Genomic DNA, 56,295 nt, shown 5'->3' with positions numbered 1-56,295 from the left:
GCCAGGAGGCCGTGACCGGGGCGCCGGCGGGGACCGCGGCGTGGGTTGCCGCGGGGCTGCCGGACCCGGAGCGGATGGACCCGGCCGGGGTCGCGCGGTTCTTCGCCGGGCTGGGTCCCGTACGACGGGAAGAGCTGGCCCGGACGCACCCGACGGTCGTGGGGAACCTCGACGGGGCGCCCCTGGAGCTGCGGTACGAGGCCAACGCCCGGTCCGTGCGGGGGCAGTTCGGCGGGGCGCGGGTCCTCGCCCACGATCCGCGCGGCCGGGGGCAGGTGGCCCTGGTCTACGGGGACCTGGCGCGGGCCGAGCACGTGGCCGTGATCGTGCCCGGCTCCGACGTCGACGCGGAGCACGTCGAGCCGCTCGCGGACATGGCGAGCGAGCTGCGCCGGGCGACCGGCGGGCGTACGGCGGTCGTCGCCTGGGCCGGGTACACCACCCCCGTCGGCGTCGGCCTGGACGCGGCCACCGGCCGGCTCGCGGAGGCCGGGGCCGGCCGGCTGACCCGGTTCACGGACGGGCTCGCAGCGGTAAGGCCCGCCGGTGCGGCCGAGCCGTCCGTCTTCTGCCACAGCTACGGCTCCGTGGTCTGCGGCCTCGCCGCCCACCAGCTGAAGGCCAAGGACCTGGTGGTCTTCGGCTCCCCCGGGATGCGCGCCGAGAACGTCTCCGAGCTCGGGACCTCCGCCCGCGTCTGGGCCGCGAAGGATCCCACGGACTGGATCGACCGGGTCCCGAACGTCGAGTTCGCGGGCCTCGGGCACGGCGCCGACCCCACCGACCCGGCCTTCGGGGCGCGCCGCATCCCGGCCGGGGACGCCGCCGGGCACGGCGGCTACTTCGCGCCCGGCACCTCCTCCCTCCGTGCGTTCGCCGCGATCGCCGAGGGGGACGTCCGATGAAGACCCTGGTCAGGAAGATCGAGGCGTCCACGCCCGCCCACCGCGACCGGGCGATCGACGGGCTGCGCGCCCTCGCCCTGCTCGCCGTGCCGACCGGGCACTGGCTGCTCGGCGGCTTCACCCTCTCCGCCGACGGCGCGATCCACAACGCGAGCCCGCTCGGCACCTTCTCCGGTCTCGCGCCCGTCAGCTGGGTCCTGCAGATGCTGGGGATCTTCTTCCTCGTCGGCGGGTACGCGTCGGTGCTGTCGTACCGGCGCCGCTCGGGCTCCACGCGCGCGTGGCTCGGTGGCCGGCTCGCGCGGCTGGGCCGGCCGGTGCTCGGGGTCACCGCCGTGTGGGCGGCGCTGCTGCCCGTGCTGAACCTCGGTCTCGGGGTGCCCGTGGACACGCTGCGGACGGCGTCCACGCTGGTGATCCAGCCGCTGTGGTTCGTCGGCGTGTACACGGTGGTCACCGCGCTGACCCCGCTGTGCGTGCGGGCGGCCCGCCGCCTCGGGGTGTGGGCCGCGGCGCCGCTGCTCGGCTCGGTCGCCGTCGTCGACTTCCTGCGGTACGGGCCGCATGCCGACGCCGTGCCGTCCTGGCTGAGCCTGCTCAACATCCTGCCCGGCTGGCTGTTCGCGTATCAGCTCGGCGTCTCGTGGGGCGAGGGCCGGGTCGGCCGGCGCCACGCGTGGGGGCTGCTGCTCGGCGGCGCCGCGCTCTTCGCGGCCCTGCTCCTCGTCTTCGGCTACCCGGCGTCGATGGTCGGCGTGCCCGGCGAGGCCCGCACCAACTCGCACCCGCCGTCGCTGCTCGTCCTCGCCCTGGCCGCCGCGCAGAGCGGTGCGGCGATCCTGCTCCGCGACCGGCTCGGCCGGCTCCTGAAGCGGCCCGCGCTGTGGGCGCCGGTCGTGGTGATCAACCTGTCCGCGATGACGATCCTGTGCTGGCACCAGACGGCGATGCTGACCGCCGCGATCCCCGCCTCGTACGCCGGGGAGATCGCCGGCCTGGTCGGCGCGCCGGACTCGGTCGGCTGGATCCTCGCCCGGCTCGCCTGGATGCCGGTCTTCGCCGGGCTCCTCGTCCTCATCGGCCGGTACGCGCGCGTCTTCGAGTCCCCGTGGGCGAAGACCGGTCCGGCCCGCCGCACCCTGGCGGGTCTCCTCTCGGCGGGCTTCGCGGTCTTCGCCCTGGGGCTGGCCTAGGGGTCAGGCCTCGCGGTTCACCGAGGTGAAGCGCATGTCCGGGTAGCGGTCGCCCGCCACCTGGCCCGCGATCGGCTCCAGTTCGGCGAGTTCGGCGGCGGTGAGGGCGATGCGGGTGGCGGCCGCGTTCTCCAGGAGGCGGGAGCGCTTGCGGGTGCCGGGGATGGGGACGACCGTGAGGCCGTGCACGGAGGCCCGCTGCTGGACCCAGGCGAGGGCGATCTGGGCCGGGGTCGCGCCGTGGGCGGCGGCGATCTTCCGGACCGGGTCGAGGAGGGCGGCGTTCCGCTCGGCGTTCTCTCCGGTGAACCGGGGCTGGTACCTGCGGAAGTCGCCGCCCGACAGGTCCTTGTCGGCGTCCGCGAACGCGCCGGTCAGGAAGCCCCGGCCGAGCGGCGAGTACGGCACGAAGGTCACGCCGAGCTCGGCGGCGGCGCCGACGGCGCTGCGCTCCACGTCCCGGGAGAAGAGCGACCACTCCGACTGGAGGGCGGTGATCGGGTGCACCGCGTGGGCCTCGCGCAGCTCGGCCCCGGTGACCTCGCTCAGGCCCAGGAAGCGGACCTTGCCCTCCTGGACGAGCTCGGCCATCGCCCCGACGGACTCGGCGAAGGGGATCTCCGGGTCGCGGCGGTGCATGTAGTAGAGGTCGATGGTCTCGATGCCGAGACGGCGCAGGCTGTCCTCGGCGGCCTTCTTGACGTACGCCGGGTCGTTGCGGATCCCCCGGTAGGTCGGGTCGTCGGCGCGGCGCTCTATGGCGAACTTGGTGGCGAGGGTGACCTCGTCGCGGTGGGCGGCGAGGAAGGGGGCGAGGAACTCCTCGTTGGCGCCGCTGCCGTAGATGTCGGCGGTGTCGATCAGGGTGACGCCGGCCTCCAGGGCCGCGTCGAGGGTGTCGCGGGCCGCCGCCTCGTCGGTGTCGCCGTAGAACTCGCTGATGCCCATGGCGCCGAAGCCCTGGACGCCGATCTCGGGTCCGCCCTGGCCGAGGCGTACGGTGTCGATCCTGGTCACGCTGGTCATGAAGGTGTTCCTCCGCTTGCGGTCCCGTAATGACTGATCTTGATGTCGAGCACGGCGAGCGTGTCCTGGAGCTCGGTGATCCTGCTGAGGACGTCGCGCCGGGTGGCCTCCAGGAGCTCCCGCCGTTCGTCCCGGGTGTGGTCGCCCTCGCGCACCAGCTCGGCGTACCTGACCATGTCGGCGACCGGCATCCCGGTCAGCCGCAGCTTGCCGACGAAGGCCAGCCAGTGCAGGTCGCGTTCGGTGAAGCGGCGCTGCCCCGTGTGCGAACGGTCGACGTGCGGCATGAGGCCGATCCGCTCGTACCAGCGCAGGGTGTGGGCGGTGAGCCCGGTGATGACGGCCACCTCACTGATCGTGTAGCGGTCCTTCCCGGCAAGCCCGGTCGTGCTCTCGATCACGCTCATGGGCCCCACGCTAAAACGTTGGAGTGCACTCGAAGCAAGTAGGCTCGGCCCCATGCAGAGCAGCTTGCCGAGCCTGGCGTCGATCGAGAACTGGCCCGTTCCCACCGCGGCCGCCGCCGTCGTCCGCGCGGACGGCACCCTGGCCGGGTCCCACGGCCCCACCGGGCGGCGTTTCCCGCTCGCCTCCGTCACCAAGCCGCTCGCGGCGTACGCCGTCCTCGTCGCGTACGAGGAGGGGGCGATCGACCTCGACGAGCCGGCCGGGCCCGAGGGCGCGACCGTCCGCCACCTCCTCGCCCACACCTCGGGGCTCGCCTTCGACGAGAACCGGGTCATGGCCGCGCCGGGCACCCGCCGGATCTACTCCAACACCGGCTTCGAGGCGCTCGGCGACCACGTCGCCAAGGCCACCGACATCCCCTTCGCCGAGTATCTGCACCAGGCGGTCCTGGAGCCCCTCGGCATGACCTCGACGACCTTGGAGGGCTCGCCCGCGAAGGACGGCGTGTCGACCGTGGACGACCTGGTGCGGTTCGCCGCCGAGGTGCAGGCGCCGCGGCTGCTCGACGCGCGGACCGTCCTGGACGCGATGACCGTCACGTACCCCGGTCTGACCGGCATCCTTCCCGGTTACGGGCACCAGAAGCCGAACGACTGGGGACTCGGCTTCGAGATCCGCGACGGCAAGTCCCCGCACTGGACGGGCGCGAGCTCCTCGCCGCGCACTTTCGGCCACTTCGGGCAGTCCGGCACCTTCCTGTGGGTCGACCCGGACGCGGGGGCCGCGTGCGTGGCCCTCACGGACCGGCCCTTCGGGGCGTGGGCGGTCGAGGCCTGGCCGCCGTTCACGGACGCGGTGCTGGCGGACCTGCGCGCGGTCTGACCGGAGGCCTCAGGTCTCGCAGCGGGTCGTCGGGAGCGTGCCGTCGGTGCCCACGAGGCTCACGTCGACCTTGCCCCCGCTGTCCTCCGCGTACACGGCCGTGCAGACCAGCTGCTGGACGGCCGCGTCCGACAGGCTCCTGACGGGGAACGGCGGCCGGAGCCGGATGGTCCGGCGGCCCTCCGGGTTCAGGCCCTCGACCGCCTCGACGAGCGGCGTCTTCCAGGACGCCCCGGGCGCCGGAAGGCCCGTGGTCAGGCCCGCCGCGGTGTCGGCGGCGGCCGGTCCCGCGAGGAGCGCGGCCATCACCTTGTCGGTGACGACCACGGTGCCGCTCACCTCGTAGGGCTGCTGTCCGGAGCCCTGCCCCTCGCTCTTCCGGTGCTGGGCGTCCGCCTCGGAGGCGCCCCAGGCGAACGTCGGGTCGGGGACCGGCTTCCCGAGCTCGCGGACCACCGGGACCGGCTGCCCGTCGGGTCCGAGGAAGTAGAGCACCATCCGGAACTCGGGCTGCGGGTAGACGGCGACGGTCGCGGCGCCGCCCGCCTCCACGACGTCGCTCTCCTGGATGCCGCAGGCGGCGAGCGAGAGCATGGCGAGGAGGGCCGCCGTGGCCTTCCAGCGGCTCACGGGCCCCGCGCGCCTCACAGCGGCATCCGTACGGTGAAGACCGCCCCGCCCGCCGGGTCGTTGGCGGCGTGGACGGTGCCGCCGTGCAGGCGGACGTTCTCCAGGGTGATCGCCAGGCCGAGGCCGCTGCCCTCCGAACGGGTCCTGGCCCGGTCCGCCTTGTAGAAGCGGTCGAAGACGTGCGGCAGGACGTCCGGGTGGATGCCCGGCCCCCGGTCGGCGACCTCCGTCACCAGCTCGTCCCCCTCCGCGTACACACTGACCGTCACCGGCGCCGCCCCGTGCCGCAGCGCGTTGCCGACGAGGTTGGCGACGACGACGTCGAAGCGGCGCGGGTCGAGCCGCGCCCTGATCCCCTCCACAAGGTACGGGACGACCTGTGCCGGGTCGGTCCAGTGCCGGTGCTGGAGGGTCTTGCGGACGCAGTCGGCGGCGTCGACCTCGTCGGTGTGGAGCTCGGCGGCGCGCGCGTCGAAGCGGGAGATCTCCATCAGGTCCTCGACGAGCACGGCGAGCTTCCCGGTCTCGGCGCTGATCAGCCGGACGGCGCGGGCGGTGTCGCTGTCGAGGCTGCCGGCGTCCTCGTCGAGGACCTCGGTGACCGCGAGCATCCCGGCGAGCGGGGTGCGCAGCTCGTGCGAGACGTCGGAGGCGAAGCGGCGGGCGCGGGCCTCGGCGTTGCGGAGTTCCTCGACGGAACGTTCCAGCTCGGCGGCGGACTCGTTGAACGTGCGGGCGAGGTCGGCGAGTTCGTCGCTGCCCTTCGCGTGGATGCGGGTGTCGAGCCGGCCCCGGCCCATGCTCTGGGCCGCGTGCCGCAGCTCGCGTACGGGGCGGAGCACGCCGCGCGAGGCGATCAGCGCGGGGATCAGGGCCACGGCCAGGGCCGGGAGGGCGCCGTCGCGGGCGGCGGCCACCATGGCCTCGATGTTGGCCTCCTCGTCGTCGAGTTCCATGACGGCGTAGAAGACGAGGCCGGTGGGCTGGGCCGTCCCCTCTTTGTGGTGCGTCCGGAAGGCGGCCGGGATGGCGACCGTCAGATACGGGGTGCCGTTCTTCACGACCCGCTGGAAGCTGCCGTGCGGGGTGGCCTGCCGGGCCTGGGCGCGGGCCCGCAGTTCGGGGGTGATGACGGAGGAGGTGGGGCGGTCGGTGGAGGAGACGTGGACCGCGCCGTACTCGGCGTAGACCCGCCAGGGGCGGGGTTTGCCCTGGCGGGCGATGGTGAGGACCGTGTCCCGCAGGGAGGTGGGGTCGACGGGCAGGCTGATGACGAGCGGCTCGACCTGGTCGCGCAGGGCGGAGACGGCGGTGTCCTGGGTCTGTTCCAGGATCGCGTTGCGGGCGGCGCGGTAGGTGAGCGCGGCGGTGGTGCCGCAGCCGACGGCGGCGACGAGGAGGAAGGCGAGGACGAGGCGGGTACGGAGGCCGAAGGGGCGCAGGCGGGGGGCGCGGGCGCGGCGGCGGGCGCGTCTCGTGCGCGGCTCCGTGCCCGTCGTGTGCGGCTCCGTGCCCGGTTCCGGTCTCACGCAGGCCTTCACAGCGGGCCGAAGCGGTAGCCGAAGCCCCGCAGGGTCTGGATGTACCGGGGTTCGCCGGGGGTGTCCTCGATCTTGTTCCGCAGCCGGCGGACGCAGGCGTCCACGAGCCGGGCGTCCCCGTGGTAGCTGTGCTCCCAGACGTGTTCGAGGAGCTGCTGCCGGCTGAAGACCTGTTCGGGGGCGGCCGTGAGGTGCAGGAGCAGCTTCAGCTCGGAGGGGGCGAGGGCGACGCGCTCTCCCGCCTTGGCGACGGTCAGGCCCGCCCGGTCGATGGCGAGCTCGCCGTGGAACTCGACGGCGGACCGGCCGGTGCCGGGCTCCTCGATGCGCCGCAGCACGGCCCGGATCCGGGCCTCGATGACCTCGGTGCGGGCGGGCTTGACGATGTAGTCGTCGGCCCCGGCCTCCAGGCCTATGACGACGTCGAAGTCGTCGCCCCGCGCGGTGAGCATGATGATCGGCAGCTGGCTGTTCTCCCGGACCCGGCGGCAGACCTGGACGCCGTTCATGCCGGGCAGCATCAGGTCGAGGAGCAGCAGGTCGGGCCGGAACTCCCCGAGCGCGGCGAGGCCCGCCTCGCCGGTGGGGGCGGTGCGCACGTCGTGCCCGCGGCGGCGGAGGCCGAGCTCGACGCCTTCGCGGACGGAGGGGTCGTCTTCTATCAGGAGCACGCGCGGCATGTGTGGAGTATCCCAAGGTCGGTACGGGCGCCCACGCGGGGCGGGGGGTCAGGCTCTGCGGAAGCGGTTCGCGCCGGAGGCGAGGAGGGCCTGGACCTCCGCGAGGCGGAGGGGGCGGGACAGCAGGGCGAAGACGGCCAGGATCGTCGCGGCGCCGGCCAGGCCCGCCACCACCGGGCCCGCCACGCCCGCCGCGTCCGCGACGAACAGCCCGTACCCGGCGGCCGGTACCGCGGCGACGAGGAGCCGCGCCAGCGCGGAGAAGGCCCCGCCGGACACACCGCCCGCCGCCGCGCCGGACCCGTCCCCCTCCGCCGCGCCGGACGCGCCGCCGCCCGCTGCCCCGCCCAGTCGTCGCCGCAGGGCGTACGCCGTGACCGCCCAGCCCGCCCACAGCGCCAGCGAGTACGCCGCGGCCATGCCGGTGACGGCCCAGCGGGTCGGGAGAACCCGGTACGCGGCGAACGACAGGCCCGCGTTCAGGGCGGCGATGACCAGGTTCAGGAGGAACGGGGTGCGGGTGTCGCGCAGGGCGTAGAAGGCCCGGGTGCACACGTACTGGCCGGAGAGGGCGACCAGGCCGGGCGCGAAGGCCATCAGGGTCCAGGACATCGCGCGGATGTCGTCGCCGGTGGTCGCCCCGTACCGGAAGACGACCGTCATCAGCGGGACGGCGAGCGCGAGGAGCGCGCAGGCGGCCGGGACGACCGCCGCCGCGCTGGTCCGCAGGGCGTACGAGACGTCCCGCCGGACCCGCGCGAGGTCGCCGTCGGCCGCGGCGCCGCTCATGCGGGGCAGCAGCGCGGTGACGAGAGAGACGGTGATGATGCCGTGCGGGACGGTCCAGAGGAGGTACGCGTTGTTGTACGCGGCGAGGCCGCCGCCGCTGACCGACGCGCCCGCGGAGGTGGCGAGCCAGGTCGTCAACCAGTACGCGCCCTGGTTGGTGAGGACGAGCAGCACCAGCCAGCCGGCCGAGCGCAGCGGGGCGGCGAGGCCGCTGCCGCGCCAGTCGAAGCGGGGCCGCCAGCGGAAGCCGGCGGCGCGCAGCGAGGGCAGCAGGGCGAGGGTCTGGACGGCGATGCCGGCGGTGGTGCCCCAGCCGAGGAGGGCGGTCTCCCCGGGGGTGAGTTCCCCGCCGTCGCTGACGGCGAGGAAGAGTCCGAAGACGGCGACGGCGACGACGTTGTTGAGGACGGGGGCCCACATCATGGCGCCGAACCGGCCCCGGGCGTTGAGGACCTGTCCGAGCAGGGTGAAGAGTCCGAGGAAGAGGATCTGCGGCAGGCACGCGCGCGCGAAGGCGACGGTCATGTCCCGCTGTCCGCCCACGTAGTCGGTGTACGTGTCGACGATCAGCGGGGCGGCGAGGACCGCGACCGCGGTGAGCGCGGTCAGGGCGAGCGCGCAGAGGGTGAGGAGGCGGTCGGTGTAGGCGACGCCGCCGTCCTCGTGCTCCTTGGCGGCCTTGACCAGTTCGGGGACGAAGACGGCGTTGAGGGCGCCGCCGAGGAGGAGCATGTAGACGATGGTGGGGACGGTGTTGCCGACCGCGTACCCGTCGGCGACGTAGCCCGCGCCGAGTGCGGCGGCGACGACGGAGGCCCGTACGAAGCCGGTGGCGCGGGAGACGAGCGAGCCGGCGGCCATGAGGGCGCCGCTGCGGAGGGCGGAAGGTTTCTTCCGCTCCGCGGGCGCGACGAGCGTGGCCGTCATCGACGGGCCAGATAGGCCTGGAAGGCGCGGTACAGCGCCCCGTTGGTCGTTCCCTGCATCGGTGTCTCCCACTCCCCCAGCGTCTCGACGACCTGTCCGCCCGTGCCGAGCTTCCAGCGGAGGAGCCCGTGGGAACGGTCGTCCGGATCGAGGGTGGAGGGTACCCCGCGCAGGTCGTAGACGGCGGCGCCGAGGGCGTGGGCGTCGAGCATCATGCGCCACTGGAGGGCGTTGGAGGGCCGGACCTCGCGGCGGTGGTCGGCCGAGGCGCCGGTCTGGTACCAGACGCGGCCGCCGACCGTGACCATGGTGTGCGCGGCGAGGATCTCGCCCTCGTGGCGGGCGAGGTAGAGCTTCATGCGGCCGGGCTGCTCGGCGTTGAGGACCGCGTACTGGCGCTCGTAGTAGGCGAGGGAGCGGCCGAGGCGGAAGCCGTCGCGCTCCTCGGTGATGCGCAGCAGCCGGTAGAACTCGGGCAGGTCGGCGGCGGAGCCGACGACGACCTCGACGCCGGACTTCCGCGCCTTGCGGACGTTGCGCCGCCACTCCTGGTTGAGGCCGGTCCACAGGTCGTCGGTGCTGCGGCCGGTGAGCGGGACCTGGAAGACGTGCCGGGGCTGGGCGTCGGCTCCGTCCTCGGAGTCGCCGCCGCACTTGCGCCAGCCGCGGGCGCGGAGCCGTTCGGCGACGGCGGTGCCCAGCGGGTCGACCTCGTCGGCGAGGACGTCGGAGAGCCGGCGGCCGGGCCCGGTGCCGGCCTTGACGGTGGCGGCGTTCCACCGGCGGTAGGCGGGCCCGGGTCCCATCCGGACGGCGAAGGCGCCGAGGGAGCGCAGGTGCCCGAGGAGCGGGGAGAGCCAGCTGTCGAGGTCGGGGTCGGCCCAGTCGGCGACGGGCCCTTCGGGCAGGTAGGCGAAGTACTTGCGGGTGCCGGGGAAGGGCCTCAGGAGGACGAGCGCGACGCCCGAGAGTTCCGCGCCCTCCCGCCCCCAGCCGATGAGCTGGTGGCTCCAGCCGTCCTTCACCTGCGCCCAGGAGGGGAGTTGGAGGAAGCTCGGCCCGTCCGCGCCGGTGCGGGAGCCGAGGAACGCGCGGTACGCCTCGGGGGTCACGGGCCCGAGCCTGACCGGTCCTGCGGGGGCGCGGCGGTCGGTGGGTGCGGCCGTCACGAGCAGCGCTGACACAACGGGAGCCTCCTTGTTCCGCCCCTCGGTGGTGGGGCGCACAGCAGGCTCACAGCCGAATGCGACGGGTGCGCGCGGTGATTGTGACCGGACGATGACCGTTCCGCCGCAGCCCTCGTCACAGAGGCGTACGGCGCCCCACGGGGGTTCGGAAGCGTCCTACAGTCCAGGACATCCCACCCGAACCCTCACCACGCGGAGGTCTTCCGTGCTGCCGATACGCACATCCCGTCCCGCCCTGGCCGCCATCGCGCTGACCGTGTCCCTCACCGCCTGCACCGCCCAGGCCGCGGACGGGAAGCCGTCCGGGGCGGGGGCCGGGGAGGCCGCGGCGCCCCCGGCGAAGGTGACGGTCATGAAGAAGGCGGCCGGCAGCCCGGTGATCGTGACCGCGTCCGGCGGCACGCTCACGGCGGTACGGGTCGCCGACGCCGACGGCGGTGACCTGAAGGGCCGTACGGGCGCGGGCGGCACGAGCTGGACCTCGGACCGCAAGGCGGCGCCGGGCACCTCCTACACGGTCGAGGTGACGTCCCGTACCGCCGACGGCAAGGAGTCGACCACCCGGTCGTCCTTCGCCACCCCGGCCCCCGACAAGGTCAACAAGGTGACCCTGGCCCCCGGCAAGAACACCACGGTCGGCATCGCCCACCCCCTCTCCATCGTCTTCGACCTGCCGGTGACGAAGAAGGCGGACGTGGAGAGGCAGTTGAAGGTGACCACCTCGAACGGCACCGAGGGTTCCTGGGGCTGGGTCAAGGACTACTCGGGCCGGGACAGGGCGGACTGGCGGCCCCGGGAGTACTGGAAGCCGGGCACGAAGGTCACCCTCGAAGCGGACCTCGACGGCACGGACTCGGGCGGCGGCTGGTTCGTACGGGACTACCGCACCGGCTTCACCGTCGGCACGGCGCAGATCGTGAAGGTCGACCTCGACTCCCACCAGCTGACCCTGCGGCGGGACGGGCGGACGGTCCGCACGATCCCCGTCTCCGGCGGCACCCCCGGCGGCGACAAGCGGTCCTGGCGGGGCACGGCCGTCCTGATGGCGAAGGAGGGCACCATCAACATGAACTCCGAGACCGTCGGGCTCGGCGACGCGTACAACAAGGACGTCGACTACTCGATGCGGCTCACCTGGTCGGGCATGTACGCGCACGCGGCCCCGTGGAACGCGGCCTACTTCGGCAAGGCCAACCACAGTTCCGGCTGCATCGGCATGAGCGACGAGAACGCCGCCTCCTTCTACGCCTCGGTGAACGTCGGCGACCCCTTCGAGATCAAGGGCCGCGAGACGAAGGGCACGGTCGCCGAGGGCAACGGCTACGGGGCGTGGAACCTGAGCTGGGAGCAGTGGAAGGCGAAGAGCGCGCTGGGCTGAGTCCAGGTCCACAGCAAGCCTCCACCCCGTGGGTGGTTTACGTGGTTCACGCCGCCGGTCCGCGACTCGCTGGCTGCGCTCGGTGACGCAGCAGGTGGAAACGCCATGCGCGTCGCAGGCCGGAGGCACCACACGGCCAACGTCCAGCAAATCGTCCTCAGCTCTTGCCCTGGTATTGCGGCCGGGAGCTCCGCCGCCAACACGAGGCACGCGGACTCACCCAGCAGCAACTCGGCGACATCACCTTCTGCATGGGCTCCCTGGTCGGCCAGATCGAGACTGCGAAGAAGTACAGCTGCCGTTCTGGTTCCGGCCATACACGGATTTCGTGGACGGCGTCCGCCAACACCGCGCCCAAGTTCGTTGTCAGTGGTGCCCCCTACGATTGTTCTTGTAGCTGATCCAGATGTTCGAGTGCGACGACCAGGGGGTTACACGATGGGGATGTCACCCGTGACGGCGGCGCAGGTCCGCGCGCCGGAGCCGACGATCGCGCCGATCACCTCGCTTGCCTCGCGGGTACTGACCGGTGACATCGTTTTACCGAAGTTCCAGCGGGCGTTCGTCTGGACGCCGCAGCAGGTCCTGTTCCTGCTCGACTCGGTACGCCGGAACTACCCCATCGGCAGCCTCCTCATGTGGCGCACCACGGCCAAGCTGGCCAGCGGCCACGAGATCGCGGGCCTGGACACCGTCCCCCAGCACGAGGGCGCGCCGGTTCACTACGTACTCGACGGCCAGCAGCGCCTCGCCAGCTTGGTGGGCGCGCTGCACGGCTCGGGACCGGTGTGGGAGATCGCGTACGACCTTGAGCGCGAGGAGTTCCTTCACCTCACAGAGGAGGCTCCGACCGGGCCTCACATCATGCCCGTGCGTCACCTCACCTCGGTCGGCGCGATGATGTCGTGGATCCTGCAGGACAATCCGAACGAGGAACTCCAGCGTCGGGCCCAGGCCCTGAGCGAGCAGTTCTCGCACTACCAGGTACCGATCGTGACTCTCCTCGATGTCTCCGAGGAGGACTCGGCCCGGATCTTCGAGCGGATCAACAGCACCGGAACCTCCATGGACATCGTGGACCTGATCCGGGCCGGCACCTGGTCCAAGGACTTCGACCTCAAGGACGAGATCGAGCAGCTGCTCCAGGTCCTCGACGCCAAGAAGTACGGCCGGGTGGACGCGAAGACGATGCTGCGGACGATCTCGGCGGCAGCCGGGTTCGGTTTCTCGACGAAGTCCATCCACGAGTTGCGCGGCCTGAACAGGCAACAGCTCCATGCCGCCGTCGAGGAGGCGGGCAAGGCCGCCGCGCGGGCCGTGGACTTCCTCTCCACCCAGATCGGCACACCCCAGGCCGAAGCGCTGCCCTACTACAACCAGTTCGCGGTGCTGGTCGAGACGTTCAGGCAGCTGCCCAAGCCGTCGGCCGCGCAGTACGACGCTGTGGCACGGTGGTTCTGGCTGACGGCAAGCGGCGAGTACTTCAAGGGCTGGCGGGAGTCCCAGATGGGGCCCGACCTGGCGGCGGTCACGGAGTTCGCGGCGGGCCGCTCGACGGAGATCGAGACGGGGGCGGCGCTCCCGCGCAGCGTGCTGTGGCAGCGCGCGCAGTTCTCCCGGCAGAACGCGCCGAGCAAGCTCCTGGTCCTGCTCATGTCGTACGAGAAGCCCCTCGACCTGAACACGGGCCGACACATCGACGTGGCGGACGCGCTGTCCTGGCAGAACAGCAAACAATTCCACCACTTCTTCCCTCGCGCGTACCTCAAGAGCCAGGGGGTGAGTGCGGCAAAGGCGAACGTCTGCGGCAATCTCATCATGCTCAGCGCCATCACCAACAACTGGATCTCCGACCGTCGACCTTCCGCCTACCTGAAGGACCTGGCCCACTGGCATGGGGAAGACAAGCTGCGCGCTCGGCTGCGCACCTGCTTCATCGAAGAGGACGCGTACCAGGCGGCGTTGCGGGACGACTACGACGGGTTCCTGCGGGCGCGCTCGGAGACTCTGCACCGACGATTGATGGAGCTCATCGGCTCGGCGGCCGGGAGCAGCGACGGTGGAGTCTTGTCCGTCCCGACTCCCCGGGCAGAACCCGACCCGGCCGAGGCCACCGACTCCGAGCCGCTTGACCGCGACTCGGTGGACTGACGGGGAGGGCGGGGCCGTGCGCATGCGAGACGTACCAGTCCGGGACCGTCCACGTGAGCGGCTCTTGGCACAGGGCTCCGAAGCCTTGTCCGACCGCGAGCTACTGGCGCTGTTGCTGGGAGCCGGGGTTCCTGGCCAGGACGCGGTGGAACTCGCGGGGCAGTTGATCGCTCGGCACGGTGGGCTGCACGAGCTGTCCCGGCTCCCCGCGCATGAGCTGGCGACGGGCCTGGCCGGCATCGGCCCGGCAAAGGCGGCACGGGTCGCGGCGGCGTTCCAGCTGGGCAGGCGGGTTGCCTCCCCCTCCCCGTCGCCCCGCCCGCGAGTCCACGGCTCGGCCGACCTCGCGACGATCGCCGCGCCGCTGCTGCGTGGCCTGCGCCATGAGCGCGTGGTCGTGGTCGTCTGCGACGGGGCGGGGGCAGTTCTCCGTACGACCGCCCTGACCGAGGGCGCCTCGGACCACAGCCTACTTCCGGTCCGCGACGTGCTGTCCCTCACTCTCGCATCGGGCGGCGCGTCATTCGGCGTGGCCCACAACCACCCCACGGGCCGCCTCGCCCCAAGCGAGGCCGACCGCCGCGCGACGACCCGCTTGGCGGGCGGGGCGGCGGCGGTCGGCTTGCGCTTCTTGGACCATGTGGTGGTCACGGATGGGGGGTGGAGGCGGGTGTCGCCCGAGTGAGGCGGGGCTAGGTTACAACCTCCCGGAGAAGGCAGCATCGAGAACTGCTGGACGCAATGCGGCCAAGAGCTCATCCCGATGCCGCTGTCGAGCAGCGAGCGCAGTTACGCGCTGGCTGAAGGCTGTGATGTCAGCGATGGCCCGCTCGTGGTGCTGTGGCGGAATGGCCGGGAGTTCCATGGCCATCAGCAGGCCAGACCGGAGCCGTGGAAGCTGAAGATTGTGCGTCGCTTCCAGAACCCTGTCCAGAATCGACTTGCTGCGTAGCCCTGCAGCAATCAGCTCTGCTGGCATAACTCCATTAGGGCGCAGCACGTACTGTTCCACGCTGCACAGTCCGTGCTGGTCCGCGAGCCACACCTTGTTCAGGTAGGGACGCAAGTACCCATAGAGGACGTCCCCTGGAGCGAACCTGAACTTTCGCCCCTTCTCGTCGCCAAGAGGACGGGACCCAATTCTCTCTCCAAAGTGAGGGGCAATGTGCTCCAGCCCTACGAATTCCTTGGCCTCGCCACTGTCATCGCCAGGATGGACGATGTCGTTCACCGAAACACACACCTGGTCCACGCGCACCGTCCCCTCTGCCCAACGGCTCAAGACTCGCTCCAGGCCAGAGACAGCCAATTGACGAACAGAATCCCGCTGGGGAACACTCCCCGTGGTGTGCGTATGGGCCGCCATGAGCGCATCGATTTTGTCGGCGACGCGACGCTGCTCCATCACGTCAGGCAACGGCACCACGATGCTCTCAAACGCCTTCATGCTTAGAGTTCGATTTCTATCCACCGAACCGGGCGACGCCTGACCAATCTGAGCCAGTCCGCGAGCACTGAGAAAGTAGTAGCGCAGATAGCGAACGTCTACCCCGTCGCCCTTGGGGACGTAGAACAGGAAACGACTGGACGCGACGGCTCCCACATCTTCTTGCGACGTGACTGCGATAGCACCCTCCCAAGCCTTGATGTTACTCAATGCCAATGCATTCTCATCGAATGAGAAGTGACGCAACTTAGTAAGATCACTCCCCTTCGCCGGCGCATATCGAATGACACCCTTACCGAAGGAGCGCATACCAAGAGCGACGTACTCCTTATCGGGATCAATCTCAACGGGGGCCCTTGACAGGCGCAGAACGTCACCCATCCGAACGCCACGAGTGGAAGCAGTCATCGCTTCTCCCCCAGCCCCTCGCGCAGCTCCTTCAAGAGCCCCAGAATCTCCTCCTCCGCCTTGACCAGCTCGTCCACCAGTTCCTCTGGCGTCCGGTGGGCCAAGTCGTCACCCACATGCGGATTGGCGATATCGAGGTTGAAGCCCGAGGCGATGATGTCCGACGCGGGGACGACCCACGCCTGTTCGCCCGTCTCGCGGCCCTCGCGCTCCTTGCCGCCCCACCACTCCACACACGGCTCGAACTCCTCGATCCGCATGGGCTTCGTCTTGGTGTAGCCCCGGCGGCCTTCCGGCAGCGGGATCTCGTAGAACCAGACATCCTGCGTCGGCCCGGTCTTCTCGAAGAAGAGGATGTTGGACGGGATCTGGGTGTAGGGCGCGAAGACGCCCTGCGGGAGGCGGACGATCGTGTGAAGGTTGCAATCCTTCATCAGCTTCTTCTTGATCTTCGCGCCGAGGGAGTTCTCCCCCGACGCGAACAGACTGCCGTTCGGCAGAACGATCGCGCACCGACCGCCGAGCTTGAGCTGGTCGAGGATCGAGTAGAGGAACAGCCAGGCCGTCTCCTGTGTCCGGAAGCCGTCCGGGAACGCCTTGACGACGGTCACCTCCTCCTCGCCTCCGAAGGGCGGGTTGGTGAGAACCACGTTCACCTTGTCGGCGGCGTTGGAGTTCCGCATCTCCAGGAGTGCGTTGGCGCGCCGGAGATGCGGCGCGTCGACTCCGTGCAGGAGCAGGTTCATCGAGGCCAGCAGGTACGGCAGCGGTTTCTTCTCGATGCCCTGGATGTCCGCGTGCAGTCGCCTTCGCTGCGTGTCCGTCTTGACGCGGTCCTTCAGCTCTTCGTATGCCTGGACCAGGAAGCCGCCCGTGCCGCACGCCGGGTCGAGGATCGACTCGTCGAGTTCGAGGAAGGACTGCTGAACCATGAAGCGGTTGACCGGGCGCGGGGTGTAGAACTCGCCCGAGTCGCCGGCCGCGTCGCGCATCTCCTTGAGGATCGACTCGTAGACGAATGCCATCGTGTGGATGTCGTCCGTCGAGACGAAGTGGATCTGGTTGACGATGTCGACTAGCTCTCGCAGCAGCGTGCCCGACTGCATGCGGTTGACGACGTCCTTGAAGATGGTCGAGATGACGTTGCGCGGGTCCTCCGCGTCCTCGCCGACCAGCCCGGCGAGATGCGGGATCAGCTTCTCGTTGACGAACGACTTCAGTTCGTCGCCGCTGAAGTCCCGGTCGGTGGCCCAGTCCTCCCAGCGGAACGGAGCCTCGATCGCCCGCCGGTACCCGTCCGGGTCCAGTGCCTCGCCCTCCTCTTCGACGCGCTCGTCGAACGCCTTAAGGAAGAGCAGCCAGGACAACTGCGGCAACCTGTCGAGGTCGCCGTTCATCCCGGCGTCCTTGCGCATCGTGTCGCGCGCGGACTTGATCAGAGACGCGAGGCGTGTCCGCGAGGGGGCAGGAGACTCCTCAGCCGTCTTCTTCTTGGTCGCTGCCATGTCAGCTCAGCCGGTCTTTCTGTTCGGTTCGAGAAGAGATACGCGTTTCGTCAGCAAGCGCCGTAGCCCACAGGCCGCGCGCCAAGGCAAGTGCCGCGTCGAGCGTCGGCGGGATCTCCGTGGTCAGCTCCTCCGCCAGCTCCGGATAGGTTTCACGCCACCGCGGCGGCGGATCTGGGAGTTCGTCCGGAACGGGGTGCGTGGCACGCGACGCGAAAACGTGCCGTACGACGTCCACGAGCTCCGCGTCGCCTGTCAGGCCGTCCTCGGCTAGCAGCACGAAATCCACCAGATCCTTGACCCGGGTATTGGGGCGATCACCGTAGTCACGGGTGAAGGCGTGCAGTTTCTCCGCGAAGTGCTGCCTACGATCGACAGCCTCTATCGCGCGCTGCGGAGTTCCCGCGAAATCAAGCGTGTTGGGGAGCAGGAGGCGCTCTGTCCGGGCAATCTCCTCGCTCCGGTCCACCACGTCCACCCGGACACCGGCGAACAACTTGCCCGCCAGGTGGGCCTCGACGGAGAACCGCCAGCCGCCCCTCCCGGCCTTGTCCGCCTTCAGCGCCCCGGACGCACCGACACGGAAGTGGAACCCGTCGCCGTCCAGGTCGACTGCCAGTGCGTCGATGAGCAGTTCGCGCACCTCGCCGCCCCGTGCTTCCGAGCCGTCCTCGGGCCGCAGCGCCAGGTCCAGATCCTTGGTGGTACGGGCGCGCCCGGTGAGGCGGAACTCCATCACCGCTCCGCCCTTGAGGACCCAGCCGCCAGCCGTGTCCTCCGCAAGGCGGGCCGCCATGCGGTCAAAGACAACAAGACGGCGGCGGCGGGCCAGATCGGAGCCGGACTGGTCTGCGTCCTGCTTCAGCCGAGCCTCCAGCGCTCGACGCAGGGCAGCGGCATCACCGTAGCGGCCGGTCACGACATCACCCCGAGCGCTCGCTCCACGCCCAGCTCCGCACGCGGTCCGAGGAGCTGGGCTGCGTGCAGCAGCTTCCGGCGGGTCACGACGCCCCGTTCCAACGCTTCCGCGACCGCGCTGTCGAGCGCGTCTTGGTCGTCGTCTTCCGCAGCGCACTCCACAAGGGCGCGCAGCGGGGTCGTCACCCGATAGCCCATACGTTCCTCCACATCCGACTCCGCGAGTTCCGCGCGATGGAGGATCACCGCGTCCGACTTCTGCCGGAAGTCGCGGGGCACGGTGAGGTGGATACGGGACGGGTTGGCCGTTCCGAGATCATGTGCAGCGAGGGCGGTCGTGTGTGAGGCCACTGCCCGCCCCTTGCTCCACAGCGACCACCGCACCAGCTGCTCGTCCCCCTCACTGGGAAGGTCGGAGAACTCCCGGAAGCGGTACAGGGCGCGGTCGATCACGAGCCAGTTGCCGTGCTGGGCGTGATAGCGCTGAGCCTGGTACGAGTAGCCGGCGCCCCGCGCCTGCGCGGCGGTGAAGTAGCCGCGCTGCCCGGCGGCCATCCGCCAGAGAGCCGCGCGACTGTCTGTACGGTCTCTGAGCACGCCCTCACTCTAGCATCGCGCAGAACTCATAGCCCGCTTTAGTTTTGCGACAAGCGTTCGCGTAAAACTAAAGCGGGCTTACAGTTAGACAGCCGTCAGCAGGCGGGCTGCCAGCTGGTCGATGGCCTCATGCGCCTCCCGGGGCCCACCGAACCGCTTCGCCAGGTCCACCACCCGGCCCATCGAGTCGAAGGGCGGCACCTTCAGCGTGTCCATCTTCAGCTGCGGCGAGCCGGCCTCGGCGAACTTCACGAGCATCGCCTCCAGCACCTCGCGGGCCTGTGCCCCGAAGGAGTCCATGAACTCCTCGTGCTCCCGGCGGAACCATGTCAGCCTCTCATCCCGGCTCACCACACCGAGGCCCTCCCAGGCCACGCTGACCAGCAGGTCCACAGGGTCCACGTCGGGCTTCCCCAGTTCCTCGGGCAGATCTTCCACATCGATGTCGGCTTCCCGTAGCGCCTCCATGAGCACTGCACGGCTCTTCGCCTGCGCCCATCGCGTACGCAGCTGCGCGGGGTCCAGGTCCAGTTCGAGCACCTGGTTGTGCACCCACTGCTCGACGCTCACAAGCCGCATCGTCTGGCCGTCGTCAGCGAGCTGGTAACGCCGCTCGCCCAGCTTGTAGACGTCGACGCCGTTCACGTGATAGCGCCTGCCACGGGCTTGGATGCGGTCGATCTCGTCCTGGTCGGTGACCGTGTCGTCCCCGTCCGGGGCGAAGGAGCCGCCGTCCTGCTCCTCATACTCGGCCTGCGGCTCGGCGACCGCCTCACAGTCGTCGTCACCCGCATCCTCGGCGGGCGGGGTGATGTCCTCCACGTCGATCAGAGCACCCTGCTCGTCAGCCGTCTCCTGGAGGAGCCTCAGCGCCGGGCCGTCGAACGCCTTGTCCTCGAAGAGCCTGGTCGCCTCCACGAAGTCGATGATGTCGAAGGACTCCTTGCCGATCTCCGGACAGAGCCGGGTGCCGCGCCCGATGACCTGCTTGAACTCGGGCATGGAGGCCATCCGCCGAAACAGCACCACGTTCCGTACGGCAGGCAGGTCCACACCCGTCGACAAGAGCTTGGACGTCACCGCGATGACGGGCTGACTGGAGTCCGCCTTACGGAACTCCTCTAGATCCGCACCGGCGGTGGATACATCGGCGCTGGTGATCCGCTTGACGAAGTCCGGCAGCACCTTCACCTCCTCGGAGGCGATGTTGTGCAGGGCCGTACGCATCCGCCCGGCGTGGTCGTTGTTCTCACAGAAGACGAGCGTCTTACCCAGACGCCCGTCCTCCGCGTTCTTGCGGAGGTAGTCCATCAGGTACTGCGCGGCCGTCTCCGTCCGCTCCAGGATCACCATGACCCGCTCGAACTCCTTCGGCCCATAGAGGTCGTCGGGGATCTCTCGGTCGTAGATGTCCTTCTTGCCCGGCTCCGGGCGGTAGCCCTCCACGTCCACATTCAGGCGGACCCTGCGCACACGGTAGGGCGAGAGGAACCCGTCCTCGATCCCGTCCTTGAGCGAGTACGTATAGACAGGGTTGCCGAAGTACTCGAATGTGTCGGTCTTCTTGCTCCCGTCTCTCACCGGCGTCGCGGTCAGCCCGATCTGCACAGCCGGCGCAAAGTACTCCAGAACCTTGCGCCACCGCGAATCGCTGCTCGCGCTACCCCGGTGACACTCGTCGACGATGACGACGTCGAAGTAGTCCGGCTCGTACTCCCGGAACAGCTCCGCCTGCGCGTCGCCCTGTTCCAGGGACTGGTACAGGGCGAAGTAGATCTTCCTGCCGCGCTTGGCCTCGCCTCCACCGATCTTGTGGACGTCGTCCTCGCCGAAGACCGGGAGGAAGTAGCGGTCCTTAGGGTCGTCGACCAGCATGTTGCGGTCAGCGAGGTAAAGCACGCGCGGCTTGCGTCCGCCGAACGCCCCCGGCGCCTTGGAGAGCCGGGCAACCAGCTGAAGAGCGAGCATGGTCTTTCCCGTCCCAGTCGCCAACACGAGCAGGATGCGGCGCTCGTCTCGGGCGAGGGCGGCAAGCGCCCTGGTGATGGCGATGCGCTGGTAGTAGCGCGGCCGCTTCACCGTGTTGTCCGTGTTACGGAGGGTGTAGTCGTACGGCGCGGACATCAGCTCCTCACCAGCCTCGGTGCCGCGAACCCCCTGCTCACGCAGGAATCGCGCCCACAGCTCGTCGGGCGAGGGGAAGCGCTCGATGTGCCTGATGACCGGCTTCTCGGCGCTGAAGTCGATCTCCACGATTCCGCGCCCGTTGGTGGCGTATGCGAAGGACAGACCGAGCTTGCGCGCGTAGCGGCGCGCCTGCTCCACCCCGTTCTCCTCACTGAGCCGGAAGCGCTTGGCCTCCACTACGGCGATCGGGACATCAGGGATGTACTCCAGCACATAGTCGGCAACGAGAGCCGCCCCCCGCTTGTGTCGCCTACGGGTCGGCACAAGCCGACCGTCGTTGATCCGGTACTGCGGACGAATCTGCTTCTCGCCCCATCCCGCGGCCTGAAGAGCCGGAAGGACGAACCGCTTGCAGGTTTCGTCCTCGTTCATCTTGTACGCGTCAATCCCCATGAAGACAGGTGTACTTCATAGCTCTGACAATGGGGGCTGAACAGCGGGAACACCGTCAAGTCGAGGACCGCATCTCCCACACGAGGACCTCGGCGTCAGCAGTCGCAAGGAGCCCCAGGTCCTTCACCCCCGTGATCCTCGCCGCGTCGCCGGGACCCAGTTCCTCGGCTGCGAGCCGGACCCCGCCCCGTACCACGTGCACGTACGTGAAGTCGGCGGACGGGATCACGGCCCGCTTCTCCGCTTTCAGGCGGTGGACGTGCAGGCGGGCGTCCGCCGCCGGGAGGGCGTAGGTGTCGCCGAGGCCGCGCACCACCTCGTACGAGGGTTCCCCGCCCGGCGACAGGGGGGCCAGCCACATCTGGACGAAGACCAGCGGGGCGGGGCCGTCGTTGCGTTCGACGTGGCGGACGCCGCCCGCCGAGCCGAGGTGCTGGAGGTCGCCGGGGCGGACGACCGTCGTGTGCCCGGCCGAGTCGTGGTGGGTCAGCTCGCCCTCCACCACCCACGTCACGATCTCGGTGTGCGAGTGGGGGTGCTCGTCGAAGCCGGCGCCCGGCGCGAGCCGCTCCTCGTTGACGGCGAGGAGCGCGCCGAAGCGGAGGTTGTCGGGGTCGTAGTGCGGCCCGAAGGACAGGGCGTGCCGGGTCTCGATCCCGGCGGCCGGGTCGCCCCCGGGGTAGCGCTCGCCGGCGCGCTGGATGCGTATCACGGACGTACCGTAGCCCGGGGAAACGCCCCCGCCCCCGCATGCCCGCGTTCCGATAAGGCAGTCTTGTCCCGTGCCTGAACCCGTGAACGCCGCCCATCCGCACGCCGCGACCCTGAAGCGCCTCGAACAGTCGTCCGGGCGGCTCGCCGCCGGCGCCATCGCCCGCATGGACGAGACGCTCCCGTGGTACCGCGCGATGCCGCCCGAGAACCGGTCGTGGATCGGCCTGGTCGCCCAGGCCGGCATCGCCGCGTTCACCGAGTGGTTCCGGCACCCCGAGACCCCGCAGGCGATCTCGACGGACGTCTTCGGCACCGCTCCCCGCGAGCTGACCCGCGCGATCACCCTGCGCCAGACCGTGGAGATGGTCCGGACGACCATCGAGGTCATGGAGTCGGCGATCGACGAGGTCGCCGCCCCCGGCGACGAGTCCGTGCTCCGCGAGGCGCTCCTCGTCTACGCCCGGGAGATCGCCTTCGCCACCGCCCAGGTGTACGCGCAGGCCGCCGAGGCCCGCGGCGCCTGGGACGCGCGCCTGGAGTCGCTGGTGGTGAACGCCGTGCTCTCCGGCGAGGCCGACGAGGGCGCCGTCTCCCGCGCCGCCGCCCTCGGCTGGAACTCGCCCGAGCACGTGTGCGTCGTCCTCGGCACCGCCCCCGACGGCGACAGCGAGCTGACCGTGGAGGCGATCCGCCGGGCCGCCCGGCACGCCAAGCTCCAGGTCCTCACCGGCGTCCTCGGCACCCGGCTCGTCGTCATCGCCGGCGGCAACGACAATCCGCTGGCCGTCGCGAAGGCACTGATCGGGCCGTACGCCTCCGGGCCCGTCGTCGCCGGGCCCGTCGTCCCCGACCTGCTCGCCGCGACCCGCTCCGCACAGGCGGCGGCCGCCGGACTCAAGGCCTGCTCGGCGTGGCAGGACGCCCCGCGCCCGGTCCTGGCGGACGATCTCCTCCCGGAGCGCGCCATCGCCTCCGACCCTTCGGCGCGCGAGCAGCTGGTGGAGGAGATCTACAGACCGCTGGAGGAGGCGGGCTCCGCGCTGCTCGAAACTCTCAGTGTCTATCTGGAGCAGGCGAGCAGCCTGGAAGGCGCGGCCCGGATGCTCTTCGTCCACCCGAACACCGTGCGCTACCGGCTTCGACGTGTGACCGACGTCACCGGCTGGTCACCCTCCGATGTTCGCTCCGCGTTCACACTGCGGATCGCCCTCATCCTGGGACGCTTGGCCGACGGAGATCCGCAGTCCTAGACTTTTGTCGAACACCGACAATTCCCCCGACGGTTCTTCGTCCTTGTCCCCACGGGCGCTCGGAGCCGTCCCCAAGAGAGAGTGTGAGGGTGCTCGTACTCGTCGCTCCCGGCCAAGGCGCCCAGACGCCCGGCTTCCTGACCCCCTGGCTCGAACTCCCCGCCGCCGCCGACCGCCTCGCGGCCTGGTCCGACGCGATCGGGCTCGACCTCGTCCACTACGGCACGAAGGCGGACGCGGACGAGATCCGTGACACCGCCGTGGCTCAGCCCCTCCTCGTCGCCGCCGGCCTGCTGTCCGCGGCCGCGCTCGGCGACGTGACGCCCGGCGTCGTCGCCGGCCACAGCGTGGGCGAGTTCACCGCCGCCGCCTTCGCGGGCGTCCTCGAGGCCGAGGCCGCGCTGCGCCTCGTCCGCACCCGTGGGCTCGCGATGGCCGAGGCCGCCGCGATCACCGCGACGGGCATGTCGGCGCTGCTCGGCGGCGACCCCGAGGTCACCGTCCCGCACCTGGAGAAGCTCGGCCTGACCGCCGCCAACGTGAACGGCGCGGGCCAGATCGTGGCCGCCGGCACGCTGGAGCAGCTGGCCGCCCTGGAGGCGGACAAGCCCGAGGGCGTCCGCCGGGTCGTCCCGCTCAAGGTCGCCGGCGCCTTCCACACGCACCACATGGCCCCGGCCGTGGAGAAGCTGGCGGAGGCGGCGAAGGAGCTGTCCCCGGCCGCTCCGGCCACCCGCTACGTCTCCAACAAGGACGGGCAGGTCGTCACCGACGGCGCCGAGGTCGTGGCCCGCCTGGTCGGCCAGGTCGCGAACCCGGTCCGCTGGGACCTGTGCATGGAGACCTTCCAGGCGCTCGGCGCGACCGCGCTGATCGAGGTGTGCCCCGGCGGCACCCTGACCGGCATCGCCAAGCGGGCCCTGCCGGGCGTGGCCACCGTCGCGCTCAAGACTCCCGACGACCTCGATGCGGCCCGTACGCTCATCGCCGAGCACGCGGCCGTCTGACAAGGAGTGTCGAGAAACATGTCGAAGATCAAGCCCAGCAAGGGCGCCCCGTACGCGCGGATCCTCGGTGTCGGCGGCTACCGCCCCACCCGGGTCGTGCCGAACGAGGTGATCCTCGAGAAGATCGACTCGTCCGACGAGTGGATCCGCTCGCGCTCCGGCATCGCCACCCGGCACTGGGCCTCCCCGGAGGAGACCGTCACCGCCATGTCGGTGGCGGCCTCGGGCAAGGCCATCGCCGACGCCGGGATCAGCCCCGAGCAGATCGGTGCCGTGATCGTCTCCACGGTCTCGCACTTCAAGCAGACCCCGGCCGTCGCCACCGAGATCGCCGACAAGGTCGGCGCGGGCAAGCCGGCCGCGTTCGACATCTCCGCCGGCTGCGCGGGCTTCGGCTACGGCCTGACGCTCGCCAAGGGCATGATCGTCGAGGGTTCGGCGGAGTACGTCCTCGTCATCGGCGTCGAGCGGCTCAGCGACCTGACGGATCTGGAGGACCGCGCGACGGCCTTCCTCTTCGGCGACGGCGCCGGCGCCGTGGTCGTCGGCCCCTCGGACGAGCCGCACATCGGCCCCACCGTCTGGGGTTCCGAGGGCGACAAGTCCGAGACGATCAAGCAGACCGTGCCGTGGAACGAGTTCCACGCCGGTGACGCCTCGAACCTCCCGCTCAACGAGCAGGGCGAGGTCAAGTTCCCCGCCATCACGCAGGAGGGCCAGGCGGTCTTCCGCTGGGCCGTCTTCGAGATGGCGAAGGTCGCCCAGCAGGCGCTGGACCGCGCCGGCATCACGGCGGACGACCTGGACGTCTTCATCCCGCACCAGGCGAACATGCGGATCATCGACTCGATGGTGAAGACCCTCAAGCTGCCGGAGCACGTCACGGTCGCCCGCGACGTCGAGACCACCGGCAACACCTCGGCCGCCTCGATCCCGCTCGCGATGGAGCGGCTCCTGGCGACCGGGCAGGCGAAGAGCGGCGACACCGCGCTCGTCATCGGCTTCGGGGCGGGTCTCGTCTTCGCCGCGACGGTCGTTACCCTCCCCTAGGCACACCGGATTCCTCCGGAAGCCCCCTTTACCGAAGTAACCGCAAGAAGGAGCGCCACTATGGCTCACACCCAGGACGAGATCGTCAAGGGCCTCGCCGAGATCGTCAACGAGATCGCCGGCATCCCGGTCGAGGACGTCCAGCTGGACAAGTCCTTCACCGACGACCTGGACGTCGACTCGCTGTCCATGGTCGAGGTCGTCGTCGCCGCCGAAGAGCGCTTCGACGTCAAGATCCCGGACGAGGACGTCAAGAACCTCAAGACCGTGGGCGACGCTGCCGACTACATCCTGAAGCACCAGGACTGATTCGGTCCCCGCTGACTCGGTACGCCACCCGGCGGTGGCGCCGCATTCCGACCATCACACACATGGAGAACGAATTCCTGTGAGCTCGACCAATCGCACCGTGGTCGTCACCGGTATCGGCGCAACCACACCGCTGGGTGGCGACTCCGCGTCGACCTGGGAAGGTCTTCTCGCGGGGCGCTCCGGCGTCAAGCCCCTGGAGGGCGAGCGTTTCGCCGAACTGCCCGTCAAGATCGCGGCGCTCGCCGCGGTCGACCCCGGCGACGTCCTGCCCCGCCCGCTCGCCCGCAAGCTGGACCGCTCGGCGCAGTTCGCGCTGATCGCGGCCCGTGAGGCCTGGGCCGACGCGGGCTACACCGGCCCGGCCGGCGAGGACGAGACGATCGCGCCCGAGCGGCTCGGTTCCGTCATCGCCTCCGGCATCGGCGGTGTCACCACGCTGCTCGACCAGTACGACGTGCTCAAGGAGAAGGGCGTCCGCCGCGTCTCCCCGCACACCGTGCCCATGCTCATGCCCAACAGCCCCTCCGCGAACGTGGGCCTGGAGGTGAACGCCCGGGCGGGCGTCCACACCCCCGTCTCCGCGTGCGCGTCGGGTGCCGAGGCGATCGGCTACGCCGTCGAGATGATCCGTACCGGCCGTGCCGACGTGGTCGTCGCCGGTGGTACCGAGGCCGCGATCCACCCGCTGCCGATCGCCGCCTTCGCCAACATGATGGCGATGTCCAAGAGCAACGACGAGCCGACGAAGGCCTCGCGTCCCTACGACACCGGCCGCGACGGCTTCGTGCTCGGCGAGGGCGCGGGTGTCGTGATCCTGGAGTCCGAGGAGCACGCGAAGGCGCGCGGCGCCCGCATCTACTGCGAGGTGCTCGGCCAGGGCCTGTCGGCCGACAGCCACCACATCGCGCAGCCCGAGCCGACCGGCCGGGGCATCGCCGCCGCGATGCAGAACCTGCTGGACTCCACGGACCTCAAGCCCTCCGAGGTCGTCCACCTCAACGCGCACGCCACGTCGACGCCGCAGGGCGACGTCGCCGAGATCAAGGCCCTGCGCAAGGTCCTCGGCGACGACCTGGACCACGTCGCCATCTCCGCGACCAAGTCCATGACCGGTCACCTCCTCGGCGGCGCGGGCGGCATCGAGACCGTCGCGACGGTCCTCGCCCTCCACAACCGCCTGGCCCCGCCGACGATCAACGTCGACGACCTCGACCCCGACGTCGACGCCGACATCGTCCGCGACGAGCCCCGCGAACTCCCGCAGGGCACGATCGCCGCGATCAACAACTCGTTCGGCTTCGGCGGCCACAACGTGGTGCTGGCGTTCCGCACGGTCTGACGCCCATCTGAACGACGAGGCCCGCCCCCAGCACAGGGAGCGGGCCTTCGCCGTACCCGCCGGACGGAGTCCGGCACAGCGCCCCGAAGCCCGCGAAGCGGCGCGAGGGACGCACGAGGGAGAGGCCAACTCGTTCGGCTTCGGCGGCCACAACGTGGTGCTGGCCTTCCGCACGGTCTGACGCCCATCTGAACGACGAGGCCCGCCCCCAGCGCAGGGGACGGGCCTTCGCCGTACCCGCCGGACGGAGTCCGGCACAGCGCCCCGAAGCCCGCGAAGCGGCGCGAGGGACGCACGAGGGAAAGGCCAACTCGTTCGGCTTCGGCGGCCACAACGTGGTGCCGGCGTTCCGCACGGTCTGACGCCCATCTGAACGACGAGGCCCGCCCCCAGCACAGGGGACGGGCCTTCGCCGTACCCGCCGGACGGAGTCCGGCACAGCGCCCCGAAGCCCGCGAAGCGGCGCGAGGGACGCACGAGGGAGAGGTCAACGGCTTCGGCTTCGGCGGCCATGACGTGGTGCCGGCGTTTCGTACGGTCTGAGGGTCGTACGAAGAGCAAGGCCTGCTCCCGAAACGGGGGCGGGCCTTCGCCGTGTCTGGGGGGGGAGGCGTCAGACGACTTGGTGAAGCCAGCGGACGGGGGCGCCTTCGCCTGCGTAGCGGAAGGGTTCGAGTTCGTCGTCCCAGGGTTTGCCGAGGAGTTTGGCGATCTCGGCCTCGAGTTGGGTCTCGCCCTGGGCGGAGCGGGCGAGGGCGGCGCGGAGGCGGTCCTCGGGGATGAGGATGTCGCCGTGCATGCCGGTGACGGCGTGGAAGATGCCCAGGTCGGGGGTGGCGCTGTAGCGCTCGCCCTCGGCGGTGGGGCAGGGTTCCGCGGTGACCTCGAAGCGGAGCATCTGCCAGCCGCGGAGCGCGGAGGCGAGTCTGGAGGCGGTGCCGGTCTGGCCCTGCCAGGAGAGCTCGGCTCTCCAGGTGCCGGGGGACGCCGGCTGGCGGATCCAGTCGAGCTGGACCCTCGCACCGAGGACGCCCGCGACCGCCCATTCGACGTGCGGGCACAGCGCGCGCGGTGCGGAGTGTACGTACAGGACTCCACGTGTCGTCACCGGGACCTCCAGTGTGGGACGAGGTTCGCCTTGCCCAGCGGCCTCAGTAAACAGCATCAGGAGCAGAACATCGCAAACCCTCTGAAAGGGGACAGCTTGTGACGTGATGTAATTTACCGGAGCCGGTCGGCGAAGGCGCCTCTGGTTCGACGGGGGAAAAGCTACCGTGCCGCACCGTCATCGGGGTGACGTACGGTCGGTCCGGGGGCCGGGGAACACGAACCTTTCACCCGCCAGGACGCCGAAGGAGGGGGCCGGGGATGCGCGGCCGACGCCGATTCCGTACCGCTGTCGCCGCCGCGACGGCCGCGCTGCTGTGCGGCGGGGCGCTCTCCGGCTGTACGGCCGGGGACCGGAAGACGGCCCCTCCCGTCAGGACGTCCGCCCCGAAGCCGAAGCCGCTCTGGGACGTCTCCCCCGCCTCCGTCGCGGCCGTCGGCGACTCCGTGACCCGTGCCTTCGACGCCTGCTCGGTGCTCTCGGACTGCCCCGAGGTCTCGTGGGCGACCGGGACGGACGCCGCCGTGAACAGTCTGGCGCTGCGGCTGCTCGGCCCGGCGAAGGTGACCACCCACAGCTGGAACCTGGCCAGGACGGGCGCGCGGATGGCGGAGCTGCCCGCGCAGATGGCCGGGGCGGCCGCCGAGAAGCCCGAGCTCGTGACGGTGATGATGGGGGCCAACGACGCCTGCCGGGCCACCCCGGAGCAGATGACCCCGGTCGCCGATTTCCGCGCCTCCTTCGAGAAGGCCCTCGCCCGGCTGCGGGCGGGCGCACCGAAGGCGCAGGTGTACGTGGCGAGCGTGCCGGACCTGAAACACCTGTGGTCGACGGGGCGGGTGAGCCCGGTGGGGCGCCAGGTGTGGAAGCTGGGGATCTGCGGCGCGATGCTGGCGGACGCGGAGGACCTGGGCCCGGCGGCCGAGCGGCGGCGGGCTTCGGTGCGGGACCGGGTGGTGGCGTACAACGAAGTCCTGGAGCAGGTCTGCGCGAAGGACGCGCGCTGCCGGTACGACGGCGGGGCGGTCTTCGGGTTCCGCTTCGACGGCGGGCAGTTGAGCCCCTGGGACTGGTTCCATCCGAGCAGGGACGGGCAGGCGCGGCTCGCGGAGCTCGCGTACCGGCGGATCACGAAGGAGTGAGGGGCCCCGGGGCGGTCGTCAGGTCCGCCCCGGGGCCGGTCCGTCGAGAGGTCAGACCTCCACGGTGGCGGTCAGGCGCGCGTCCGTGAGGGAGTGCGCGGCGATGACCTCGTACGCGCCCGTGACCGGGGTCCAGCCGTGCTTCTCCTCGTCCCAGATCTCGAAGGCGCGTCGGGGCAGCGCGATCTCGGTCTCGACGGTCTCGCCGGGCGCGGCCTCGACGTTCGCGAAGCCGGCCAGCCAGCGGGCCGGGCGCTCCACGGTGTCGCTCACCGGCGCCAGGTAGATCTGGACGGTCTCGCGGCCGGGGCGGTCGCCGGTGTTGGTGATCCGGACGGTGACCGCGTCCGGGGCCGCGACCAGGGAGTCGTACGTCCAGGTCGTGTAGCCGAGGCCGTGGCCGAAGGGGTACGCGGGGACGGCGCCGGCCTTGTCCCAGGCGCGGTAGCCGATGAAGACGCCCTCGGTGTAGTGCAGTTCGCCGTCCGTCGGGGTGACCTCGGTGACGGGGGCGTCGGCGAGGGCGACGGGCCAGGTGGTGGGGAGGCGGCCGCCGGGCTCCTCGGCGCCGGTGAGGACGTCGGCGAGGGCGGCGCCGCCCTCCTGGCCGGGGAACCAGCTGAGCAGGACCGCGGCCACGTCCTCGCGCCAGGGCAGTTCGACCGGGGAGCCGGCGTTGACGACGACGACGGTGTTCGGGTTGGCGGCGGCGACGGCCCGTACGAGGTCGTCCTGGCGGCCGGGGAGAGCGAGGTCCTTGCGGTCGAAGCCCTCGGACTCGACGCGTTCGGTGGTGGCGACGACCACGACGGCGGTGTCGGCGGCACGGGCGGCCTCGACGGCCTCGGCGATCAGTTCGTCGGGGTCACGGCGGGGACCGAGGTGGACGAAGGAGAACATGACGGCCGGGAGCGGGGCCGCGAACTCCTTGTCGAGGGTGTGGAGCAGGGAGACCTCGACGGTCTCGCCCGCCGTGAGGGCGACCTTGGCGCGCTCGACCGGGGAGCCGAAGAAGGCCTCGAAGGGGTCGGTCTCGGGGCCCATGACCTGGACGCCGTCGAAGACGGTCGTGCCGGCGACGGCGAGGGTGAAGGCGCCGAGGCCGCGGGTGCCGAAGGCGTGCTCGCCGGTCTCGCGCGGGGTGAAGGTGCCGACGACCTCGATGGAGGCGAGGGCCTCGTGGGTGACGCCCTCGGGGAGGTCGTCGCCGATCCACTGGACCTGGCCGTTGGGCAGGGAGCCCTCGCCGATGACGTTCCCGGCGGCGTCGCGGCAGCGGGCGCGGAGGGTGAAGCCCTGATCGGCGGGGGCGAGTTCCTCGCTGGGGTCGGCGCCGATCGCGTAGCTCAGCGCGCCTTCGGGGAGGGCGGCGGTGAGGCCGTCGAGCGGGGAGACGACGTGGTCGGGGAAGACCTGGGCGGAGCCGCCGCCGAGGACGCGGGCGTCGCGGGCGGCGGCGCCGGAGAGGGCGACGGTGCCGGGCTTCAGGGGCAGGGCGCCGTTCTCGTTCCGTACGAGGACGAAGCCGCGGCGGGCGATCTCGCGGGCGAGGGCGTCGCCGTCGAGGGCGGCGGGGTGCTCGGTGACGACCGGCGGGGCGCCTTCGAGGGCGCCGACGCGGGCGGCGAGCCGCAGGACGTTGCGTACGGCCGTGTCGACGGTGGACTCCTCGACCTCGCCGGCGCGGACGGCGGCGGCGAGGGCCGGGCCGTAGACGGTGTCGGGGCCGGGCATGGCGACGTCGAGGCCGCCCTCGATGCCGGCCTTGGTGGAGCGGGCGGCCATCCAGTCGGAGACGTTGTAGCCGTCGAAGCCCCACTCGCCGCGCAGGATCTCGTTCACGAGCTGGTGGTGCTCGGTCATCGTCACGCCGTTGACCTGGTTGTAGGCGGTCATGATGCCCCAGGGGCGGGCGTTCTCGACGATGGCCTCGAAGGGGGCGAGGTAGAGCTCGCGGAGCGGGCGCGGGGCGATCCGGTTGTCGACGGTGAAGCGGTCGGTCTCGGCGTCGTTGGCGACGAAGTGCTTGACGGTGGTGCCGACTCCGCCGTCCTGGACGCCCTGGACGTAGCCGGTGCCGATGGCGCCGGTGAGGTGGGGGTCCTCGCTGTAGGCCTCGAAGTGGCGGCCGCCGAGGGGCGTGCGGTGCAGGTTGACCGTGGGCGCGAGGAGGACGTGGACGCCCTTGCGGCGGGCCTCCTGGGCGAGGAGGCGGCCGGCGCGGCGGGCGAGGGCGGGGTCCCAGGTGGCGGCGAGGGCGGTCGGGGACGGGAGCGCGACGGACGGGTCGTCGGCGGTCCAGCGGACGCCGCGGACGCCGATGGGGCCGTCCGACATGACCAGGGACTTCAGGCCGATCTCCGGCAGGGCGGGCAGGGACCACATGTCCTGGCCGGCGAGCAGCCGGGTCTTGGCGTCCAGGTCGAGCTTGCCGAGCGCTGCCTCGACGACGGCGTTCCTCACGGTCTCCGCGCTGGCGTCCGCCATGGCCGTACCTCCTCGTTGACGTACCGATGACCCCCGACGCGCCCATCGTGCACCCATCTACCTGTAGATCGGTAGGTGACGTCATCATTCTGTTATCTTCACGTCATGGGCAGGAGGTACCGTCCTGTCGGACGAACCTGCGGAAGGGAGCCCCGGCGATGGTGCGGGCCAGGAGCGAGGAGCGGCGCGCGGACATCCTGCGCGCCACCCTCGAAGTGATCGCCGAGCGCGGCTACCGGGGCGCCTCGCTCAACTCCGTCGCCGAGCGGGTCGGACTGACCCAGCAGGGGCTGCTGCACTACTTCCCGACGAAGGAGGCGCTGCTCGTCGCCGTCCTGGAGGAACGGGACCGCTGGGACACGAGCGGGGGCCGGGACCGCGAGGGCTGGCGGCTCGACCTCCTGGACTCCCTCGTCGAGTACAACGCGATGCGGCCGGGGATCGTGCAGACCTTCTCCGCGCTGCTCGGCGAGAGCGTCACGGAGGGGCACCCGGCGCGGGAGTTCTTCACCGCGCGGTACGCGCAGGTCCGGGCCAACATGGCGGACGTCCTGCGCCTGGAGTACGGCGAGCGCCTGCCGGGCGGCCTCACCCCGGAGCGCGCGGCCCCGCTGCTCACCGCGGTGATGGACGGCCTCCAGTACCAGTGGCTCCTGGACCCGTCGGCGGTGGACATGCCGGGCGCCTTCCGGGACTTCCTGCGGCTGCTGGCGGGAAGCACGACCACCGGGAAGCCGGGGGACGCGTAGGGAGCGCCCTCCGCCCGGCCGCGAGCCGGCCCTCGCGTGGTCTGCCGCCGAGAACTCCGCCGAGATCGCCTGTTCCGGATCCGGTCCGGCCACGAGACTCATAGGGCGCTGACGGAGCGCACCGAATTCGACCGGAGCCGATCCGGACGAATTCGACGTCAAGGACCCGACAATGAGGAGGGCAGGATGGCCAAGTCTCTCGACGCCGCCGACATCGTCGTCGTACGGCCCGCAGGAATCCTGGGCACGGCTACGGACGACCGCGACAACGGCGTCTTCGACGACGGCGACAACAACGACAGCGGCGGCTGGGACCGCGGCACCGACGACTTCGACTAAGAAGTCACGCGGCACCCCGTAGACGCCGAGAAATACTGACGGCCCGCCGGTTCGACCGGCGGGCCGTTTCATTGGGTACAGGACCTGGTGCTAGACGATTCCCGGGCCCGCGGCGGCGAGCTTCGCATAGCGACCTCTGCGGTCGATCAGGGCCTCGTGGGTACCGCGCTCGACTATCCTTCCGGAGTCGAGAACGATGATCTGGTCCGCCGCGCGAATCGTGGAGAGGCGATGGGCGATCGTGATCGTCGTACGCCCCGCGGAAAGCGCGTCCAACGCCTTCTGGATCGCGTTCTCGGTCTGCGTGTCCAGGGCGCTGGTGGCTTCGTCCAGCACGAGGATCGGTGGATTGCGGAGAATGGTCCGGGCGATGGCGAGTCGCTGCTTCTCACCGCCGGAGAACCGGTAGCCCCGCTCACCGACCAGCGTCTCGTACCCGTCGGGCAAGCCGGCGATCATGTGGTGTATCTGGGCCGCCTTCGCCGCTTCGACGAGCTCCTCGTCGGTCGCGCCCGGCTTCGCGAACCGCAGATTGTCCGCGATCGTCGTGTGGAACAGGTGGATCTCCTGGGAGACGACGCCGACGGCCGAGGCCAGCGTGGAGAATCCGAGGTCCCGGATGTCGACGCCGTCGATCGTGATGCGCCCGCCACTCACGTCGTACAGCCGCGGAACGAGATAGCCGAGCGTCGTCTTGCCGGCCCCGGTGGCGCCGACCACCGCGAGATGGCCTCCCGGCGGAATGTCGATGTCGATCCCTTCGAGTACCGGATCCGACGTGGCGTAGGAGAAACTGACCTGCTCGAACCGCAGGTGCCCGGAAATCTTCCCGAGCGGGACGGGTTTCGCGGGTTCGGCCACCTCGACCGGCATGTCCAGGTACTCGAAGACCCGCCCGAAGAGAGCGAGTGAACTCTGCACGGCGACACCGGTCTGCAGCAGTGAGATGGACGGCCCGAACAGGCCCTGCTGCAAAGTGGTGAAAGCGATCAGGGTACCGATCGAAACGGAATGTCCGCCCTCGCTGCCGACGTATCCCGCGGTCCAGTAGATCGCGATGGGCATGGCCGCCATGATGATGGAGATGACCGATTGCCTCCACCGGCCCGCCATCGACGATCTGATACTGAGATCGCTGAGCTCGGCGGAGCGTCCGGCGAATTCGTTCTCGAGGGTGCGCGTCCGGCCCATCGTGCGGCCGAGCAGGAATCCACTGACCGAGAGCGTCTCCTCGATCATGCTCGACATCACGCCCACCAGCTGCTGACGCTTGAGCGTCAGCTCGCGGCGTTCCGATCCGACGCGCCGGCTGATCCAGACGAAGACCGGCACCGTGAGAACGGAGATGATGGTGAGCTTCCAGCTGAGCAGCAGCAGGGCGACCAGACTGGACACCACCGTCGTCGTGCTGGAGACCACCGAGGTCGCCGTGCCGGTGACCGTCGCCTGCATGGCCCCGATGTCGTTGGCGATCCGCGACTGCAGCTCGCCGGTGCGGCTGACCGTGAAGAACGCGAGCGACATCCGCTGCAGATGGGCGTAGACGGCGTTGCGGAGGTCGTCCATCACCCGCTGGCCGAGCACGGCGGACATGTACGTCTGCAGCACGGACAGCGAGGTGCCGGCCACGACGACGGCAAGCATGCCTGCGGCCAGAACGGTCAGCAGGCCGGTACGCCTCTGAGGCAGCGCGACGTCGAGCAGTTCCCGCAGCAGGAACGGCGGGATCAGGGCCAGCAGAGAACCGCCCATGACAAGGACGAGCACGGTCAGCAGTCGGGACCGGTACGGGACGAAGAGACGCAGGACCCTGCCGAGGCCCACCGGAGGCCGCTCCGTCGGCTGCTCACGCACGTGTTCTTCTCCTTCCGCCGGACGCGCTCGGGAAGGAGACGGCGCCACGGCGTACGGGCGCGCCGCCCCTGCCCGGCATCCGGACGATGAGGCCCCGTCGGCCGGGGGCCGACGGGGCGACGGGAACGGACTCATGGCTCACGCCAGTGTGAGGAACCCCTCGCGCACCAGGGCCTGGACCAGGACCAGACGGCCGGCCGTGTCGAGATCGCCGACGATGGACTCCGCCGTGAAGGGGCCGCCGGCCTCGGCGATGCACCGCACCTCGTCCGCGACGTGGCCGGGCAGCCGGACCGTCTTGTTGTGGAACTCCAACTCGACGCCCTCGTCGCCGTAGTCGGCACTCCAGCGGAGACCCGGCCGGCGGCGCACCGACGTCGTGAGGCCGAGCGCGGACACGGCCTCCAGATCGGTGAGGTGGTGCTGGAGCGTCGCCGGGCTGATCGAGACGGCCCGCTTGGCCGCCTCCTCCACGAGTTCCTGCGGCGCGAGTCGCGCGGCCAGCACGTCGACGAGTCCGGCGACGGTGTCCGCGGCCTGGGCCCGCAGTTCCTTGTCGTTGGCGAATCCCAGCGGGAGCCCGGACCGGAACCGCACGTCCTCCGAGGCCAGTCGGCCGATGGCGTCCTGCAGCACCTGGGCCCAGAGCACCGGATGCACGCCCATCGTGATGTGCAGGGACGCCGTGTCCGCGGAGGTCGCGGCGTGGATGGCGCCGCGAGGAAGGTAGAGCACGTCGCCCGGGTTCATCTCGATCTCCCGCTCGGGTGCGGGAGCCTCCTGCGAGTGGTCGTACGGCCGGCTGCGCAGGGGAAGTTCGTAGGGCGAGCCGTACAGGCGCCACCGCTTGACGCCGTGCACCTGGAGGACGAACACGTCGTGGGTGTCGTAGTGGGGGTTGAACCCCCGCGACTCACCCCCCGGGGTGAGGTAGACGTTCGCCTGGAACCGCGCGTTCACCTCGGCACCGAGGTCGGCGGCGAAGGTGCCGAGCGGTCCCCACCGCCTTTCCAGCGCGTTCAGCACGATCGTGGAGCCGTTGCGGTACCGGTTGTACAGCTCCTCGACCGCGTTGGCGGTGCCGTTGCGTCCGCGGTTCGCGCTGAGTTCGCGTACCGGTGTCTCCCTGCCCTCGATCACCACACGGATGTTCTCCAGGTCGGATCCCGTGCGGGACAGCAGATCTCCCACGTCCGCCAGGGAGAGCAGGTCCGTGAAGCGGCCGGAGTCGCCGCCCGGCACGTGCAGGGGCGCTCGCTCCCAGTGGTCCTGGCGGAATTCCTCCAGCGTGACCGGTGAGATCAGCGAAGCCAGTGTCGACATGGACGTCAGATCGCGCGGTGCCGCAGCCCTCCCTGAGGACGATGCCATGGTGTTCTCCCTTGTCACCGGTGAACGGCGGGGTTCCGGTGGATGTGTTGAGGTCCTCGCATTGATCGCTTCGCCAGCCTCACCCAGCAGTCCGCCCGTGAACAGGAACTCTGATCGGCAGTCTCGGCGGCAGAGCCGGGACGGGGGCGGGTTGGCCGAAAGGACTCCCTCACGAACCGTGGAATGTCCCGGCGCGGGTTCGAGTTGCGCCAATGTGCAGCGCGCAAGGAAATAACTTGCGCCTGCATGTATACGGTTGGAAAAGTGCTCCGCCGCGAGGGCCGGAACAACTGAGGAGGTCCGGGAGATGTCGTCGGTCGGCACGAAAACGGAAGACCGCCTGGTGAGACGGCTGCGTGAAGCCGCCGGGCTGACGCAGGAGGAGCTGGCCGACCTTGCCGGCCTGAGCGTCCGCACCATCAGAGACATCGAACTCGGTCGCACCGCACGGCCCTACCGTCGCTCCCTGGAGCTGATCGCCCAGGCACTCGGACTGAATGCCGAGGGAGCCGCCCGGCTGGTGCGCACACGGAAGGCACGCGGAGCGGAGATCGCCGAGGCCGGCGCCGCGCCGACGGCGGACGACGGCCCACGGGCCGCCCAGCTCCCGCCCGTCACAGGAGATCTGATCGGACGCGAGGACCTGATCGCCGCCTACGAGCGGTATCTGAGTCTGCCCGGGGCGGCGGTCGGTCCGCGCGCTCCGCTCCTCATCACGGGGCCCGCCGGAGTGGGCAAGTCGATGCTGGCCACCCGCCTGGCACACGGTGTCGCCCACCTCTACCCGGACGGGCAGCTCTTCACCGACCTGCACGGCCACGACGCCGTCGAGCCGCTCGACCCGGCCAGCGTGCTCCGTGGATTCCTGTGCTCTCTGGGAGTGAGCCCCTCGAACCTCCCCGGCAGCCTCTCCGGCCTCACCGCGCTCTACCGGTCCTTACTCGCCGACCGCCGCGTTCTCATCCTCATCGACAACGCCAGGGCGACGGAGCAGGTACGGCCCCTGCTGCCCAACTCCCCGGGGAGCGCCGTCCTGGTCACCTCCCGCGCCCAGCTCCGCGGTCTGCTGATCCGTGACGGTGCGCAGCTCCTGGAGACGCCGTACCTCTCGGAACCGGCGGCGACCGCGCTCCTGGAGGAGGTCATCGGCCCTCGAAGGCTCCGCGCCGAACCGGCGGCCGGCCGGGAGCTGATACGACTGTGCGGCGGCCTGCCCCTGGCCCTTCGCGTCCTCGCCGAGCGGGCCGCCCAGCGCCCCGGCCTGCTGCTGCGGGACCTGGTGGAGGAGCTCACCCGTCCGGGTTTCCCCTTGGACGCCCTCGACGTCCCGGACGATCCCGCGTCCACACTCCGTACCGTGCTGTCGTGGTCCTACCGGGCCCTTCCGCCGCGCGCCGCACGGCTGTTCCGTCTGCTCGGCCTGCACGAGGGGCCCGACATCCGCCTGGACGCCGTCGCCCGGCTGACGGCCGCCGGGTCGGGTTCCGCCTCGCTGAACCGGCTGGCCGCGGAGCTGTCCGTGCTCGTCGACGCGCATCTGCTCGAGTCCCCGGCCCCCGGCCGTTACCGCTTCCACCTGCTGGTCCGCCTGTACGCGGCCGAACGCGCGGCGGAGGAGGAGTCCACCCGGGCGGGTGGCATCGCCTACGCCGCACCGCGCTTCGCCGGGCAGGACGAAGCCCGGCACCGGCTCGACGGCAAGCCCCGCGGCGCCCAGCCCCCGGCCAGGACCCGTGAATGGTACGGCGAGCATGACAACGCGTTGCGGCTCACGTGCTCTTCGGGCGGTCCGGGACGGTCGACAGGGGCGTACTGACGGTGGTCGCCCGGCCGGGGCACCGGGGCACCCGTCCCAGCAGCACCCCGGACACCATCGCCACCACGTGCCCCATGGCCGGGACGCCCCACGCGGTGAGGCCGTCCAACAGCCGGGGCATCGCCGCCAGGAGAACGCATGCCGCGAGCACCCGCACCGGGGTGCGCACCCCCCACGCCACCACGGCCGTGAGCGCCGACACGAGGAGGTAGGACGAGCCGACGTCCTCCAGCCGGATCAGCGACACCGGCTCCTGCCCGCCGAGGATCCGCAGCCCGAGGACTCCCTCGCTCACCACAGTGCCCCCGATGTGTCCCATGGCGATGATCGACATCGTCCCCGGGCCGCCGAACCGGTCCGCAGCCGCCGTCACGGCGAAGGCGACCGCGGCCATCTCCGGCCACGGACGGTCACCCGGCACGAAGGCGGAGCCCACCAGCGCCTGCAGCGGGTGGTCCCCGAGATTGACGAGGCTGGTCGAGAAGTACCCCTCCAGCCAGTCCCGTTGCTCCGCGTCCAGCACCGACAGCTGGACGAAGGCCGCACAGGCGGCCAGAGACACCAGCACGAGCGGAAGGCCGAAGCGTCGCAGGTCCCTCACCCGCCCGCACCCGCCTCTCCGTCCGGCGTGCCCCCCGACGGCCACGGGAACCGGACGGCGAGGGCCAGGGGCTTCGCTCCGGAGGGCACTTCGCGCCGAGGCGCCGCGGGCGGCACCGCCCCGTCCCGCGGATCCCCGCCCCACAGCGCTCCGCCCAGGCTGGTCAGCGGTATGCCGTGCTCGCGCGCCAGGGCGCCGATGGAGTCCCTGCCGAGATCGGACACCTCGAGTCCGTCGTCGTCCGTCAGCCGGACGCGGGCGCCCGCATCGGCGAGGGCATAGGCGAGTCGCTGCCAGAGCGGCGTCCGGACCAGCACCGTGTCGGCGGCGTCCGGTCGCAGGGGACGGCCGTCGTCACTGTCGTGCACGAGGCGCCCGTCCCGTACGACGACGAGGCGGCCGGTCAGCGCGGTCAGCGGCCGCAGAGCACGGCCCGTCACCATGATCGTGCGTCCTTCCCCGGCCAGGCCGTTGAGCAGAGCGCCGAACCGCGGCAGTTCTCCTCCGTCCAGGCGGTCGCCGAGTCCGTCCAGCAGGATCACCGGAGGGTCGCCGAGCAGCGCCTCGGCGACACCGAGCCGGGCCCGTTCGGACCGCGTGTACGTGCCGACGGGCCGGCGTGCCGCCGAGGCCAGCGCCACCTGTTGCAGAACGATGCCGACCCGGGCCCGCGCGATCCCTGCCGCGGCGGCGGACTCGCCGAGGTGCTCGCGGGCCGTTCGGGAGAGGGGAAGGGACGCGGGATCCGGCGACGCGCCCACTCTCTGCGGGGGATGACGGCGCCCCCGTACAGGGCGCCCCTGTACGGCCACCGAGCCCTCGGTGGGCACGATGTCGCCCAGGATCAGTCGCAGCAGGGTCGACTTCCCCGCACCGGGCCGGCCGAGGAGGCCGGTGACCTCGTAGGGGCGCACCGCCAGCGAGACACCCTGGACCGCGGAAACCGTGCCGTACGACCCGGTCAGTCCTTCGGCGATGATCATGTCCACTTCCTGAAGTCCGGCGTCGATGTCGTCCGCCACGCTCGCAGGGACCCGGCTCCGGTCGCGTCCGGCCACAGCCGGACTCCGGGCATCTGCCCCGGGACAGATCACGGAGCCCGGATCCACCCGCAGGAGGAGGCCGGCGGTCTGTCCGAGGACAGACGCGCGGCGCCGGGCACGCGCGTTATGTTCAGCCCGTGAACCGGCCCCTGCTCCCCTCGCACGCCCCCTTCGAGCGGCTGTACGCGTGGTGTCCCCCCTTCGCCCGCGACCCGCTCGTCGCCCTCCTTCTCGGCGGGCTGTTCATGCTGGACGCGGACCGGGCCGCCGAGTGGTTCGGGGTTCCCCTCGGCCTGGTCCTCGCCCTGATCTGCTGCTTCGTCGTGGCGTTCGGCGCGCGCCGGTTCAGTCCGGTGCCCGCCCTGGTGCTCGCCGCCGTCCTGCTGCCGGTACTGAGCTACACCCGGCTGTTCCTCGTGATGTGGCTGGTCATCGCACTCGTCGTCTACGGCGTGTCGCTCGGTCTGCCGCCGCGGAGGGCGGCGTACGCGCTGCTCGCCGCCCTCGCCTCGGAGGTGCTGGTGGCCGCGTTTCTGCACTGGCAGGCCGAGCAGCCGACGGTGGCCTGGGGCTGGGCCTCGGAGGTCGTCGTGCTGCAGTGCGCCGCGTGGGCCGCCGGCTGGTCCGCGGCGCGGGGCCGGGAGTACCACGAAGGGCTCCGCCTGCAGGCGGAGCAGCGCGCGGCCGCCCAGCTCGCCGAGGCCCGGCGGGCGGTGACCGAGGAACGGCTGCGGATCGCACGCGAGTTGCACGACGTCGTCGCACACAGCATGAGCATCATCGCCGTCCAGTCCGGCGTGGGCCACCACGTCAGCCGCGACCAGCCGGACGAGGCGGCGAAGGCGCTCTCGGCGATCGAGCGGACCAGCCGGTCGGCGCTGCGGGAGCTGCGCTCCCTTCTGGGGGTGCTCCGTGACGGCGACGCCGCGGAGTTCCATCCCGGTGGACTCGCCGACCTGGACGCCCTGATCGCCACCAGCGCACAGGCCGGCGTCGAGGTGGAGGTGAGCCTGGAGGGTGAGGTGGCGGGGCTGCCCCGCGGGGTCGACCGGGCCGCGTACCGGATCGTGCAGGAGGCGCTGACCAATGTCGCCAAGCACGCCCGTACCGACCGGGCCGAGCTGGCCGTGTCCCGCCTCCCCGGCCTCCTCACCCTCACGATCGCCGACGCGGGCGTCGGAGGTCCTCCGCCCGGGCGGACGGCGGACCCGTGGGAATCCGCCGGTCACGGTCTGATCGGCATGCGGGAACGCACGGCGTTGTACGGCGGGGACGTGACGGCCGGACCGCTGCCCGCCGGCGGGTTCCGGGTCGTCGCCCGTCTTCCGCTGCCCGCGGATCCTCACGGCGACGCCCCGCACCCGGGCGCGAAGCACACGAACCCGATGAAGCACGGGGAACGGACGCCCCGCACGGAACAGGACGCCGCATGACGACTCGCGTACTCATCGCCGACGACGAGGCTCTGGTCCGTGGAGGTTTCCGGGTCCTGGTCGACTCCGCCCCCGGACTCGAGGTGGTCGGCGAGGCGGCCCACGGCCGGGAGGCCGTGGAACTGGTCCGCGCCCTCCGCCCGGACGTCGCCCTGATGGACATCCGCATGCCGCTGATGGACGGTATCGAGGCGACCCGCAGTCTGCTGTCCGGCCCCGATCCCGTCGATGTGCGGATTCTGATCCTGACCACCTTCGATCTGGACGAGTACGCGTTCGGCGCGCTGCGCGCGGGTGCCAGTGGCTTTCTGCTGAAGGACACTCCGCCGGCCGAACTGCTCTCGGCCATCGACGTGATCGCCTCCGGCGAGTCCCTCCTCGCGCCCAAGGTCACCCGTCGGCTCATCGAGGAGTTCGTGCGCCGCCCGGGTGTTCCGTACCCCTCCGTGGACCTGGGCGGGATCACGGAGCGGGAGGGCGACGTCCTGCGGCTGATCGCCCGCGGCCGTTCCAACGCAGAGATCTCCGCGGAGCTGCTGGTGACCGTCGGGACGGTGAAGACGCACGTCAGCAGGCTGCTGATGAAGCTGGGCGCGCGCGACCGCGCGCAACTGGTCATCGCGGCCTACGAGGGCGGCCTGGCCGGGCCCTTCGAGAGGGGCGGACGGTGATCGTCGCATCCGGGCTGACCAAGCGTTTCGGCCGGGTCAACGCCCTGGACGAGGTGACCTTCGAGGTGTGTCCAGGGGTGGTGACCGGGTTCCTGGGGCCGAACGGCGCCGGGAAGTCGACCACGCTCCGGATCCTGCTGGGGCTGGTCGCGCCGACCTCGGGCTCCTCGACCATCGACGGCGTCCCCTACCGGGAGATGCGCCGCCCCCTCCACCGGGTGGGGGCCCTCCTCGACGCGACATCCGTGCCCGGCGGCCGCAGCGGTCTGTCGCATCTCACCGCCCTGGCGCGGAGCAACGGGATCGGGCGGGCGCGGGTCCTGCGGGTCCTGGAGGAGGCAGGGCTCGGCCCGGCGGCCCGGCGGCGCATCGGCGGGTACTCCCTGGGCATGAAGCAGCGCCTCGGCATCGCGGCGGCTCTGCTCGGCGATCCCCCGGTCGTGATCTTCGACGAGCCCGCCAACGGCCTGGATCCCGAGGGAATCCGCTGGATCAGGAGCACCTTCCGGTCTCTCGCCGCCGAGGGACGCACCGTTCTGGTCTCCAGCCACCTGATGAGCGAGATGGAGAGCACCGCCGATCATCTCCTCGTCATCGACAGGGGCCGGGTCGTGGCCGACGCCTCCCTGTCGGATCTCGTCGGCCCCGACGCCCGCTCCTCGGTGCTGGTGCGCACTCCGCACGCGTCCGGCCTCCGCGAAGCGGTCGAACGAGCGGGGGGCGCGGTCGCACCGGGGCCGGACGACACGGTGCGGGTGTCCGGTCTGACCGCCGGCGAGATCGGCGACCTCGCCTTCGCCGGGCGGATCCGGCTGCACGAGCTCACTCCGCGCCGCGGCTCCCTCGAAGAGAGATTCATGTCGCTCATCTCCGGATCGGACGGACCGGAGCACGAGCCCGACCCGGAAGACCCCGTCACCTCATGAAGTACGCCCTCGGCCTGCTGGCCTGTGAATGGATCAAGCTCCGGTCCGTGCGCTCCACCTGGATCGTCACGGCGTGCGGAGTCGCCGGGGCGCTGGCCCTCACCCTGCTGTCCTGCAACTCCACGCTGCACCACTGGAACGGCTGGACGCCCGAAGAGCGAGCGGCCTTCGATCCGCTCGGCGCGTCCTTCAGCGGCTTCGTCGTCCTGCAGGTGGCGATGGTGGTCCTCGGCGCCGTCGACATGGGCAACGAGTACGCGACGGGCTCGATCGGCCAGACCTTCGCCGCCGTGCCGAGACGCTTCCCGGCCCTGCTGGCGAAGGCCGGTGTCACCGGAGCCTTCGGTCTCCTTGTCGGCCTGGTGACGTCTCTCGCCGGTTTCCTCTGCGCCCAGGCCATGTTCGCCACCCGTCGCTTCGGCATCTCGGTCCAGGACCCCGGGGCGGTACGGGCCGTCGCCGGGTCGGCGCTGTTCGCCGGGGCGCTGGCCGTCCTCGGCCTGGCCCTCGCGTCCCTGATGCGCAGCGGCCTCGGGTCCGTCACGGCCGGGCTCGGTGTCCTTCTGGTCGCGCCTCTGATCGTCCACGCCGACGAGGGGTGGCTGGCGTACCTCCGCAAAGCACTGCCCACCAGTGCGGCACGACGCCTGCTGACCGACGATCCGGGGAAGGCGGTGCCGTCGACCGCCCACTCCTGGTGGATGCTGCTGCTCTACCCGGCCGTGGCGACGCTGACGATGACGTTCGTCGTACGCCGCCGGGACGTCTGAGGGCGCGTACCGAAGCCGCTGACGTGCCGGCCGCACCATCGGCTCACCGCCGGACGATCGCCGCCACGTCCTCGCCGAGCAGGGCCGGGTCCTCCGTCAGGAAGGCGTGGACGGCCTCCAGGACGGGGAGCTTCGCCGACGAGGTGGCCAGGGCGACGTCCTTCGCGGCGAGGGCGACCGGGAAGTACGAGCCGGTGGCGGTGGCCCGGCCGACGGCGCCCGCGAGGGGGCCCGCGCCGAGGGTGCGCAGTGCGAGTTCGCGGGGCAGGCCGAGGGTGCCGGCGAGCGCGAGGGCCTCGGCGACGAGGGCGACCCCGCCGATGGCGGCGTTGATGAGGACGAGCTTGAGGGCGGCGCCCGTGCCGGGGCCGCCGCAGGGCGTGACGGTCCCGAGCCGGCCGAGGACGGCGGAGACGGGCGTGGTGTCGCCGCCCGCGAGGATCATCAGCTCGCCGGCGGCGGCCCGGTCGACGCTGCCCATCACGGGCGCGTCGACGAGGGCGACCCCGGCGGGGAGCCGGGCGGCGAGGGCGGCGACGGTGTCCGGTCCGACCGTGGAGGTGTCGACCCAGTGGGTGCCGGGGCGCAGCGCCGGGACGAGTTCGTCCGCGACGGCGAGGGCGGCGGCCGGGTCCGCGAGCATCGTGATGACGACGTCGGCGTCCCGGACGGCCTCGGCGGGGGTCGCGGCGCGGACGGCGCCGTCGGCGACGAGGGCGTCGGCCTTGGCGGCCGTGCGGTTCCAGACGGTCAGGGGGTGCCCGGCGTCGAGCAGGCGGCGGGCCATCGGCAGGCCCATGGATCCGAGGCCGAGGAAGGCGATCTTCTGCGCGGTGTTCTCCATGATCTCGACGCTAGGACCGTCCGCGCCATGCGACAAGCGAATGTCTAGCATGGTTCCCATGCCCAACTCTCATGGCTTGTACGAGGTGTTCCTCGCCGTCGCCCGCGCGGGCTCCTTCACCGCCGCCGCCCACGCCCTCGGCTACACGCAGTCCGCGGTCTCGCGGCAGGTCCAGTCCCTGGAGGACGAGGTGGGCGCCGAGCTCTTCGAGCGGCTGCCGCGGGGGGTGCGGCTGAGCGAGGCCGGCCGGGTGCTCGTCCCGCACGCGGAGGCGGTCCGGGACCGGCTGGCCACCGCCCGGGCGGAGCTGGCGGCGCTGCGCTCCCTGGACGGGGGGCTGCTGCGGCTCGGCTCCTTCTCCAGCGCCACGGCGGCCCTGGTGCCGCGCGCGCAGGCCGTGTTCCGGGAGCGGCATCCGGGGGTGGCGGTCAGCCGGGTGGAGGGGTTCTCCGTGAAGCACCTGGGCCTGGTGGCCACGGGCGAGGAGGACCTCGCCGTGGTCTGCCCGCCCCCTGGCTCTCCCCCGCCGCCTGGGGTGACGCTGCACCATCTGCTCGACGAACCGATGCTGGTGGCGCTCCCGCGCGGGCACGCGCACACGGGCCGGCGGGGGGTGCGGCTCGCGGAGCTCGCGGACGAGGAGTGGATCGTCGGCAACGAGCGCCTGGAGGACACGCTGTTCCGTCCGGCCGTCGAGGCCGGGTTCCGCCCGCGCACGGGGCTGCTCGCCGGGGAGTGGATCGCCAAGCTCGGCGCGGTCGCGGCGGGTCTCGGCGTCACGCTCGTGCCGGCGCTCGCGGCGGCCTCGGTGCGCCCGGACGTCGCGCTCGTCACGATCCACCCGGAGGACGTCCCGTACCGCCCGGTCCACGCGGCCACCCCGCCGGTCCCCACGGTCGCGGCGACCGCCTTCCTCGCCGTGCTGCGCGAAACGGCACAGGAGCTAACAGACTCAACCCCGTATTGACCCTTACACACCCGCGCGAGAGGATGAGGGTCATGATCGTCGCAGCCACCCAGTTCGCCCCGGTCGCCGGGGACATCGACGCCAACGTCCGTACGATCGCCGGTCTGGTCCGGGCGGCCGGGACCGAGGGGGCCCGGGTCGCGGTCTTCGCCGAGCTCTCGCTCACCGGGTACGAGCCGTCCCTGATCCGCGACACCCCCTCCCTGCTCCTCACCGAGGACGACCCCCGGCTCGACCCCGTACGGGAGGCCTGCCGGGCCGCGGGCGTGGCCGCCGTCGTCAACGGCCCCGTGAGGACGGGCGGTTCGGGGGCCGGGATCACCACGCTCGTGATCGGTCCGGACGGCTCGCTCCTCGCCCGCTACGACAAGCAGCACCTGTACGGGGTCGAGGCGGAGGTCTTCGAACCGGGCGCCGCCGACGGGCGGTTCGCGCTCGACGGGGTCCGGTTCTCCCTGGCCACCTGCTACGACAACCGCTTCCCCGAGCTCGCGGAGCGCGCCGCGGCCGACGGCTGCTCGGTGTACCTGGCGAGTTCGGTGCTCGCGGCCGACAACGACTCCTTCGACGAGGTGTATCCCGTACGGGCCCGGGACTTCGGCCTGTACGTGGTGCTCGGCAACGTCCTCGGGTCCAACGAGGACGGCGTGGGCTGCGGCCGGGCCGGGGCCTGGGGCCCGGACGGCGGGCGGATCGCGGACGCGGGCCCCGAGGAGCCCGGCTTCGCCCTCGCCGAGGTGCGCTGAGCACGGGCGCGAGCACGGGCGAAGGGCCGGACGGTCGTGGGACATACGACCGTCCGGCCCTCCGGGGAGGCCGTCACGGAACCCCCGGTCCGCGACGGCGCCCGCCCCCGTTACGGGGTGCTCGGGCCCCTACGGGGCGCTCAGGCCCAGCGTGTACGCGCCGGAGCCGCTGTACGCGTGGACCACGTACCGGTAGTAGCCCGCGGTGCCGTAGTAGCTGGTGTCCTCGTCGGCGGACGCCGTGCCGCCGACGGCCACGTCCGCCCAGGCCGACCCGTTCCACTTCTGCAGGTACAGGTCGAAGTCGGCGCCGGCCGGGCCGCGCAGGCAGCCCACGTGGGTGCCGGAGGTCGCCGAGTAGTAGTACGAGCCGTCCGGCTGCGCCTGGGCCTGACCGGAGGCCAGGGTGCCCCGGTAGGTGTACGCGGTGTCGTCGCAGCCGGTGGGCGGGGTCGTGGTGCCGACCGACAGCTGGTAGGTGACCGTGTGGGTGGCGGAGCCCGTACCGGTGACGGTGATCGGGTACGTGCCGTTGGCGGTGCCCGCGGCGACCTGGACGGTCATCGTGGACGAGGAGCCCGAGGTCACCGAGGAGGGGCTGAAGGAGACGGTGACCCCGCTCGGGGCGCCGCTCGCGGAGAGCTGCACGGTCTGCGCACCGCCGCCGGTGGTGGAGGTGTTCACCGTGGAGGTGACGGAGGCACCCGGCTGGACCGAGCCCGAGGACGGGTTCAGGGCGAGCGAGAAGTCCGGCGTCGTGGTGCCGCCGCAGTCGGTCTCACCGGACTGGGCCGGCACGCCGACCGCGTTCCAGGCCGCCTTCACGGCGTTGCACTCGGCGCTGCCGTAGGTGTTCTTGGCGCTGGTCAGCGTCGCCCTGCGGGCGGCGAGGTGGTTCCAGGAGGAGGTCTTCATGAGCAGGGCGCCCATGAAGATCTTGCCGGCCTTCTGGATGCCGATGCCGGTCACGGAGGAGGGCCCGCCGGAACATATCGGGCTGCCGGGCTTGCCGCCGCCCGGGTTGGAGCCCTCGGCGAGCAGGTAGAACCAGTGGTTCTGCGGGCCGGCCGCCGCGTGCACCTCGGTGCCCGAGGTCAACTGGGTGTAGCAGTTGGGGTCGTTGTTGGCGAGCGAGGGGTTGTACATGTAGCGGATCGGCTTGCCGTCGCCGAAGAAGTTGACCTTCTCGCCCACCGTGTAGTCGGGGGTGTCGTTCGGGTTGTTGGCGAAGGCCTCGGTGAGCGCGCCGAAGATGTCGCCGGTCGACTCGTTCATCCCGCCGTTCTCGTTGGACGAGCCGGAGCTGCCGGGGGTCTTGTCGAAGATCTCGTGGCCGTACTCGTGGGCGACGACGTCGATGGCGGTGAGCTGGTTCGCGTTCTGCTGGTTGTGGCCGAACGTGGTCTTGGTGCCGTCGTAGTAGGCGTTGACGTCGCCGAGGCCCGCCTGGGCCGGGACCATGCCGCCCTGCCCGTTCTGGCCGTTGTAGCCGAACCACTGCTTGAGCATGTCGTACTCGCGCTGGGCCGTGTACATGATGTCGACGCAGGCCGTCACCAGGTCGTTGGCGCCGCCGTTGCCCCACGGCGAGGAGCCCGTGTAGGTGCCGCCGTTCTGTCCGCCGCAGCGCAGGCCCGAGCGGTTCGGGTCGGTCATCGAGGTGGCGGCGGTGTCGAGGGTGACGTTGCCGTTGTGGTAGCCGCGGCCGTCGGCGTCCACGATCTTGTCGGTGGCCTGCGCGATGGCGCCGGTGCGCGCGTCGACATAGGTGGCGAGGGAGCTCGGGGCGCCCTGCGCGGTCCGGCCGACGACCAGGGTGTGCCAGGTCAGGACGGCCTTGCCGCCCTTGAGGAGCACGGTCAGCTCCGGGGCGCTCGCGCTCTCGACCGAGGCCAACTGCTTCCGGGCGGTGACGAGGGCGGCCGCGGCGGTGACCCCGGCCCTGGTGGAGACCCTGATGGCCGGGGCCGGCGCGCCGGTGACCTCACGGACCTTGCCGGAGCTGTCGGAGACGACGACCGCGTCGCCGCCGACGACCGGGAGGCCGCGGTAGGTGCGCTCGTACGAGGCGTAGTACAGACCGTTCGCCCAGGGGGTGACGGACGTCCGGACGAGGTCCTCGTCGGCGCCGTGCCGCAGCTCGTCGAGACCGCTCGCCGCGGCCTTGTCCGCCGCGGCGAGCGCGAGGGCCCTGCCGTGCCCGGGCGGTGCGGGCCGCGCCTGCGGGGCCGCCGCGGTCGCCGGTCCGGCGAGGGCGGTCGCGAGGCTCGCCGAGAGCGCCAGGGCGGCCACGGTCGCCGTGAGTCTGGTGGGATGCAACGTCGTGCTCCGTTCAAGGGTGGGGGAGACGGATCGTCGCGCCGAGTATGGGCGTGGACATGGCGAGTTCGGGACATCTCATGCGGCATAAGACGCGGGTTATGGTGCAGACCAGGCGCCGCTGCGTACGCTGCTGAAATGCAGCTGGAGTTGAGGCATCTTGAGGCCGTCTGCCGGATAGCGGAGGCGGGCAGTCTGGGGCGGGCCGCCGGGCGGCTCGGGGTCTCGCAGCCGGCCCTCTCCGCGCAGCTCCGCCGCATCGAGCGGGTCGCGGGCGGGGAGCTCTTCCTGCGCGGCCGGCACGGCGTGGAGCCCACCCCGCTGGGCGAGTTCGTCCTCTCCAAGGCACGGCTCGTGCTCGGCGAGATGGACGCGCTGGCCGCCGGAGCGCGGGCCGTCGCCCCGCACACCCCGCTGCGCCTCGGCTGCATCCTGCTGGTCCTCGTCGACCGGCTGCTCGGGGAGCTGGAGGAGCGGCTGACGGGCCGGGAGTTCTCCGTGACCGTGGAGCACTCGGCGACGACGCTCACCCGGCAGCTCGGCGCGGGACGGTACGACGCCGTGCTGTACGGGGAGGTCAACGACCACGAGGTGCCGCTGCCCGAGGGGACGACCGCCCGCACGCTCGTCCCCAAGGAGCCGTTCTGCGTGCGGCTCTCGGCGGCGCACCCGCTGGCGGGCCGGGAGCGCGTCCCGCTCGCCGAGCTCGCGGGCGAGTCCTGGATGACGCTGGTGGAGGACGACGACGGCGGCCCCGAGGCGCTGGTCGCGGCCTGCGAGAAGGCCGGGTTCACGCCCTCGCTGCGGCACCGGGTCGCCGACCGCAAGATGCACTACGACCTGATCGCCTCGGGCCGCGCGATCTCGATGAGCCAGCCGACGGCCCCGGCGGCGGAGGGCACGGTCCTCCGCCCCCTGGAGGGCGACCCGGTGACGGGCCGGATCCGGCTCGCCTGGAACAGGGCGGCGGTCTCCGCCCGGCAGGCGGAGCTGCTGTACGGGGCCGCGGCCCGCGCCTACCTGGCGAACGTCGACAACAACGCCTTCCACCGGGCGTGGTGGGACGCCCGGCCGGAACTGCACCCGGTCATGGAAGGCTGAACGGCCTCAGTGGGACAGGTGGTGCGTCCCCTGCCCGTCACCGGGGGCCGGAAGGCCGGCGGCCTCCCGGCCCTCCTCCCCCTCGGAGTCGTCGTCCCCGGACGTCTCGCCGCGCAGGTCGCGGACGAGCAGGGTGGCTCCGGCGACCGCTCCCGGCATGAGGAGGACGGCGACGAAGGGCACCAGGAAGGCGAGCGTCAGCGGGACTCCGAAGCCCAGGGCGGCCATCCGGCGTCCCCGGAGCAGCCGCAGCCGCTCCTTCAGCTCGACGCCCCGGCGCTGGAGCGCGATGGAGGTCAGCTCCTCGGTGAGGAAGAAACCGGAGACGCAGAAGCCGATGGCGGGCACGACGGTCTGGCCGACGACGGGGATGAACCCGCAGGCGAAGAGCAGCACGCCGTAGAAGGCGACCCGCACCAGGATCCGCAGGCTGTCCCGGGCCGAGATCCACAGGTCGCGCCAGAGCGGCAGGCCCGACTCGGGGACCTCGCCGCCCTCGCCGCGGTCGACGTCCTCGGAGAGCGACTCGTAGAAGGGCTGGCCGACGAGGAGGGTGACGGCGGTGAAGGTGATGACCGCGAGGAAGAGCCCGAAGGCGAAGACCAGCGCCGTCAGGGTGCCGCGGAAGATGCCGAGCCAGGGCGAGCTCCAGTCGTCGGCGAACGGCGTCGCCCACGCGGCCAGGTCGTCGGCGCCGTAACCGAGGCCGACGAGCGCCCCCGCGTACAGGACGAGCGTCACGAGTCCGGGCAGCAGCCCGATCCCCAGCCGGCGCCCGCGCCCGCCGATCCACTTCTGGCCCTGCAGCAGATATCTGAAACCCACCCCGAGATCACGCATGGAAGTCACCCTAACCGCCGGTCGTGCGGAAGGACTCCAGGGCCTTGTCGAAGTGGCGGCGGGCCTCGGCGGCACGGCCCACCGGGGCCGATGCCCACAGGTCGTAGAGGGTGCCGGCCTGCTCCCAGCAGACGTCGACGGTGCGCCGGGGTCCCTCGGCGACGGTGAAGCCGTTCCAGGTGAACTCCCAGCGGGCGGCGGGCAGTCCCTCGTGCGTCGTCTCCTCGACCGTGGCGTCGCGGTAGCCCTTGTTGGTGCTCGGGCCGGCCGCGTCGGCGGTACGCATCACCCCGATCGCCCCGCCGGACGGGATCGCCCGGATCCTGATCCCGACCCAGACGGCCCCGTCGCCCGTCGTGTAGAAGACCCGCTCGCCGTCGGTCGAGCGGCGCGCCCCGGAGGGCACGTCCAGGGTGAAGCCGCGCTCGTCCTCGACGGCCGTGTACCCGGCGGGTACGGGGGCCGCGGAGGAGCTCCTCGCACCGGCCGGGCGCGCCCCCGTGTCCGCCGGCGGTTCGTCGCGGGTGGCGAGCAGCACCGCCACCGTCACGGCGGCGACGGAGGCGGCGACGGTCGCGGCCACGAACGGCAGCGCGAACCCGCCCCGGCGGGCGGTGCCGACGGGCCGGGCGGTGCCGGGGTCCTCCGGCCGGGGCCGGGGCTCCGGGGTGTCGTCCGGTCTCGGGAGGACGGGGGTGCGGGGGTCGGGCCCGGCCGGCGGGTGGGGGCCCGCCACCGGTGCGGGCGTGTCCGCCGTGCCGTCCCCCGCCGCGCAGGCGGCGAGCATCCGGCGGGCTTCGGGGGCGGCGAGGCGGCGGTCCGGATCGCGTTCGAGGAGGCCGCGGACGACGGGCACGAGCGGCCCGAGCCGGTCGGAGGGCCGGATCTCCTCGTACACGATCGCGTGCAGGACGGCGCCGATCGAGTCCCGGCGGAACGGCGAGGCGCCCGTCGCCGCCGCGCACAGGAGCGCGCCGAGCGACCACAGGTCGGAGGCCGGGCCGCCGGCCTCGCCCTTCATCCGTTCCGGCGCGGTGTACTCGGGGGTGCCGATGAAGACCCCGGTGCCGCTGAGCGTGGTGGCGCCGGGGAGGCTCGCGATGCCGAAATCGGTGAGGACGGCCCGTCCGGTGCCCTTCTCCAGGAGGACGTTGGCGGGCTTCACGTCCCGGTGCAGCACCCCGTGGGCGTGGGCGGCGCACAGCGCGTCGAGGAGGTCGAGCCCGAGCCGGGCGGCCTCCCTCGGGGACAGCGCCCCGCCGGGGGCGGCGAGGCGGTCGGCGAGCGAGCCGCCGTCGACGAGCTCCATCACCAGGGCGGGGTGTCCCTCGTGCTCGACGACGTCGTGGACGACGATCACGTGCGGGTGGCGGACCTGGGCGACGCTCCGGGCCTCCCGCAGGACGCCCGCCGGGTCGGCGCCGGAGTCGAGCGCGAGCGTCTTGACGGCGACCGGGCGTCCGAGCAGCTCGTCGGTGGCCCGCCGGACGACGCCCATGCCGCCCTGGCCGAGCCGCTCGCCGAGGCGGTACCGCCCGCCGATCAGCTCGCGTCCGGCCCGTTCCGGCCCGTTGTACGACTCCACTCCGCTCCCCCCGCCCGCAGGACACGGATCATGATGCCTCAGCCGTCCGCACGACGGCGAGGGCCGCACCCCCTGTCGGTGGGGTGCGGCCCTCGTGTGCTGTCGTGCCCGGATCGGACCTGCCGTCGTGCCCGGATCGGACGTGGTGTCGCGTCCGGATCAGACGGCGAGCTCGACCGTGATGTTGCCGCGGGTCGCCTTGGAGTACGGGCAGACCTGGTGGGCCTTCTCGATCAGGCTCTTGGCGGTCTCGGCGTCCACGTTCGGGATGGTCGCCGAGATCTTGACGATGATGCCGAAGCCCTCGTCGTTCTTGCCGATGCCGACCTCGGCGGTGACCGTCGAGCCGGAGACGTCGGCGTTCTCGTTGCGGGCGACGACGCCGAGCGCGCCCTGGAAGCAGGCGCTGTAGCCGGCCGCGAAGAGCTGCTCGGGGTTGGTGCCCGCGCCGGAGCCGCCCATGGCCTTGGGCGGGTTCACGACGACGTCGAGCTGCCCGTCGTCGGTGGCGACACGCCCGTCACGACCGTTCTCGGCGGTGGCGACGGCGGTGTAGAGAACGTCAGACTGCTGGATCGACATGCTGATGTCTTCCTTGTTCGTTCCGCCGACGACTCGCGCCCACGATCGCGGCGGCTGGGGAAAGGCTAGCGGGTCGCCGAGACGATCATCTTTCCGGTGTTGTCGCCGCGCAGCAGGCCGAGGAAGGCGTCCACGCCGTTCTCGATGCCCTCGACGAAGGTCTCGCGGTGCTTCAGCTCGCCCGAGGCGAGCCAGCCGCCGACCTCCTGGACGAACTGGTTCTGCAGGCCGTAGTGGTCGCCGACGAGGACGCCCTGGAGCCGCAGCCGCTTGCCGATGATCATCGCCATGTTGCGCGGGCCGGGGGTCGGCTCGGTGTCGTTGTACTGGGCGATCATGCCGCAGATGGTGGCGCGGCCGTGCACGTTGAGCGAGGAGATCGCGGCTTCGAGGTGCTCCCCGCCGACGTTGTCGAAGTAGACGTCGATGCCGTCCGGGGCGGCCTTGCGGAGCTGGCTGCTGACCGGGCCGTTCTTGTAGTTGAACGCGGCGTCGAAGCCGAGCTCCTCGACGAGGAACTTGACCTTCTCGTCGGAGCCGGCGGAGCCGATGACCCGGGAGGCGCCCTTGAGCTTCGCCATCTGGCCGACCTGGCTGCCGACGGCGCCGGCCGCGCCGGAGACGAAGACGGCGTCGCCCTCCTTGAAGGAGGCGACCTCGAAGAGGCCGGCGTAGGCCGTGAGGCCGGTCATGCCGAGCACGCCGAGGTAGGCGGAGAGCGGGGCGAGCGCCGGGTCGACCTTGGTGGCGTGCTGGGCCGGGACGTCGGCGTACTCGCGCCAGCCGAGGCCGTGCAGGACGTGGTCGCCGACGGCGAAGCCCTCGGCGTTGGAGGCGACGACCTCGCCGACCGCGCCGCCGTCCATGGGCTTGTCGAGCTGGAAGGGCGGGATGTACGACTTCACGTCGTTCATCCGGCCGCGCATGTACGGGTCGACGGAGAAGTGCAGGTTGCGCACGAGGATGCGGCCCTCGGCGGGCTCGGCGACCGGGACCTCGCGCAGGGCGAAGTCCGACGGGACGGGCCAGCCGTGCGGACGGGCGACGAGGTGCCACTCACGGCTGGACGCGGGAAGAACGGACATGAGCACGGCCTCCAGAGAAAGCTTCAGATCCACAAAGGTTTACTTACTCAAACAACCATGCGCTTCGATATTTCATGTTGTCAAGTATCCGGGTAGGATGAGACCCATGGCCACTTCACGCACAGACCCCCTGACCCTCGAAGTCGTCGAGCTGATCGGCACGGTCGTGGCGCGCTACTACGAGGAGTACGAGCAGGCGGCCGCGCAGCACGCGCTGACCGGCGCCCAGGCCCGCGTCCTCGGCCTGCTCTCGCTCGACCCGCTGCCGATGCGCCGCATCGCCCAGAAGCTGAAGTGCGAGCCCTCCAACGTCACCGGGATCGTCGACCGCCTGGAGGCCCGCGGCCTGGTCGAGCGCCGGCCCGACCCCGACGACCGCCGGGTCAAGCTGGCCGCCCCCACGGACGAGGGCCGCGACACCGCCCGCCGGCTGCGCGAGTCGCTGGACTTCGCGCGCGAGCCGCTCGGCGAACTGACCGAGGCCGAGCGGACCATGCTGCGGGACCTGCTGAAGCGCATGCTGGGCGTGGACGTGGCGTAACGCCGCGCCGGTCAGACGCACCACCAGAGGAAACGGGTGCAGGTCGGCGTCGGCCCGGGCGTCGGGCCCTGACTCTGGCTCCGGCTCGGCGTGGGGCCGGTGGTCGACGGTACGGGCCCGCCGGGCGTCCCCGAGCCGCTCGGCGTCGGGCCGCTCGCCGTCGCGGACGCGGACGCGGTCGCGGTGGGCGTGACGGTCGGGGAGGCCGGGCCGGTGGTCGCGGGCGCGGAGGCCGGGGCGCCCCCGCTCCCCGGGCCGGTGCCGGTGCCGGCCCCTGAGCCCGTACCCGTACCGGAGCCCGACCCCGTACCCGGCCCGGATCCCTCACCCGGTCCCGCCGGTCCCGCGCTCACCCGGCGGGGGCGGGTCGGGACGGAGCTCGGCGCGTCCGTCACCGGGGCCGGGCTCGTCCCCTCCGGCGTCGCGGAGGTCTCGGCGGGCTCGGACGGCAGCGGGGGCTCGGTGACCTCCAGCTCCTCGACGGCGGTGGCCGCGCCGTCCCGCGGCGGCTCCTCCAGGGCGAGCTTCGCGAAGGTCAGCGTCCCGGCCGCGAGGACCAGGCCCACCGTCCCCACCAGGACCGTACGGCCCCGGCGGGAGCGCGAGCGCCTCCCCCTCCGCGCGGCGGAACGGCCCCGGGCGGCGCGGCGGCCGCCGGGGGCCGGGCGCGGCGGTTCGAGGACGTCCAGTTCGTAGACGTGCTCGGGCGCGGGCCGGTCCGGGGTGGGGACCGGTATGTGGGGGGTCTCGTACCGCAGTTCCTCGACGGGAGTCCCGCACCCGGCACAGGCGAGGGCCCCGTTGAGATGCCGCCGGCACGCGTGGCAGTAGTCCATGGGGCCCGCAGGCTATGCGGCCCGGCGCGGCACCAGGTAGGCGCGGAGGTGAGGATCCTGTGTGGAAACCGCAGGTCGGCGGCGGTGCGTCGCGATTCTCCCGCTTCGGGAAGGATGGCCTCCGGAACGGTCCTCACCCGGAGTGGGGCCTTCCGCACCGCCCGCACCGGAGCCCCGGGCGGCGCAGCCCAGCGCGCGCCGCGCCGCGGACGGCCGGACGATGCGAACAGGACCGCGCATCGCGCCCCCTCGCCCGTGCCAGCACCGCACTCCGGAGGATCCGCCGTGACCGTCAGCCTTGAGCAGCTGCGTCGTTGCCATGTCGCCGTCGACCTGGGTGCCGCCCGCACCCGGGTCTTCGTCAAGGGCGCCGGACTCGTCGTCGACGAGCCGAGCGTCGCCGCCGTCAACACCCGCACGGGAGCGCTGATCGCCGTCGGCGCGCTCGCCGAGAAGATGACCGGCCGCACCCCCGACTACATCCGGGTCGTCCGCCCGGTCTCGGGCGGCACGGTCGTCGACATCGAGATGGCGCAGCGGATGCTCCGTCACCTCCTCGGCGAGAAGCTGCGCCGGCAGCTGCGCCGCAAGCCCCGGCTGCGCGCGGCCGCCTGCACCCCGCACGACAGCGACCCGCTGGCGCAGCGCGCCGCCGTGGAGACCCTCGTCGGTCTCGGGGCGCGCCGGGTCGAGCTGGTCGACACCCTGATCGCGGCGGCCGTGGGCTGCGGGCTTCCCGTCGAGCAGCCGACCGCGACCATGATCCTGGTGTGCGGGGCGGCGACCACGCAGGTGGCGGTGCTCTCGCTGGGCGCGATCGTCACGGCCGAGCGGATGCCGGTCGGCGGCAACGCCATCGACCACGCCGTCATCCAGCACCTGCGCCACCACCACGAGCTGATGCTGCCGAGCCAGTCGGTGCGCCCGCTGCAACTGGCCCTCAGCGGCAACGGCCTGACGACGACCGGGCCCGCCTGGACGGAGATCCACGGCCGGGACGTCGCCACGGGCCTGGCCCGTTCGGTGACCGTCGACACCGCCGCCGTGCGGGAGGCGATCCACACCCCGCTGACGGCGGTCCTCGACGGCATCGGGAAGGTGCTGCGGGACTGCCCGCCGGATCTGGTGGCCGACCTCGCGGACCGCGGGATCATGATGGTGGGCGGCAGCGCCCTGCTCCCGGGCCTGGACCAGATGCTGCGCGAGGCGACCGGGATGCCGGTGCACATCGCCGAACGGCCGGACGTGTGCGCGGTCCTGGGCCTCGGCGCGATGCTGGAGGGCAAGGTCCAGCCGATGGTGCTCGACCCGCTGGCGGAGCGGAACCCGTTCGACGACGACGAGGAGGACTGACCGCCCCAAACCGGATGATTCGTACGACAATGAGACCATGACGATCATGGACGAGGACGCCGGGACCACGGAGACCGTGGACGCCACGGCTGCGAACGCCGGGCCCGCGGACGCGGAGGAGCCCCTCCGCCTGCCCATGCTGCTCGAAGCGGTCCTCGACGTCGGCACGGACCTCGAACTCCGCACCACCCTCCAGCACGTCGTGGACTCCGCCACCGAGCTGACCGGAGCCCGCCACGGGGCGGGGGGGGGGGGGGGCCCCCCCCCCCCCCCCCCCCCCCCCCCCCGCCCCCCCCGCCCGCCCCCCCCCCCCCCCCCCCCCCCCCCCCCCGGGCTTCGGGGCCCCCCCCGCGTCGGGGGAG

50 protein-coding genes and 1 pseudogene (1 of these 51 cut by a window edge) are annotated in these 56,295 nt (G+C 71.7%); 25 read left to right on the top strand and 26 right to left on the bottom strand.

Annotated features, from left to right (window positions below; translation table 11 throughout):
- A protein-coding gene (locus ACFYUS_RS35615) for an alpha/beta hydrolase (RefSeq protein WP_388861799.1) crosses the window boundary here: on the top strand, positions 1-905 show its 3' portion. Its footprint begins 85 nt before the window's first position; only the last 905 of its 990 coding nucleotides appear in the window; the start codon falls outside the window, past its left edge; it ends in the stop codon at positions 903-905.
- The gene (locus ACFYUS_RS35610) at positions 902-2,098 is read left to right on the top strand and encodes an acyltransferase (RefSeq protein ID WP_388861797.1); all 1,197 of its coding nucleotides are present in this window, start codon (positions 902-904) and stop codon (positions 2,096-2,098) included. Before ACFYUS_RS35615 ends, ACFYUS_RS35610 begins: the two co-directional genes overlap by 4 nt.
- Positions 2,099-2,101: 3 nt before the next feature.
- Here ACFYUS_RS35610 and ACFYUS_RS35605 read toward each other — a convergent pair whose 3' ends face one another.
- The gene (locus ACFYUS_RS35605) at positions 2,102-3,124 is read right to left on the bottom strand and encodes an aldo/keto reductase (protein WP_388861795.1); all 1,023 of its coding nucleotides are present in this window, start codon (positions 3,122-3,124) and stop codon (positions 2,102-2,104) included.
- On the bottom strand, positions 3,121-3,531 hold the full coding sequence (locus ACFYUS_RS35600; RefSeq protein WP_388861793.1) for a MerR family transcriptional regulator: 411 nt from the start codon (positions 3,529-3,531) through the stop codon (positions 3,121-3,123). The genes ACFYUS_RS35605 and ACFYUS_RS35600 overlap by 4 nt, the downstream gene beginning before the upstream one ends.
- Positions 3,532-3,583: 52 nt before the next feature.
- Here ACFYUS_RS35600 and ACFYUS_RS35595 point away from each other — a divergent pair, with 52 nt between their 5' ends.
- Positions 3,584-4,414: a serine hydrolase domain-containing protein gene (locus ACFYUS_RS35595; RefSeq protein WP_388861791.1), complete on the top strand. Its 831-nt coding sequence runs from the start codon at positions 3,584-3,586 to the stop codon at positions 4,412-4,414.
- A 9-nt stretch (positions 4,415-4,423) separates the two neighbouring features.
- Here ACFYUS_RS35595 and ACFYUS_RS35590 read toward each other — a convergent pair whose 3' ends face one another.
- Genes ACFYUS_RS35590 through ACFYUS_RS35570 form a run of 5 tightly spaced genes read right to left on the bottom strand, consistent with a single transcriptional unit; the run spans position 4,424 to position 10,165 of the window.
- Positions 4,424-5,044, bottom strand: a complete 621-nt coding sequence (locus ACFYUS_RS35590; protein ID WP_388861789.1) for a hypothetical protein — start codon at positions 5,042-5,044, stop codon at positions 4,424-4,426.
- Positions 5,045-5,058: 14 nt separating this feature from the next.
- Positions 5,059-6,573 carry an ATP-binding protein gene (locus ACFYUS_RS35585; protein WP_388861787.1) on the bottom strand — a complete coding sequence of 505 codons (1,515 nt, stop codon included), beginning with the start codon at positions 6,571-6,573 and terminating at the stop codon, positions 5,059-5,061.
- A gap of 8 nt (positions 6,574-6,581) precedes the next feature.
- The gene (locus ACFYUS_RS35580; protein ID WP_388861785.1) at positions 6,582-7,265 is read right to left on the bottom strand and encodes a response regulator; all 684 of its coding nucleotides are present in this window, start codon (positions 7,263-7,265) and stop codon (positions 6,582-6,584) included.
- Positions 7,266-7,313: 48 nt separating this feature from the next.
- The gene (murJ, locus tag ACFYUS_RS35575) at positions 7,314-8,981 is read right to left on the bottom strand and encodes a murein biosynthesis integral membrane protein MurJ (protein ID WP_388861783.1); all 1,668 of its coding nucleotides are present in this window, start codon (positions 8,979-8,981) and stop codon (positions 7,314-7,316) included.
- Positions 8,978-10,165 carry a lipid II:glycine glycyltransferase FemX gene (locus tag ACFYUS_RS35570; protein WP_388861781.1) on the bottom strand — a complete coding sequence of 396 codons (1,188 nt, stop codon included), beginning with the start codon at positions 10,163-10,165 and terminating at the stop codon, positions 8,978-8,980. Before ACFYUS_RS35570 ends, murJ begins: the two co-directional genes overlap by 4 nt.
- A gap of 208 nt (positions 10,166-10,373) precedes the next feature.
- Here ACFYUS_RS35570 and ACFYUS_RS35565 point away from each other — a divergent pair, with 208 nt between their 5' ends.
- The 4 genes and pseudogenes from ACFYUS_RS35565 to ACFYUS_RS35550 all read left to right on the top strand — a co-directional run bounded on the left by ACFYUS_RS35565 (position 10,374) and on the right by ACFYUS_RS35550 (position 14,382).
- Complete coding sequence (locus tag ACFYUS_RS35565) at positions 10,374-11,546, top strand: Ig-like domain-containing protein (RefSeq protein WP_388861779.1); 1,173 nt, start codon at positions 10,374-10,376, stop codon at positions 11,544-11,546.
- Positions 11,547-11,710: 164 nt separating this feature from the next.
- Positions 11,711-11,857: pseudogene (locus tag ACFYUS_RS35560) on the top strand (XRE family transcriptional regulator); the annotation flags it as partial.
- Positions 11,858-11,984: 127 nt separating this feature from the next.
- The gene (locus ACFYUS_RS35555) at positions 11,985-13,697 is read left to right on the top strand and encodes a DUF262 domain-containing protein (RefSeq protein WP_388861777.1); all 1,713 of its coding nucleotides are present in this window, start codon (positions 11,985-11,987) and stop codon (positions 13,695-13,697) included.
- A gap of 22 nt (positions 13,698-13,719) precedes the next feature.
- On the top strand, positions 13,720-14,382 hold the full coding sequence (locus ACFYUS_RS35550) for a RadC family protein (RefSeq protein ID WP_388861880.1): 663 nt from the start codon (positions 13,720-13,722) through the stop codon (positions 14,380-14,382).
- 12 nt (positions 14,383-14,394) lie between these two features.
- Here the strand turns inward: ACFYUS_RS35550 and ACFYUS_RS35545 are convergent, their stop codons facing one another.
- The 6 genes from ACFYUS_RS35545 to ACFYUS_RS35520 all read right to left on the bottom strand — a co-directional run bounded on the left by ACFYUS_RS35545 (position 14,395) and on the right by ACFYUS_RS35520 (position 21,864).
- A complete protein-coding gene (locus tag ACFYUS_RS35545) occupies positions 14,395-15,552 on the bottom strand; it encodes a restriction endonuclease subunit S (protein ID WP_388861775.1) in 1,158 nt (385 codons plus the stop codon).
- A complete protein-coding gene (locus ACFYUS_RS35540) occupies positions 15,549-17,057 on the bottom strand; it encodes an N-6 DNA methylase (RefSeq protein WP_388861773.1) in 1,509 nt (502 codons plus the stop codon). The genes ACFYUS_RS35545 and ACFYUS_RS35540 overlap by 4 nt, the downstream gene beginning before the upstream one ends.
- Position 17,058: 1 nt before the next feature.
- Positions 17,059-17,976, bottom strand: coding sequence for a nucleotidyl transferase AbiEii/AbiGii toxin family protein (locus ACFYUS_RS35535; RefSeq protein ID WP_388861771.1), 918 nt, complete (start codon positions 17,974-17,976; stop codon positions 17,059-17,061).
- Positions 17,973-18,572 (bottom strand): hypothetical protein, encoded by a 600-nt coding sequence (locus ACFYUS_RS35530; protein WP_388861769.1) that lies wholly within the window; start codon positions 18,570-18,572, stop codon positions 17,973-17,975. Before ACFYUS_RS35530 ends, ACFYUS_RS35535 begins: the two co-directional genes overlap by 4 nt.
- Positions 18,573-18,656: 84 nt before the next feature.
- Positions 18,657-21,152: an EcoAI/FtnUII family type I restriction enzme subunit R gene (hsdR, locus tag ACFYUS_RS35525; RefSeq protein ID WP_388861767.1), complete on the bottom strand. Its 2,496-nt coding sequence runs from the start codon at positions 21,150-21,152 to the stop codon at positions 18,657-18,659.
- A gap of 55 nt (positions 21,153-21,207) precedes the next feature.
- Positions 21,208-21,864, bottom strand: a complete 657-nt coding sequence (locus tag ACFYUS_RS35520; RefSeq protein WP_388861766.1) for a pirin family protein — start codon at positions 21,862-21,864, stop codon at positions 21,208-21,210.
- Between the two features lie 70 nt (positions 21,865-21,934).
- Here ACFYUS_RS35520 and fasR point away from each other — a divergent pair, with 70 nt between their 5' ends.
- The 5 genes from fasR (at position 21,935) to fabF (ending at position 26,824) form a co-directional block, all read left to right on the top strand.
- Positions 21,935-23,116, top strand: a complete 1,182-nt coding sequence (gene fasR, locus ACFYUS_RS35515; protein WP_388861764.1) for a fatty acid biosynthesis transcriptional regulator FasR — start codon at positions 21,935-21,937, stop codon at positions 23,114-23,116.
- 89 nt (positions 23,117-23,205) lie between these two features.
- Positions 23,206-24,123: an ACP S-malonyltransferase gene (locus tag ACFYUS_RS35510; RefSeq protein ID WP_388861762.1), complete on the top strand. Its 918-nt coding sequence runs from the start codon at positions 23,206-23,208 to the stop codon at positions 24,121-24,123.
- 18 nt (positions 24,124-24,141) lie between these two features.
- Positions 24,142-25,173 (top strand): ketoacyl-ACP synthase III, encoded by a 1,032-nt coding sequence (locus tag ACFYUS_RS35505; protein ID WP_388861761.1) that lies wholly within the window; start codon positions 24,142-24,144, stop codon positions 25,171-25,173.
- Positions 25,174-25,233: 60 nt separating this feature from the next.
- Positions 25,234-25,482 carry an acyl carrier protein gene (locus tag ACFYUS_RS35500; RefSeq protein WP_344434842.1) on the top strand — a complete coding sequence of 83 codons (249 nt, stop codon included), beginning with the start codon at positions 25,234-25,236 and terminating at the stop codon, positions 25,480-25,482.
- Between the two features lie 79 nt (positions 25,483-25,561).
- Positions 25,562-26,824, top strand: coding sequence for a beta-ketoacyl-ACP synthase II (fabF, locus tag ACFYUS_RS35495; protein WP_388861759.1), 1,263 nt, complete (start codon positions 25,562-25,564; stop codon positions 26,822-26,824).
- 613 nt (positions 26,825-27,437) lie between these two features.
- Here the strand turns inward: fabF and ACFYUS_RS35490 are convergent.
- Positions 27,438-27,932, bottom strand: a complete 495-nt coding sequence (locus ACFYUS_RS35490) for a DUF3145 domain-containing protein (RefSeq protein ID WP_388861757.1) — start codon at positions 27,930-27,932, stop codon at positions 27,438-27,440.
- Positions 27,933-28,192: 260 nt separating this feature from the next.
- Here ACFYUS_RS35490 and ACFYUS_RS35485 point away from each other — a divergent pair, with 260 nt between their 5' ends.
- Positions 28,193-29,074, top strand: a complete 882-nt coding sequence (locus tag ACFYUS_RS35485; RefSeq protein ID WP_388861755.1) for an SGNH/GDSL hydrolase family protein — start codon at positions 28,193-28,195, stop codon at positions 29,072-29,074.
- A 51-nt stretch (positions 29,075-29,125) separates the two neighbouring features.
- Here the strand turns inward: ACFYUS_RS35485 and ACFYUS_RS35480 are convergent, their stop codons facing one another.
- Positions 29,126-31,561, bottom strand: a complete 2,436-nt coding sequence (locus ACFYUS_RS35480; protein ID WP_388861753.1) for a beta-glucosidase — start codon at positions 31,559-31,561, stop codon at positions 29,126-29,128.
- A gap of 158 nt (positions 31,562-31,719) precedes the next feature.
- On the opposite strand from ACFYUS_RS35480, the gene ACFYUS_RS35475 reads away from it, so the two are divergent.
- Together ACFYUS_RS35475 and ACFYUS_RS35470 are read left to right on the top strand one after the other, a co-directional pair.
- Positions 31,720-32,310 carry a TetR/AcrR family transcriptional regulator gene (locus tag ACFYUS_RS35475; RefSeq protein WP_388861751.1) on the top strand — a complete coding sequence of 197 codons (591 nt, stop codon included), beginning with the start codon at positions 31,720-31,722 and terminating at the stop codon, positions 32,308-32,310.
- A gap of 186 nt (positions 32,311-32,496) precedes the next feature.
- Positions 32,497-32,649, top strand: a complete 153-nt coding sequence (locus tag ACFYUS_RS35470) for a hypothetical protein (RefSeq protein WP_388861750.1) — start codon at positions 32,497-32,499, stop codon at positions 32,647-32,649.
- 90 nt (positions 32,650-32,739) lie between these two features.
- Here the strand turns inward: ACFYUS_RS35470 and ACFYUS_RS35465 are convergent, their stop codons facing one another.
- Positions 32,740-34,503 (bottom strand): ABC transporter ATP-binding protein, encoded by a 1,764-nt coding sequence (locus tag ACFYUS_RS35465; RefSeq protein WP_388861748.1) that lies wholly within the window; start codon positions 34,501-34,503, stop codon positions 32,740-32,742.
- A gap of 138 nt (positions 34,504-34,641) precedes the next feature.
- A complete protein-coding gene (locus ACFYUS_RS35460; RefSeq protein WP_388861746.1) occupies positions 34,642-35,826 on the bottom strand; it encodes a cupin domain-containing protein in 1,185 nt (394 codons plus the stop codon).
- Positions 35,827-36,217: 391 nt separating this feature from the next.
- Between ACFYUS_RS35460 and ACFYUS_RS35455 the strand changes: the two genes are divergently transcribed.
- Entirely contained in the window at positions 36,218-37,690 is a 1,473-nt protein-coding gene (locus tag ACFYUS_RS35455; RefSeq protein ID WP_388861744.1) for a helix-turn-helix domain-containing protein, read from the top strand.
- On the opposite strand, the gene ACFYUS_RS35450 is transcribed toward ACFYUS_RS35455, so the two are convergent.
- Positions 37,644-38,258, bottom strand: coding sequence for a rhomboid-like protein (locus ACFYUS_RS35450; protein WP_388861742.1), 615 nt, complete (start codon positions 38,256-38,258; stop codon positions 37,644-37,646). The genes ACFYUS_RS35455 and ACFYUS_RS35450 overlap by 47 nt on opposite strands.
- Before the next feature lie 29 nt (positions 38,259-38,287).
- The gene (locus ACFYUS_RS35445; RefSeq protein ID WP_388861740.1) at positions 38,288-39,274 is read right to left on the bottom strand and encodes an ATP-binding cassette domain-containing protein; all 987 of its coding nucleotides are present in this window, start codon (positions 39,272-39,274) and stop codon (positions 38,288-38,290) included.
- 197 nt (positions 39,275-39,471) lie between these two features.
- Here ACFYUS_RS35445 and ACFYUS_RS35440 point away from each other — a divergent pair, with 197 nt between their 5' ends.
- Genes ACFYUS_RS35440 through ACFYUS_RS35425 form a run of 4 tightly spaced genes read left to right on the top strand, consistent with a single transcriptional unit; the run spans position 39,472 to position 43,134 of the window.
- Positions 39,472-40,767: a sensor histidine kinase gene (locus ACFYUS_RS35440; protein WP_388861737.1), complete on the top strand. Its 1,296-nt coding sequence runs from the start codon at positions 39,472-39,474 to the stop codon at positions 40,765-40,767.
- The gene (locus ACFYUS_RS35435; protein WP_388861735.1) at positions 40,764-41,438 is read left to right on the top strand and encodes a response regulator; all 675 of its coding nucleotides are present in this window, start codon (positions 40,764-40,766) and stop codon (positions 41,436-41,438) included. The genes ACFYUS_RS35440 and ACFYUS_RS35435 overlap by 4 nt, the downstream gene beginning before the upstream one ends.
- Entirely contained in the window at positions 41,435-42,364 is a 930-nt protein-coding gene (locus ACFYUS_RS35430; RefSeq protein ID WP_388861733.1) for an ABC transporter ATP-binding protein, read from the top strand. The genes ACFYUS_RS35435 and ACFYUS_RS35430 overlap by 4 nt, the downstream gene beginning before the upstream one ends.
- Entirely contained in the window at positions 42,361-43,134 is a 774-nt protein-coding gene (locus tag ACFYUS_RS35425) for a hypothetical protein (RefSeq protein ID WP_388861731.1), read from the top strand. Before ACFYUS_RS35430 ends, ACFYUS_RS35425 begins: the two co-directional genes overlap by 4 nt.
- Positions 43,135-43,177: 43 nt before the next feature.
- On the opposite strand, the gene ACFYUS_RS35420 is transcribed toward ACFYUS_RS35425, so the two are convergent.
- Entirely contained in the window at positions 43,178-43,978 is an 801-nt protein-coding gene (locus ACFYUS_RS35420) for an NAD(P)-dependent oxidoreductase (RefSeq protein ID WP_388861729.1), read from the bottom strand.
- A 58-nt stretch (positions 43,979-44,036) separates the two neighbouring features.
- Between ACFYUS_RS35420 and ACFYUS_RS35415 the strand changes: the two genes are divergently transcribed.
- On the top strand, positions 44,037-44,945 hold the full coding sequence (locus ACFYUS_RS35415) for a LysR family transcriptional regulator (RefSeq protein ID WP_388861727.1): 909 nt from the start codon (positions 44,037-44,039) through the stop codon (positions 44,943-44,945).
- Between the two features lie 32 nt (positions 44,946-44,977).
- Positions 44,978-45,691, top strand: coding sequence for a carbon-nitrogen hydrolase family protein (locus ACFYUS_RS35410; protein WP_388861725.1), 714 nt, complete (start codon positions 44,978-44,980; stop codon positions 45,689-45,691).
- Positions 45,692-45,820: 129 nt separating this feature from the next.
- Here the strand turns inward: ACFYUS_RS35410 and ACFYUS_RS35405 are convergent, their stop codons facing one another.
- Positions 45,821-48,010 carry a M4 family metallopeptidase gene (locus ACFYUS_RS35405; protein ID WP_388861723.1) on the bottom strand — a complete coding sequence of 730 codons (2,190 nt, stop codon included), beginning with the start codon at positions 48,008-48,010 and terminating at the stop codon, positions 45,821-45,823.
- A 138-nt stretch (positions 48,011-48,148) separates the two neighbouring features.
- On the opposite strand from ACFYUS_RS35405, the gene ACFYUS_RS35400 reads away from it, so the two are divergent.
- Complete coding sequence (locus ACFYUS_RS35400) at positions 48,149-49,111, top strand: LysR family transcriptional regulator (RefSeq protein ID WP_388861721.1); 963 nt, start codon at positions 48,149-48,151, stop codon at positions 49,109-49,111.
- Between the two features lie 6 nt (positions 49,112-49,117).
- Here the strand turns inward: ACFYUS_RS35400 and ACFYUS_RS35395 are convergent, their stop codons facing one another.
- From ACFYUS_RS35395 to ACFYUS_RS35380, 4 genes are all read right to left on the bottom strand, one after another.
- Positions 49,118-49,951 (bottom strand): EI24 domain-containing protein, encoded by an 834-nt coding sequence (locus tag ACFYUS_RS35395; protein WP_388861719.1) that lies wholly within the window; start codon positions 49,949-49,951, stop codon positions 49,118-49,120.
- A 10-nt stretch (positions 49,952-49,961) separates the two neighbouring features.
- The gene (locus ACFYUS_RS35390; protein ID WP_388861717.1) at positions 49,962-51,536 is read right to left on the bottom strand and encodes a serine/threonine-protein kinase; all 1,575 of its coding nucleotides are present in this window, start codon (positions 51,534-51,536) and stop codon (positions 49,962-49,964) included.
- 159 nt (positions 51,537-51,695) lie between these two features.
- On the bottom strand, positions 51,696-52,118 hold the full coding sequence (locus ACFYUS_RS35385; RefSeq protein ID WP_190156521.1) for an organic hydroperoxide resistance protein: 423 nt from the start codon (positions 52,116-52,118) through the stop codon (positions 51,696-51,698).
- 65 nt (positions 52,119-52,183) lie between these two features.
- Positions 52,184-53,203 carry an NADP-dependent oxidoreductase gene (locus tag ACFYUS_RS35380; RefSeq protein WP_388861714.1) on the bottom strand — a complete coding sequence of 340 codons (1,020 nt, stop codon included), beginning with the start codon at positions 53,201-53,203 and terminating at the stop codon, positions 52,184-52,186.
- Positions 53,204-53,309: 106 nt separating this feature from the next.
- Here ACFYUS_RS35380 and ACFYUS_RS35375 point away from each other — a divergent pair, with 106 nt between their 5' ends.
- Positions 53,310-53,744, top strand: coding sequence for a MarR family winged helix-turn-helix transcriptional regulator (locus ACFYUS_RS35375; protein WP_388861712.1), 435 nt, complete (start codon positions 53,310-53,312; stop codon positions 53,742-53,744).
- 11 nt (positions 53,745-53,755) lie between these two features.
- Here the strand turns inward: ACFYUS_RS35375 and ACFYUS_RS35370 are convergent, their stop codons facing one another.
- Positions 53,756-54,580, bottom strand: coding sequence for a hypothetical protein (locus tag ACFYUS_RS35370; RefSeq protein WP_388861710.1), 825 nt, complete (start codon positions 54,578-54,580; stop codon positions 53,756-53,758).
- 285 nt (positions 54,581-54,865) lie between these two features.
- On the opposite strand from ACFYUS_RS35370, the gene ACFYUS_RS35365 reads away from it, so the two are divergent.
- Complete coding sequence (locus ACFYUS_RS35365; protein ID WP_388861708.1) at positions 54,866-55,933, top strand: rod shape-determining protein; 1,068 nt, start codon at positions 54,866-54,868, stop codon at positions 55,931-55,933.
- Positions 55,934-56,295 lie beyond the last annotated feature (362 nt).

It is taken from the genome of Streptomyces sp. NPDC004284, from assembly GCF_042874035.1.
GTDB lineage: Bacteria > Actinomycetota > Actinomycetes > Streptomycetales > Streptomycetaceae > Streptomyces.
Note: the sequence above shows the minus strand (reverse complement) of the source record. Positions and strands in the feature narration are given on the sequence as shown.

Coding starts and splice junctions, on each gene's coding strand:
- ACFYUS_RS35610 (WP_388861797.1), top strand. CDS start 902: ATGAAGACCCTGGTCAGGAAGATCGAGGCGTCCACGCCCGCCCACCGC.
- ACFYUS_RS35605 (WP_388861795.1), bottom strand. CDS start 3,124: ATGACCAGCGTGACCAGGATCGACACCGTACGCCTCGGCCAGGGCGGA.
- ACFYUS_RS35600 (WP_388861793.1), bottom strand. CDS start 3,531: ATGAGCGTGATCGAGAGCACGACCGGGCTTGCCGGGAAGGACCGCTAC.
- ACFYUS_RS35595 (WP_388861791.1), top strand. CDS start 3,584: ATGCAGAGCAGCTTGCCGAGCCTGGCGTCGATCGAGAACTGGCCCGTT.
- ACFYUS_RS35580 (WP_388861785.1), bottom strand. CDS start 7,265: ATGCCGCGCGTGCTCCTGATAGAAGACGACCCCTCCGTCCGCGAAGGC.
- murJ (WP_388861783.1), bottom strand. CDS start 8,981: ATGACGGCCACGCTCGTCGCGCCCGCGGAGCGGAAGAAACCTTCCGCC.
- ACFYUS_RS35555 (WP_388861777.1), top strand. CDS start 11,985: ATGGGGATGTCACCCGTGACGGCGGCGCAGGTCCGCGCGCCGGAGCCG.
- ACFYUS_RS35550 (WP_388861880.1), top strand. CDS start 13,720: ATGCGAGACGTACCAGTCCGGGACCGTCCACGTGAGCGGCTCTTGGCA.
- ACFYUS_RS35545 (WP_388861775.1), bottom strand. CDS start 15,552: ATGACTGCTTCCACTCGTGGCGTTCGGATGGGTGACGTTCTGCGCCTG.
- ACFYUS_RS35540 (WP_388861773.1), bottom strand. CDS start 17,057: ATGGCAGCGACCAAGAAGAAGACGGCTGAGGAGTCTCCTGCCCCCTCG.
- hsdR (WP_388861767.1), bottom strand. CDS start 21,152: ATGGGGATTGACGCGTACAAGATGAACGAGGACGAAACCTGCAAGCGG.
- ACFYUS_RS35505 (WP_388861761.1), top strand. CDS start 24,142: ATGTCGAAGATCAAGCCCAGCAAGGGCGCCCCGTACGCGCGGATCCTC.
- ACFYUS_RS35500 (WP_344434842.1), top strand. CDS start 25,234: ATGGCTCACACCCAGGACGAGATCGTCAAGGGCCTCGCCGAGATCGTC.
- ACFYUS_RS35485 (WP_388861755.1), top strand. CDS start 28,193: ATGCGCGGCCGACGCCGATTCCGTACCGCTGTCGCCGCCGCGACGGCC.
- ACFYUS_RS35480 (WP_388861753.1), bottom strand. CDS start 31,561: ATGGCGGACGCCAGCGCGGAGACCGTGAGGAACGCCGTCGTCGAGGCA.
- ACFYUS_RS35475 (WP_388861751.1), top strand. CDS start 31,720: ATGGTGCGGGCCAGGAGCGAGGAGCGGCGCGCGGACATCCTGCGCGCC.
- ACFYUS_RS35470 (WP_388861750.1), top strand. CDS start 32,497: ATGGCCAAGTCTCTCGACGCCGCCGACATCGTCGTCGTACGGCCCGCA.
- ACFYUS_RS35460 (WP_388861746.1), bottom strand. CDS start 35,826: ATGTCGACACTGGCTTCGCTGATCTCACCGGTCACGCTGGAGGAATTC.
- ACFYUS_RS35445 (WP_388861740.1), bottom strand. CDS start 39,274: ATGATCATCGCCGAAGGACTGACCGGGTCGTACGGCACGGTTTCCGCG.
- ACFYUS_RS35435 (WP_388861735.1), top strand. CDS start 40,764: ATGACGACTCGCGTACTCATCGCCGACGACGAGGCTCTGGTCCGTGGA.
- ACFYUS_RS35425 (WP_388861731.1), top strand. CDS start 42,361: ATGAAGTACGCCCTCGGCCTGCTGGCCTGTGAATGGATCAAGCTCCGG.
- ACFYUS_RS35420 (WP_388861729.1), bottom strand. CDS start 43,978: ATGGAGAACACCGCGCAGAAGATCGCCTTCCTCGGCCTCGGATCCATG.
- ACFYUS_RS35415 (WP_388861727.1), top strand. CDS start 44,037: ATGCCCAACTCTCATGGCTTGTACGAGGTGTTCCTCGCCGTCGCCCGC.
- ACFYUS_RS35410 (WP_388861725.1), top strand. CDS start 44,978: ATGATCGTCGCAGCCACCCAGTTCGCCCCGGTCGCCGGGGACATCGAC.
- ACFYUS_RS35400 (WP_388861721.1), top strand. CDS start 48,149: ATGCAGCTGGAGTTGAGGCATCTTGAGGCCGTCTGCCGGATAGCGGAG.
- ACFYUS_RS35395 (WP_388861719.1), bottom strand. CDS start 49,951: ATGCGTGATCTCGGGGTGGGTTTCAGATATCTGCTGCAGGGCCAGAAG.
- ACFYUS_RS35385 (WP_190156521.1), bottom strand. CDS start 52,118: ATGTCGATCCAGCAGTCTGACGTTCTCTACACCGCCGTCGCCACCGCC.
- ACFYUS_RS35380 (WP_388861714.1), bottom strand. CDS start 53,203: ATGTCCGTTCTTCCCGCGTCCAGCCGTGAGTGGCACCTCGTCGCCCGT.
- ACFYUS_RS35375 (WP_388861712.1), top strand. CDS start 53,310: ATGGCCACTTCACGCACAGACCCCCTGACCCTCGAAGTCGTCGAGCTG.
- ACFYUS_RS35370 (WP_388861710.1), bottom strand. CDS start 54,580: ATGGACTACTGCCACGCGTGCCGGCGGCATCTCAACGGGGCCCTCGCC.